The 56,044-nt window shown below is 62.8% G+C and carries 55 protein-coding genes and 2 riboswitches (2 of these 57 only partly in view); of the genes, 23 read left to right on the plus strand and 32 right to left on the minus strand.

Annotated features, from left to right (window positions below; all coding sequences use genetic code 11):
• Positions 1 to 3,314, minus strand: the 5' portion of a protein-coding gene (locus AC4K8G_RS03545; RefSeq protein WP_491732794.1) for a hydantoinase B/oxoprolinase family protein. 172 nt of this gene lie to the left of the window's left edge; the window shows 3,314 of its 3,486 coding nt (coding positions 1–3,314); the start codon lies at positions 3,312 to 3,314; the stop codon falls past the left edge of the window.
• 55 nt (positions 3,315 to 3,369) lie between these two features.
• Here AC4K8G_RS03545 and AC4K8G_RS03550 point away from each other — a divergent pair, with 55 nt between their 5' ends.
• Positions 3,370 to 4,368 carry a GDP-mannose 4,6-dehydratase gene (locus tag AC4K8G_RS03550; RefSeq protein ID WP_491732795.1) on the plus strand — a complete coding sequence of 333 codons (999 nt, stop codon included), beginning with the start codon at positions 3,370 to 3,372 and terminating at the stop codon, positions 4,366 to 4,368.
• Positions 4,365 to 5,324 carry an NAD(P)H-dependent flavin oxidoreductase gene (locus AC4K8G_RS03555; RefSeq protein ID WP_491732796.1) on the plus strand — a complete coding sequence of 320 codons (960 nt, stop codon included), beginning with the start codon at positions 4,365 to 4,367 and terminating at the stop codon, positions 5,322 to 5,324. The genes AC4K8G_RS03550 and AC4K8G_RS03555 overlap by 4 nt, the downstream gene beginning before the upstream one ends.
• A gap of 4 nt (positions 5,325 to 5,328) precedes the next feature.
• Here AC4K8G_RS03555 and AC4K8G_RS03560 read toward each other — a convergent pair whose 3' ends face one another.
• The 3 genes from AC4K8G_RS03560 to AC4K8G_RS03570 form a co-directional block, all read right to left on the minus strand.
• Entirely contained in the window at positions 5,329 to 6,312 is a 984-nt protein-coding gene (locus AC4K8G_RS03560) for an aspartyl/asparaginyl beta-hydroxylase domain-containing protein (protein WP_491732797.1), read from the minus strand.
• 107 nt (positions 6,313 to 6,419) lie between these two features.
• Positions 6,420 to 6,926 carry a DUF1465 family protein gene (locus AC4K8G_RS03565; protein WP_491732798.1) on the minus strand — a complete coding sequence of 169 codons (507 nt, stop codon included), beginning with the start codon at positions 6,924 to 6,926 and terminating at the stop codon, positions 6,420 to 6,422.
• 72 nt (positions 6,927 to 6,998) lie between these two features.
• A complete protein-coding gene (locus AC4K8G_RS03570) occupies positions 6,999 to 7,196 on the minus strand; it encodes a DUF465 domain-containing protein (RefSeq protein ID WP_491732799.1) in 198 nt (65 codons plus the stop codon).
• Between the two features lie 160 nt (positions 7,197 to 7,356).
• On the opposite strand from AC4K8G_RS03570, the gene AC4K8G_RS03575 reads away from it, so the two are divergent.
• Positions 7,357 to 7,521, plus strand: coding sequence for a YdcH family protein (locus AC4K8G_RS03575; RefSeq protein ID WP_491732800.1), 165 nt, complete (start codon positions 7,357 to 7,359; stop codon positions 7,519 to 7,521).
• A gap of 71 nt (positions 7,522 to 7,592) precedes the next feature.
• Here the strand turns inward: AC4K8G_RS03575 and dksA are convergent, their stop codons facing one another.
• On the minus strand, positions 7,593 to 8,060 hold the full coding sequence (dksA, locus tag AC4K8G_RS03580) for an RNA polymerase-binding protein DksA (protein ID WP_491732801.1): 468 nt from the start codon (positions 8,058 to 8,060) through the stop codon (positions 7,593 to 7,595).
• Positions 8,061 to 8,328: 268 nt separating this feature from the next.
• Here dksA and surE point away from each other — a divergent pair, with 268 nt between their 5' ends.
• Positions 8,329 to 9,102 (plus strand): 5'/3'-nucleotidase SurE, encoded by a 774-nt coding sequence (gene surE, locus AC4K8G_RS03585; RefSeq protein WP_491732802.1) that lies wholly within the window; start codon positions 8,329 to 8,331, stop codon positions 9,100 to 9,102.
• A gap of 40 nt (positions 9,103 to 9,142) precedes the next feature.
• On the opposite strand, the gene AC4K8G_RS03590 is transcribed toward surE, so the two are convergent.
• From AC4K8G_RS03590 to AC4K8G_RS03645, 12 genes are all read right to left on the minus strand, one after another.
• On the minus strand, positions 9,143 to 9,547 hold the full coding sequence (locus AC4K8G_RS03590; RefSeq protein WP_491732803.1) for a hypothetical protein: 405 nt from the start codon (positions 9,545 to 9,547) through the stop codon (positions 9,143 to 9,145).
• 42 nt (positions 9,548 to 9,589) lie between these two features.
• Positions 9,590 to 10,015, minus strand: coding sequence for a hypothetical protein (locus tag AC4K8G_RS03595; RefSeq protein ID WP_491732804.1), 426 nt, complete (start codon positions 10,013 to 10,015; stop codon positions 9,590 to 9,592).
• A gap of 140 nt (positions 10,016 to 10,155) precedes the next feature.
• Positions 10,156 to 12,144, minus strand: a complete 1,989-nt coding sequence (gene asnB / locus AC4K8G_RS03600) for an asparagine synthase (glutamine-hydrolyzing) (RefSeq protein WP_491732805.1) — start codon at positions 12,142 to 12,144, stop codon at positions 10,156 to 10,158.
• Between the two features lie 24 nt (positions 12,145 to 12,168).
• A complete protein-coding gene (locus AC4K8G_RS03605) occupies positions 12,169 to 13,644 on the minus strand; it encodes an MATE family efflux transporter (protein ID WP_491732806.1) in 1,476 nt (491 codons plus the stop codon).
• Positions 13,645 to 13,699: 55 nt separating this feature from the next.
• The gene (locus AC4K8G_RS03610) at positions 13,700 to 14,668 is read right to left on the minus strand and encodes a class I SAM-dependent methyltransferase (RefSeq protein ID WP_491732807.1); all 969 of its coding nucleotides are present in this window, start codon (positions 14,666 to 14,668) and stop codon (positions 13,700 to 13,702) included.
• Positions 14,665 to 15,390: an NTP transferase domain-containing protein gene (locus AC4K8G_RS03615; protein WP_491732808.1), complete on the minus strand. Its 726-nt coding sequence runs from the start codon at positions 15,388 to 15,390 to the stop codon at positions 14,665 to 14,667. The genes AC4K8G_RS03610 and AC4K8G_RS03615 overlap by 4 nt, the downstream gene beginning before the upstream one ends.
• Positions 15,383 to 16,282, minus strand: coding sequence for a glycosyltransferase (locus AC4K8G_RS03620; RefSeq protein WP_491732809.1), 900 nt, complete (start codon positions 16,280 to 16,282; stop codon positions 15,383 to 15,385). The genes AC4K8G_RS03615 and AC4K8G_RS03620 overlap by 8 nt, the downstream gene beginning before the upstream one ends.
• Positions 16,279 to 16,902: an HAD family hydrolase gene (locus AC4K8G_RS03625; protein WP_491732810.1), complete on the minus strand. Its 624-nt coding sequence runs from the start codon at positions 16,900 to 16,902 to the stop codon at positions 16,279 to 16,281. Before AC4K8G_RS03625 ends, AC4K8G_RS03620 begins: the two co-directional genes overlap by 4 nt.
• A complete protein-coding gene (locus AC4K8G_RS03630; RefSeq protein WP_491732811.1) occupies positions 16,899 to 18,101 on the minus strand; it encodes a 2-phospho-L-lactate transferase CofD family protein in 1,203 nt (400 codons plus the stop codon). Before AC4K8G_RS03630 ends, AC4K8G_RS03625 begins: the two co-directional genes overlap by 4 nt.
• A 9-nt stretch (positions 18,102 to 18,110) precedes the next feature.
• Positions 18,111 to 19,343, minus strand: a complete 1,233-nt coding sequence (locus tag AC4K8G_RS03635) for a glycosyltransferase (RefSeq protein WP_491732812.1) — start codon at positions 19,341 to 19,343, stop codon at positions 18,111 to 18,113.
• Positions 19,340 to 20,488: a glycosyltransferase gene (locus AC4K8G_RS03640; RefSeq protein WP_491732813.1), complete on the minus strand. Its 1,149-nt coding sequence runs from the start codon at positions 20,486 to 20,488 to the stop codon at positions 19,340 to 19,342. The genes AC4K8G_RS03635 and AC4K8G_RS03640 overlap by 4 nt, the downstream gene beginning before the upstream one ends.
• Before the next feature lie 7 nt (positions 20,489 to 20,495).
• On the minus strand, positions 20,496 to 21,518 hold the full coding sequence (locus tag AC4K8G_RS03645; protein WP_491732814.1) for an EpsG family protein: 1,023 nt from the start codon (positions 21,516 to 21,518) through the stop codon (positions 20,496 to 20,498).
• A 163-nt stretch (positions 21,519 to 21,681) separates the two neighbouring features.
• Here AC4K8G_RS03645 and AC4K8G_RS03650 point away from each other — a divergent pair, with 163 nt between their 5' ends.
• Together AC4K8G_RS03650 and AC4K8G_RS03655 are read left to right on the plus strand one after the other, a co-directional pair.
• Positions 21,682 to 22,572 (plus strand): FkbM family methyltransferase, encoded by an 891-nt coding sequence (locus AC4K8G_RS03650; RefSeq protein ID WP_491732815.1) that lies wholly within the window; start codon positions 21,682 to 21,684, stop codon positions 22,570 to 22,572.
• A 38-nt stretch (positions 22,573 to 22,610) separates the two neighbouring features.
• Positions 22,611 to 23,474, plus strand: a complete 864-nt coding sequence (locus AC4K8G_RS03655) for an FkbM family methyltransferase (protein ID WP_491732816.1) — start codon at positions 22,611 to 22,613, stop codon at positions 23,472 to 23,474.
• A gap of 123 nt (positions 23,475 to 23,597) precedes the next feature.
• On the opposite strand, the gene AC4K8G_RS03660 is transcribed toward AC4K8G_RS03655, so the two are convergent.
• From AC4K8G_RS03660 to AC4K8G_RS03700, 9 genes are all read right to left on the minus strand, one after another.
• The gene (locus AC4K8G_RS03660) at positions 23,598 to 24,869 is read right to left on the minus strand and encodes a nucleotide sugar dehydrogenase (RefSeq protein ID WP_491732817.1); all 1,272 of its coding nucleotides are present in this window, start codon (positions 24,867 to 24,869) and stop codon (positions 23,598 to 23,600) included.
• 34 nt (positions 24,870 to 24,903) lie between these two features.
• Positions 24,904 to 25,911, minus strand: a complete 1,008-nt coding sequence (locus AC4K8G_RS03665; protein ID WP_491732818.1) for an aspartyl protease family protein — start codon at positions 25,909 to 25,911, stop codon at positions 24,904 to 24,906.
• A 57-nt stretch (positions 25,912 to 25,968) separates the two neighbouring features.
• Positions 25,969 to 26,628, minus strand: coding sequence for a DUF938 domain-containing protein (locus AC4K8G_RS03670; RefSeq protein WP_491732819.1), 660 nt, complete (start codon positions 26,626 to 26,628; stop codon positions 25,969 to 25,971).
• A complete protein-coding gene (gcvPB, locus tag AC4K8G_RS03675; RefSeq protein ID WP_491732820.1) occupies positions 26,625 to 28,193 on the minus strand; it encodes an aminomethyl-transferring glycine dehydrogenase subunit GcvPB in 1,569 nt (522 codons plus the stop codon). Before gcvPB ends, AC4K8G_RS03670 begins: the two co-directional genes overlap by 4 nt.
• The gene (gene gcvPA, locus AC4K8G_RS03680) at positions 28,190 to 29,548 is read right to left on the minus strand and encodes an aminomethyl-transferring glycine dehydrogenase subunit GcvPA (protein WP_491732821.1); all 1,359 of its coding nucleotides are present in this window, start codon (positions 29,546 to 29,548) and stop codon (positions 28,190 to 28,192) included. The genes gcvPB and gcvPA overlap by 4 nt, the downstream gene beginning before the upstream one ends.
• Entirely contained in the window at positions 29,548 to 30,312 is a 765-nt protein-coding gene (locus AC4K8G_RS03685) for a class I SAM-dependent methyltransferase (RefSeq protein WP_491732822.1), read from the minus strand. The genes gcvPA and AC4K8G_RS03685 overlap by 1 nt, the downstream gene beginning before the upstream one ends.
• Positions 30,294 to 30,665, minus strand: a complete 372-nt coding sequence (gcvH, locus tag AC4K8G_RS03690) for a glycine cleavage system protein GcvH (protein WP_491732823.1) — start codon at positions 30,663 to 30,665, stop codon at positions 30,294 to 30,296. The genes AC4K8G_RS03685 and gcvH overlap by 19 nt, the downstream gene beginning before the upstream one ends.
• A complete protein-coding gene (gene gcvT, locus AC4K8G_RS03695) occupies positions 30,665 to 31,792 on the minus strand; it encodes a glycine cleavage system aminomethyltransferase GcvT (RefSeq protein ID WP_491732824.1) in 1,128 nt (375 codons plus the stop codon). Before gcvT ends, gcvH begins: the two co-directional genes overlap by 1 nt.
• Positions 31,793 to 31,845: 53 nt before the next feature.
• Positions 31,846 to 31,913, minus strand: a riboswitch (glycine riboswitch).
• Between the two features lies 1 nt (position 31,914).
• Positions 31,915 to 32,005, minus strand: a riboswitch (glycine riboswitch).
• 53 nt (positions 32,006 to 32,058) lie between these two features.
• Positions 32,059 to 32,700 (minus strand): hypothetical protein, encoded by a 642-nt coding sequence (locus tag AC4K8G_RS03700; RefSeq protein WP_491732825.1) that lies wholly within the window; start codon positions 32,698 to 32,700, stop codon positions 32,059 to 32,061.
• Positions 32,701 to 32,795: 95 nt separating this feature from the next.
• On the opposite strand from AC4K8G_RS03700, the gene ispH reads away from it, so the two are divergent.
• Together ispH and rnhA are read left to right on the plus strand one after the other, a co-directional pair.
• Positions 32,796 to 33,740: a 4-hydroxy-3-methylbut-2-enyl diphosphate reductase gene (gene ispH, locus AC4K8G_RS03705; RefSeq protein WP_491732826.1), complete on the plus strand. Its 945-nt coding sequence runs from the start codon at positions 32,796 to 32,798 to the stop codon at positions 33,738 to 33,740.
• A gap of 1 nt (position 33,741) precedes the next feature.
• On the plus strand, positions 33,742 to 34,200 hold the full coding sequence (gene rnhA / locus AC4K8G_RS03710) for a ribonuclease HI (RefSeq protein WP_491732827.1): 459 nt from the start codon (positions 33,742 to 33,744) through the stop codon (positions 34,198 to 34,200).
• Between the two features lie 5 nt (positions 34,201 to 34,205).
• On the opposite strand, the gene AC4K8G_RS03715 is transcribed toward rnhA, so the two are convergent.
• Positions 34,206 to 35,300 (minus strand): NAD(P)/FAD-dependent oxidoreductase, encoded by a 1,095-nt coding sequence (locus AC4K8G_RS03715; RefSeq protein WP_491732828.1) that lies wholly within the window; start codon positions 35,298 to 35,300, stop codon positions 34,206 to 34,208.
• A 51-nt stretch (positions 35,301 to 35,351) separates the two neighbouring features.
• Here AC4K8G_RS03715 and AC4K8G_RS03720 point away from each other — a divergent pair, with 51 nt between their 5' ends.
• The 8 genes from AC4K8G_RS03720 (at position 35,352) to AC4K8G_RS03755 (ending at position 42,718) form a co-directional block, all read left to right on the plus strand.
• A complete protein-coding gene (locus tag AC4K8G_RS03720; RefSeq protein ID WP_491734404.1) occupies positions 35,352 to 35,825 on the plus strand; it encodes an A24 family peptidase in 474 nt (157 codons plus the stop codon).
• A 46-nt stretch (positions 35,826 to 35,871) separates the two neighbouring features.
• On the plus strand, positions 35,872 to 36,918 hold the full coding sequence (gene cpaB, locus AC4K8G_RS03725) for a Flp pilus assembly protein CpaB (RefSeq protein ID WP_491732829.1): 1,047 nt from the start codon (positions 35,872 to 35,874) through the stop codon (positions 36,916 to 36,918).
• A 1-nt stretch (position 36,919) separates the two neighbouring features.
• On the plus strand, positions 36,920 to 38,404 hold the full coding sequence (locus AC4K8G_RS03730) for a type II and III secretion system protein family protein (protein ID WP_491732830.1): 1,485 nt from the start codon (positions 36,920 to 36,922) through the stop codon (positions 38,402 to 38,404).
• A gap of 29 nt (positions 38,405 to 38,433) precedes the next feature.
• Positions 38,434 to 39,060 (plus strand): CpaD family pilus assembly protein, encoded by a 627-nt coding sequence (locus AC4K8G_RS03735; RefSeq protein ID WP_491732831.1) that lies wholly within the window; start codon positions 38,434 to 38,436, stop codon positions 39,058 to 39,060.
• On the plus strand, positions 39,060 to 40,328 hold the full coding sequence (locus tag AC4K8G_RS03740) for a CpaE/TadZ family protein (protein ID WP_491732832.1): 1,269 nt from the start codon (positions 39,060 to 39,062) through the stop codon (positions 40,326 to 40,328). The genes AC4K8G_RS03735 and AC4K8G_RS03740 overlap by 1 nt, the downstream gene beginning before the upstream one ends.
• A gap of 66 nt (positions 40,329 to 40,394) precedes the next feature.
• Positions 40,395 to 41,360 (plus strand): type II secretion system F family protein, encoded by a 966-nt coding sequence (locus tag AC4K8G_RS03745; protein ID WP_491732833.1) that lies wholly within the window; start codon positions 40,395 to 40,397, stop codon positions 41,358 to 41,360.
• A 15-nt stretch (positions 41,361 to 41,375) separates the two neighbouring features.
• Positions 41,376 to 42,365, plus strand: coding sequence for a type II secretion system F family protein (locus AC4K8G_RS03750; protein WP_491732834.1), 990 nt, complete (start codon positions 41,376 to 41,378; stop codon positions 42,363 to 42,365).
• Positions 42,366 to 42,439: 74 nt separating this feature from the next.
• A complete protein-coding gene (locus AC4K8G_RS03755) occupies positions 42,440 to 42,718 on the plus strand; it encodes a LapA family protein (RefSeq protein WP_491732835.1) in 279 nt (92 codons plus the stop codon).
• On the opposite strand, the gene glyS is transcribed toward AC4K8G_RS03755, so the two are convergent.
• Both glyS and AC4K8G_RS03765 read right to left on the minus strand, forming a co-directional pair.
• Positions 42,715 to 44,859: a glycine--tRNA ligase subunit beta gene (gene glyS / locus AC4K8G_RS03760; RefSeq protein ID WP_491734405.1), complete on the minus strand. Its 2,145-nt coding sequence runs from the start codon at positions 44,857 to 44,859 to the stop codon at positions 42,715 to 42,717. The two genes, AC4K8G_RS03755 and glyS, sit on opposite strands and share 4 nt — an antisense overlap.
• Positions 44,856 to 45,710, minus strand: a complete 855-nt coding sequence (locus AC4K8G_RS03765) for a glycine--tRNA ligase subunit alpha (protein WP_491732836.1) — start codon at positions 45,708 to 45,710, stop codon at positions 44,856 to 44,858. The genes glyS and AC4K8G_RS03765 overlap by 4 nt, the downstream gene beginning before the upstream one ends.
• Before the next feature lie 101 nt (positions 45,711 to 45,811).
• Between AC4K8G_RS03765 and AC4K8G_RS03770 the strand changes: the two genes are divergently transcribed.
• The 5 genes from AC4K8G_RS03770 (at position 45,812) to AC4K8G_RS03790 (ending at position 49,725) form a co-directional block, all read left to right on the plus strand.
• Positions 45,812 to 46,702, plus strand: a complete 891-nt coding sequence (locus AC4K8G_RS03770; protein WP_491732837.1) for a TraB/GumN family protein — start codon at positions 45,812 to 45,814, stop codon at positions 46,700 to 46,702.
• A 212-nt stretch (positions 46,703 to 46,914) separates the two neighbouring features.
• Positions 46,915 to 47,688, plus strand: coding sequence for a TraB/GumN family protein (locus AC4K8G_RS03775; RefSeq protein ID WP_491732838.1), 774 nt, complete (start codon positions 46,915 to 46,917; stop codon positions 47,686 to 47,688).
• A 116-nt stretch (positions 47,689 to 47,804) separates the two neighbouring features.
• Positions 47,805 to 48,491: a 50S ribosomal protein L25/general stress protein Ctc gene (locus AC4K8G_RS03780; RefSeq protein WP_491732839.1), complete on the plus strand. Its 687-nt coding sequence runs from the start codon at positions 47,805 to 47,807 to the stop codon at positions 48,489 to 48,491.
• An 86-nt stretch (positions 48,492 to 48,577) separates the two neighbouring features.
• Entirely contained in the window at positions 48,578 to 49,159 is a 582-nt protein-coding gene (pth, locus tag AC4K8G_RS03785) for an aminoacyl-tRNA hydrolase (RefSeq protein WP_491732840.1), read from the plus strand.
• On the plus strand, positions 49,156 to 49,725 hold the full coding sequence (locus tag AC4K8G_RS03790) for a TIGR02466 family protein (protein ID WP_491732841.1): 570 nt from the start codon (positions 49,156 to 49,158) through the stop codon (positions 49,723 to 49,725). The genes pth and AC4K8G_RS03790 overlap by 4 nt, the downstream gene beginning before the upstream one ends.
• Before the next feature lie 3 nt (positions 49,726 to 49,728).
• Here AC4K8G_RS03790 and AC4K8G_RS03795 read toward each other — a convergent pair whose 3' ends face one another.
• A complete protein-coding gene (locus tag AC4K8G_RS03795) occupies positions 49,729 to 50,847 on the minus strand; it encodes a pyridoxal phosphate-dependent aminotransferase (RefSeq protein WP_491732842.1) in 1,119 nt (372 codons plus the stop codon).
• Between the two features lie 113 nt (positions 50,848 to 50,960).
• Between AC4K8G_RS03795 and ychF the strand changes: the two genes are divergently transcribed.
• Both ychF and AC4K8G_RS03805 read left to right on the plus strand, forming a co-directional pair.
• Positions 50,961 to 52,061, plus strand: coding sequence for a redox-regulated ATPase YchF (gene ychF / locus AC4K8G_RS03800; protein WP_491732843.1), 1,101 nt, complete (start codon positions 50,961 to 50,963; stop codon positions 52,059 to 52,061).
• Between the two features lie 18 nt (positions 52,062 to 52,079).
• Complete coding sequence (locus AC4K8G_RS03805) at positions 52,080 to 53,600, plus strand: alkaline phosphatase D family protein (RefSeq protein ID WP_491732844.1); 1,521 nt, start codon at positions 52,080 to 52,082, stop codon at positions 53,598 to 53,600.
• Positions 53,601 to 53,606: 6 nt separating this feature from the next.
• Here the strand turns inward: AC4K8G_RS03805 and AC4K8G_RS03810 are convergent, their stop codons facing one another.
• Both AC4K8G_RS03810 and AC4K8G_RS03815 read right to left on the minus strand, forming a co-directional pair.
• Entirely contained in the window at positions 53,607 to 54,098 is a 492-nt protein-coding gene (locus AC4K8G_RS03810; protein WP_491732845.1) for a phosphatase PAP2 family protein, read from the minus strand.
• 146 nt (positions 54,099 to 54,244) lie between these two features.
• Positions 54,245 to 56,044 carry the 3' portion of a TonB-dependent receptor domain-containing protein gene (locus tag AC4K8G_RS03815; RefSeq protein WP_491732846.1) on the minus strand. Its footprint extends 840 nt past the window's final position, so only the last 1,800 of its 2,640 coding nucleotides appear in the window; the start codon falls outside the window, past its right edge — the gene reads right to left on this strand; it ends in the stop codon at positions 54,245 to 54,247.

The raw sequence follows: 56,044 nt of genomic DNA on the forward strand, positions 1-56,044 counted from the left end.
GCAATGCGACGCCGGTTGGCGAGGATGTTGGCGCGCATCGGTTCGAGGAAAGTCAGTTCGCGCACGACTCCGTCGCCGCCATCATGCGCGCCTTTGCCGCCCGATCCGGTCCGAATGCCGAACCGATCGAGCCTGACCGGTAGCCGCGTCTCCAGGACCTCGGGGTCGGTCAGGCGGCTGTTCGTCATGTGGGTCTGGACGGCGCTTGTTCCGTTATGGTCAGGCCCCGCGCCCGATCCGCCAGCGATCGTTTCGTAATATTGGTGACGCTCGTTGCCGAAGGTGAAGTTGTTCATCGTGCCCTGGCTTGGCGCCAGGCGGCCAGTGGCGGCGAACAGCGCGTCGGTGACGACCTGGCTGGTCTCGACATTCCCGGCGACGACTGCGGCCGGACAGCGTGGATTGAGCATGCATCCGTCGGGCACGACAAGCTCGATCGGGCGAAGGCAACCGTCATTCATCGGGATTACATCGTCGATCAGGGTTCGGACGACATAGAGCGAGGCCGCGCGGACGATCGAATAAGGCGCATTGAAATTGTCCGGCAGCTGGTCGCTGGTGCCGGTGAAGTCGAAGGTCGCGGAACGAGTCTGCTTGTCGATCGCGATGCGCACGCAGACCATCGCGCCATTGTCCATTTCGTATGTGAATTCGCCATCCTCGAGCCGGTCGAGCAGCCGCCGCACCGACTCCTCCGCGTTGGCGAGCACGTGGCGCATGTAGGCGGCCACGACGTCCGCCCCATATTCGCGCGCGGCTTGCGCGAGGACCTCGGCCCCGCGAGTGCAGGCGGCCAGCTGAGCCTTGAGGTCGGAGATGTTTCGGTCGGGGTTGCGCGACGGCCATTCGCCCGAACTCAACAGTTCGCGGATATCCTGCTCGCGGAAATGACCCCGGTCGACGAGCAGCTCATTGTCGATCAGCACGCCTTCCTCGTCGATCGTAGTGCTGTCCGGTGGCATCGATCCTGGCGCGATCCCGCCGATATCGGCGTGGTGGCCCCGCGCTGCAACAAAGGCCGAAGGCTCGGCTTCTTCGCCATAGAAGACCGGCACGATCACGGTGACGTCGGGCAGGTGCGTTCCGCCACGGTACGGGTCGTTCAGTACATAAGCATCGCCCGGCAGGATGCTGCGGCCGTCGCGCCCCTCCCCGCGCGCTTCGATGATGCGCTTGATGCTTTCGCCCATCGATCCGAGGTGCACCGGGATGTGCGGCGCGTTGGCGATCAGTGCGCCCTCGGCATCGAACAGCGCGCAGGAAAAATCCAAGCGCTCCTTGATGTTCACGCTGGTCGCGGTTGATTGGAGCGCGACGCCCATCTCCTCGGCAATCGCCATGAAAAGGTTGTTGAAGATCTCCAGCCGGACCGGGTCGACGTCAGTACCGATCGCTTTCGAGCGATCGAGCGGTACGCTGCGCGTCAAAACCAGTGTGCCGTCGCCGGCTCGCTCGGCGCTCCACCCTGCTTCGACCACGATCGTCGATGTGTCTTCGAAGATCAGCGCAGGACCGTCCTGCCGCACGCCCGCAGTTGCAGCTATCGGAGCGGCTGCGCCCGACCCGGTGCGCCCGATCCCTTCGACGACCAGAGCGTCTACAATCACCTCGGCGCCCTCGTCCCAGTAACCGAAGCGGCGGCGATGCAGGTCGCTGAATTCTGCATGCATGAGGTCTGGCGCGGCTATCGGAATTTCCAGGGTCGTGTCGCTGCCTGCCGTCCGTAGCCGTGCCCGTTGGAGAAGCTCGATCCGCTCCGCGCCGACCCCCTGCTCGATCAGCGCCTGCTTCGTTCGTTGCGCGAGTTCTGCGAGCGGGGGCGAAAAGTCGTCCTCGAGTGGCCTCAGCCAGCTTGAATCGCGGATCGCCTTCACGTCAGCCAGCCCGATTCCGTAAGCGGACAGAACACCGGCGAGCGGGTGGATCAGGATCCTTTCCATCCCCAGCGCATCCGCAACCTTGCACGCATGTTGGCCTCCTGCCCCACCGAAGCATGCGAGCGTGTAGCGGCTGACGTCATGGCCGCGCGCGATAGAGATCTTGCGGATCGCTGCCGCCATGTTGTCGACGGCGATGTCGAGGAAACCCTCGGCGATGTCGTCCAGGCTCTTCGCCCCGCCGAGCTGGTCCGCGATCTCCTGCAATCGCGCTCGCGCGGCCTCAGGATCGACCGGCTGGTCGCCGTTCCGACCGAACACCTTGGGGAAGCGCGCGGGATCGATCCGCCGGAGAAACAGGTTGCAGTCGGTGACCGTCAGCGGGCCGCCATTGCGGTAGCAGGCTGGCCCGGGCCTCGCGCCCGCGCTTTCAGGGCCAACGCGAAAGCGCATGCCATCGAAACGGCAGACCGACCCGCCGCCTGCTGCCACGGTGTGGATTTGCATCATCGGCGCCCGGACCCGCACACCCGCGACCACGCTTTCGTCGGCGAGCTCGAATGCGCCGGCGTAGTGCGACACGTCGGTCGATGTGCCGCCCATATCGAAGCCGATGAGCCGCTCGGCGCCATGCTCGGCGCTTGCCGCGACCATGCCCACGACTCCCCCGGCAGGTCCTGAAAGGATCGCGTCCTTGCCGCGGAATGCCGTTGCTTCGGCGAGCCCGCCGTTCGACTGCATGAAGTGCAACTGCGAATCTTCCGGCAACCCTGCCGCAACGCGTTCGACGTAGCGGCGCAGCACCGGCGACAAGTAGGCGTCCACCACCGTGGTGTCACCGCGACCAACGAGCTTGATCAGCGGCGCGACCTCATGGCTCACCGAAACCTGTGTGAAGCCGAGGTCGATCGCGATCGCCGCCAGCCTGGCTTCGTGCTCCGGATATTTCCAGCCGTGCATAAGGACGATGGCAAGCGCGTCGATTCCGGCGTCGCGAACGCTACGAAGCGCATTCCTCGCCTGAGCTTCGTCGAATGACCTGACGGTGTTCCCGAGCACGTCGACACGCTCGTCGATCTCGACCACTTGCTCGTAAAGCATCGACGGCAAGACGATGTGCCGCGCGAAAATGTCGGGCCGCGCCTGGTAACCGATCCTCAGCGCGTCGCCGAACCCGCGGGTGATGGCCAGCGCGACGCGCTCGCCCTTGCGCTCGAGCAGGGCGTTGGTCGCGACCGTGGTGCCCATCCTCACCTCCGCGAGCGTGCCGCCCTCCTCCGCGAGGACGCGCTGGATCGCTTCCAGGGCGGCGTCCTCATATTGGGCGGGATTGTCCGAAAGCAGCTTCTCGATCCGCAAGTCACCCCGGGAAGATCTCGCAACCACATCGGTGAAGGTCCCGCCCCGATCGATTGCGAAGGTCCAGCTGCGCTCCATGAACTCTGGCCTCTAGGGCTTTTCAGCGTCGCTCTGCACCCCCTATGGGATGCGCATGACTGTTCTCGTTACCGGAGCCGCAGGGTTTATCGGCTCAGCTACTGCGCGGGTGCTGCTCGACCGCGGCGACGATGTCGTCGGGATCGACAATCTCAACGATTATTACGATCCGGCGCTGAAGCAGGCTCGGCTCGACCAGTTGATGCGGCAGTTCGGTAATCGCTTTCGGTTCGAGCGGGTCGATTTTGCCGACGGTGACGCATTGAAACGCGCGACCGACGAGATCGACCTGAGGGGGATAGTTCATCTCGGCGCCCAGGCCGGGGTTCGCTACAGCCTCGAGAACCCAGGCGCCTACGTCCAGTCCAACCTGGTCGGCCATGCAAACATGCTGGAGTTAGCCCGCGCGCGCCAGCCGCGGCACATGGTCTATGCCTCCTCCTCCTCCGTATATGGCGGCAACAAAAGCCTCCCCTTTCGCGTCGAGGACAGGGTCGATCATCCCTTGTCGCTTTACGCAGCAACCAAAAAAGCGGACGAGCTGCTGAGCGAAAGCTATGCCAGCATCTATCGCCTGCCGTTGACTGGCCTTCGCTTCTTCACCGTGTACGGGCCGTGGGGCCGGCCGGACATGGCGATGTGGATTTTCACCAAGGCCCTCTATGCGGGACGGCCACTTCCGCTGTTCAATGGCGGCGAGATGCGGCGCGATTTCACTTACATCGACGACATCGTTCGCGGCGTGGTCGCGTGCCTCGACGCGCCGCCCGCAGACGACGGCTCAGCAAAGGCCGGCGGCAGCACTAGCCCGCACGCCGTCTACAACATCGGGAACAGCCGCAGCGAAGACCTGATGCGCGTGGTCGAACTGCTTGAGGAGGCGACCGGTAAAAAGGCCTTGCTCGACCCGCAGCCGATGCAGATCGGAGACGTGAAGGACACATTCGCCGACATCAGCGCGATCGAACGCGACCTCGGCTTCGCTCCCAGAACGTCGATCGACGAAGGCGTGCCGCGGTTCGTCAATTGGTACCGCGAGTTCCACGGCCTTTGAGCCTTCCGCCGATCCTGTCGAGGCTGCGCATCCCGGTGATTGCAGCGCCGATGTTCATCGTGTCCAACCCAAAGCTCGTTATCGCCCAATGCACGTCTGGCGTTGTCGGAAGCTTCCCTGCCCTCAATGCGCGACCCGCTTCCCAACTGGACGAATGGATCCACGAGATCACCGAAGCGCTGGCGGCCTGGGATCGCGACCATCCCGAACGGCCCGCGGCGCCCTTCGCGGTCAACCAAATCGTCCATCGCACCAATGACCGCTTCGAGCAGGACATGGCGGTCTGCGCCAAGTGGAAAGTGCCGATCGTCATCACGTCGCTCGGGGCGCGAGTAGAGCTCAACGACGCCGTGCACTCCTGGGGCGGCATAACCCTCCACGACATCATTGACGACCGCTTCGCGCGGAAGGCGATCGAGAAAGGCGCGAACGGCATCATTGCCGTCGCCGCCGGGGCCGGTGGTCATGCCGGCCGCTGGTCACCATTCGCGCTGCTGCAGGAAATTCGAATATGGTTCGACGGGCCGCTAATCCTGTCGGGCGCAATCGCAAACGGCGGTTCGGTCTTGGCGGCGCAGGCCGCAGGTGCGGACCTCGCCTATGTCGGATCGCCGTTCATCGCGACCGAGGAAGCCAATGCGCCCGATGCCTATAAGCAGGCGATCGTCGAAGGCGGTGCCGCCGACATCGTCTACAGCGACCTCTTCACCGGCGTTCACGGCAATTATTTGCGGGCATCGATTGTTGCCTCGGGTCTCGACCCCGACAAGCTCGATGGGGTCGACGCGATCGCGATGAAGTTCGGATCGGAAGGGTCGGCTAAGTCGAAAGCGTGGCGCGACATTTGGGGGTCGGGCCAGGGTATTGGCGTGATCGACCGCATTCGCCCCGCGGCGGAATATGTCGATTTGATCGCCGAGCAGTATCGGGCCGCCAGGGAGCGGCTGGGCGCCTAGCCGTCTACAGGTGAAACAGCGCGCCTAATTCGTCCTTCTCAACTTCCGTCAGTTCCGGCCGCCAGACATCGAAGATCAAGACTACCCGGTTTTCAGTCCCGTCGTTCCACGCTTCATGTTCGATCGTGTCGTCGAAGATCAGCAGCTCGCCTTCTTTCCATTCGCGCACCTCGTTCCCGACGCGGAACCGGCAGCCAGGCGGGACAATGAGAGGGAGGTGGCAAATCAGCCGAGTGTTAAACATGCCGTTGTGAGCGGAAATGTGCGCGCCTGGAGCGAGTTTCGAGAGCACGGCCGTTGGCCCCCAACCGTAAACAGCCGGAAGCGGCGCATTTTGAATGGCCTGCCACGTCCGCGGGAAGCGCTCGACTGCGCGCGTATCGACCCAGCCATTTTCGCACAGAGAGAGCACGCTCCAGTCCCGCTTTCCCCTCAGTTTCTTGTTCGCTTCCGGGGAGACCGAGTGACCCTGCAGGTAAGCCCTGAACTCGTCGGCTCCACGTTCGAGTTCGCGCTGCAATTCCTCGAGAATGGCTGGCGCAGCTGCTTCTATTGCCTGGCCCCACGCAAATTGCGCGGTTTCAAAGAATTGAATGGCCGGAAGCCCGGGAAAATAGAAATCCGTCGGCTCTGATTCATACCGCTTGAGGCGGCCAGCCGCGATCTCCAGCGCTTCGCGAAACCGTGGGCTCAATTGATCGTCGGGAAATCCACGCTCCGCCAAGGTCGCTCGACGCTTTGAATCAAGCTGGGTTTCGATCCGCTCGAGCGCCGCCCGCGCATGGCTGACCTTTCTCTGGATCTCGCTGAAGTGCCGTCCATCATCGGCAATGCGGAGCGCTTCGCGATACGAATGGCGCGCCAGATTTCCCTTGCCTGCTTGCGCGCGAAGATCAGCCAGTTCGACGTGCCGACCGATTGAATCAGGCTCGGTTTCGAGCATTCGACTGAGTTCGGCCTCTTCGACTGCGAAATCACGCTCGCCCATACGAAGAGAGCATTTCAGCCGGGTTAGACCCGGGCCATCATATCTCGACGAACGGGAAATTCAGGATGACAGACTTCCGCTTCATCCGACGAACGGCGGTCGTGACCTTATTGCCCCTGGGAGAGGCCTCTCTCCAAGCGACCCATCAATGCCCGCGCCGGGCTTTGCGGGATGTCGGTTTCCATATGCCCCTCATCGATACGCTTAACCCGGGCATAGAGGTCGGCACTCGCATTGATTAGCCGCTGCGCAGCGTCGGGGAGCTGCTCGACCACCGCGGGGTCGCTGTCCTGTGCATGGCCGAGTCTGCGTTCTGGGCGGCGGCCCTCGCGTAGCGGAATCTCACCGGACTCGATCGCCCGCTGCGTCAACAACCAAGCGACGATATGCATTATGCGCGTCGTGACCTTGAGGGACTCACAGGCGAAACCAACCCGAGCAAAGGGCTCGAGCGTGGCCCGGTCGTCGCGGCCGATATCGTCGAAATAGGAGCGCGCTTCGTCGGCCAGCAACATCGCCTCGGTGTAAAGCGAGTCGATCAGCCGCGAGGTGATCCGCGCCTGCGGTTCATTCGGAAGCGAATCGTCCATCGCACCGAGAGTGCCATCGTTCATGGTCGCTGAAAACGCCTGAGTGGCCGTTCTCGGCTCATCGCAACCAGCTGTCCCTGACCGGGACAGGCGCATTCACGCGATAATGTCGGGGATTCTCGAGTCGGCGATCTGCTCAATCTGGTCCTTGAGCCTGAGCTTGCGGCGCTTGAGTCGGGCAATCTCAAGCTGATCGCCAATGGGCTCGGCGCTTAGCTCCCTGATGCGCTCATCAAGCTGACGGTGTTCGGCCTTCAACACCTCTAGCGGGGGAGCCGGCTGGTCATCATTCATCTCGGGCGGATTTTACCCCAAGTGAGCCGGGTTCGAAACCGCCACTGAGCGACAACACGGGGGCCTGGCCCGCCGAGCGGTGCGATCGATCAAGACAAACGGGTCGATTCGTGTTTTATTACGCGACGGTGACATCAGCTTAGCGAAAGGATTGGCACCAATGGACAAGGCAATGGTCGAGGAATTGGAGTCAAAGCATGCGGCTCTTCACGCTCTGATCGAGGAAGAAGAGCACCGAAACCATCCCGACGACGACCTTCTCCACCGACTGAAGAAAGAGAAGTTGAGATTGAAAGACGAGCTGGCCGGGCACCTGACCCACTAGGCCAGCTTTTTTACGCCCGAAAGCACGCGGCCCAATTCGTCGCGTGCCTCGGTCGCTAAGCGCCTTGCGCTTTAGTCGTCGCGCGACACCCTTTCGATCCGCTCGTGGCGCTCTTGCGCTTCCAGCGTCATCGTGGCGATCGGACGAGCCTCGAGTCGGGCCAGTGAAATCGGTTCGCCGGTCACTTCGCAATAACCATACTCGCCTTCGTAGAGCCTGCGGATCGCGCAATCGATTTTGGAGATGAGCTTGCGCTGCCGGTCACGGGTGCGGAGCTCGATCGACCAGTCCGTCTCGCTCGACGCACGGTCGGCGATATCCGGCTCGCGAAGTGAGTCGACCTGAAGCTGCGCCATGGTCTGGCGCGATTCTTCGATGATATCTTCCTTCCAAGCCTTCAGCTTCCGCAGGAAATAGGCCCGATGCTCAGGACACATGAATTCCTCGTTCTCCGACGGCCGATAGGCCTCCGAGAGAATGATCCGATCGAATGGTCCGTATTTTTCGCCGCCATAAAGGTCGACAAGTGCAGTCGCCATGAGTTTTCCCTCCCCGCACAAGGCCTGTCCAAAGGCCCAAACGCCGCCGCCTGCTGCGGCCGGCGCCCCGGTGCAGCCGGAGGCAATTATTGCTGACTTTCTCGAGACTTACCCAAGCAAGTCGGCGATCCCCAACCGCGCCTATAAATAGGGGCGCGAGGCTTAACAAGGACTGACGCAATGGCGGTGAAGAAATCGCCAAGCTGTTGCGAATATGGCGCAATTCTTCGCGGTTGCAGCATGAACGCCCCTCCCCCATAGCGCCCTAGTGCGGATTCTGCTGACCAACGACGACGGCGTGAACGCCCGGGGGTTGAAGCTCCTCGAAGCCGTCGCCCGCAAGCTAAGCGATGACCTCTGGATCGTCGCCCCCACCGACGAACAATCTGGCGCCGGCCACTCATTGACGCTGAGCGAACCAGTTCGGCTTCGGCGGCACGACGACCGCCGGTTCTCGGTGACTGGAACGCCGACCGATGCGGTGATGCTAGCCCTTGCCCACGTCATGAAAGAATCCCCGCCAGATCTCATCATGTCGGGGATCAATCGCGGAGCGAACCTCGCAGAGGACGTCACCTATTCGGGAACGGTGTCAGCCGCGATGGAAGGAGCGCTCGCCGGCGTTCCTTCAATTGCGCTCAGCCAAGCTTATTCTCGCGAAGGAATGGGCGACACCGTGCCGTTCGCGGCCGCCGAGGCCTGGGCGGAACGCGTGCTTGCGCCCCTGCTCGAGTTCGACATGGAGCCGAGGACGCTGATCAACGTCAATTTCCCCGCGATTGCGCCGGAGGAGGTGCAGGGGGTTCGCGTCTGCCGACAGGGCCTGCGGGACTACGGCCGACTCCGGATCGTCCAGCGGACCGATCCACGCGGCTATGACTATTATTGGTTCGGCCTCGGCCCGATGGTCGAGACCCCGGGACACCTCACCGATCTCGAGGCGGTGGCCGACGGATATATCTCTGTCAGCCCGCTGCATCTCGACCTGACGCACGATGCATCGCTCAAGGCTCTGCACGAACGGTTCGCGGCCACGTCCTAGGGGACGCGGCCGCGCACGCAATCACACCGTGTGAAGGTAGTTACTGACCGCGCTCGCCCTTCTGGCCCTGGCTTGGCGACTGATTAGTCGACTGGGCAAGCCAGCTCGACGTCGCATTGCAAGAGCTGGTCAGCGTCTGCGGCTGGCCAGGCTGGAATGGGCCATTGTACGGCCAGCATTCCTGGGCGCTGCCGTTGCTCAGGCAAAGCTGCCCATTGGCAGCCTGCCAAGTTCCAGGGACCGTGTTGCCGCTGGGCGTGACCATGCGGGCTGCGCCGCCTTGATCGAAGTAGATTGTGTTGGTCGTTCCGTTGGTCGTCACCTGGATCGGCTGGCCAACGATTTCGGAACCAGGAACCCACGCACCTTGCGCAAGGGCGATGCCCGGCATCGCGGCCGCCAGAGTCACTCCAGCGACAGCGCGGGCCACAAACCCAATATTCATACGCATTCCCTTCTGATCTGAGCGGGTCCCCCCCGGTCAGCCTCAGGCCGGACTGTTGGAATTGTTGTTGTTGTTCTTTTTGATGACGACGAAATAGAGGAGCGCGCCAGCGGCAAGAACGCCAAGCGCGAGCATCAGCGGATCAATACCAAGGCCTAGCCCGCTGGGCGCATCGACCGGCGGAACCGGGATCGGCTGCGGCGGCGGTGCGCTCTGCGCAACCGGCGGAGGAGCGTCCACTGCCGGGAGCACGCAACCGCCAGGGGTCTGGGCCGCAGCCGCCACAGCGGCAGCGCCGCACAGGGCCGAGGCAGAAGCACCGCCGCTCATCGCGGTCAGCGCAGCCCAGGGACTGATTTGGGTTGCTGGAACAGGAGCGGACGTGGACGCCGCGACCGCGGCAGATGACGTGACGAACAGCGAACTTGCGACCAGTACGCCAACAACGCCCTTGAAACCCGAGGCCATAAAAATCTCCTGGCGCGCGGGATGTTGCCCCCGCGAGAATCTGAAACCCTTAGTCCAGTCTAAAGTTTCATTCCACTATACTGGAGTTAAATTTTTCTGAGCCGTGACGAGACGGCAACAATCGCCTTGTTTGGATATACTTACGCAGCCAGCGCCGCCGCTGAATCTTGCTGGTCGAGCCACGCCTGGAACATCAGGATGGCCCAAATTGCCTGACCTGATTCGCGCCGGCCGCTCAGGTGCTGCTCCCAACGCTCCCGGAGAAGAGAGGCGTCGAACCAGCCTTCGGCTCGCAGGCGCCGCTCGGATAGCAACTCCTCGGCCCAGTCGCGCAACGGCCCGCGCAGCCAGCTCCCGATCGGAACTGCGAAGCCGGCTTTGGGGCGCTGAAACAGATGCCGCGGGACCAAATCGTAAAGCAGCTCGCGAACGATATGCTTGCCTTCGGCGCCCCTGATCTTGAGGTCGATTGGTATACGGGCCGCCGTTTCGGCCACGCGATGGTCGAGGAACGGCACCCGCGTCTCGAGACTCACCGCCATCGACGCTCGATCGACTTTGCACAGGATGTCGTCCGGCAAATAGCTGACGGCGTCGCAGTACATCATGCGCACCGCGGCGGAGGTGTCCGCCCCGACGTTCAGGTCCCATTCTGGCCGTGTTCCGTCCATGCCGCGCACCGGCCGCCGCTCGAGACTCCAGTCGTCGAGGAAGCTCGTATACACGTCGTCGATATTCTTCGCGGACGCAACGACCCGAAGCCCCTTCTGGACCTTGGCACCAAGATTGAAATCGCCATGGTTTCGAACCAGGTGCGCACCGGAATCCCACAGGCTCGGCGGAAAGCGCGACAGCGGGCCAGCGATCAATCGGCGGAGCGGGGTCGGCGCCCACCCCATCCGCCGCCACCACATCGGCGCGAGTACGTGCCGATTGTACCCGCCGAACAACTCGTCGCCTCCGTCGCCCGTCAGCGCGACCGTCACCTGCTCGCGAGCGATACGGCTGACCAGGAAGGTCGGGATTTGCGAAGCGTCCGCAAACGGTTCGTCGTAAATGGTCGGAAGCATCGGAATGACTTCCATCGCGTCCCGGTGGGTGACGATCTGCTCGTGATGGACGGTGCCAAGGTGCTTTGCGACCGCTCGCGCGAACGGCGCTTCGTTTAGCGCGTCGTCCTCGAAACCCATCGAGAAAGTGCGCACCGGCGTGCTCGATTGACGCTGGTACAGAGCGACGACCGTCGAACTATCTATCCCCCCGGAAAGGAAGGCTCCCACTGGAACATCGGCCATGGCTTGATCGCTAATTGCCCGGGCAAGAGCTGCTTCAAGCTGCGCCTTCGCCTCGCGCTCGTCGCCGATTGGGTCGGACAGACCCGCAGCGACGACCGCGCGATAGGACCAGTAGTGCCGCAGTGACAGTGATCCGGGCTCCCCTTCCACCGGCGGGCGATCGGCGGTTGCCGGCGCGATTTCGCCCGAAAGAACGAGGATGCTTGCTGGAGGCAGCTTGAAGATCCGCTCGTAAATTGAAAGCGGCGCCGGAACGCAGACTCGGGCTGTATATTCGTTGAGCGCGCGTCGGCTGACGGGATTGTCAAACGACGGATGCGCCCGGAAAGCCTTGAGCTCGGAAGCGAAGACGAAATCCTGTCCAACCCACCCGTAATATAGCGGCTTTTCACCGAAGCGGTCGCGAACCAGGCTCAACGCCCGCGTATGGCGGTCCCACAAGGCGAATGCGAACATGCCGGCGCACCGGCCAAGGGTCTGCTCGAGACCCCAATGGTCAATCGCTTCCAGCAAGGTCTCGACGTCCGAGTGGCCGCGCCATCCCCCCTCGGGCACGCGGCCTTCCGCTTCAAGCTTGTTGCGGAGCTCGGCATGGTTGTAGATCTCTCCGTTGAACGTAATGACCCAGCGGCCTGAGGCCGAATGCATTGGCTCATGGCCCGCAGGAGTTAGATCCACGATCGCAAGCCGCCGGTGCCCGAGGGCCAGGCGGTGATTATCCTCGACCCAGATGCCGTTATCGTCGGGGCCGCGGTGCGCAAGGCTTCTGCCCATTCGCTCGAGAAGCGTAGGATCGAGCCCGTTCTTGCTTACAATTCCGAAGATTCCACACATGACCGAGCCTACCGAGCGACGCCACTATCGGCGGCGGCCTAGCATGCCGTTCATCGCTGAGGTTACTGACAAAAGATATGCCCGCACCTCCCCATGACGAAGGGCAAGCAGACCCCAAACCAGCACCAGCAATGCGCAACTTACCAGGCGAGCCAGGCCAAAACTGAAAAGGAAGCACATGGTTGCAGCGCCGATCAGCATGACGATCGCCTCTGCTGCGGCCGCGATGGTTGATCCAGTTAGCGTCAAGCCAATGTTCCGGACGGCCACGGCGTAGGTTACTGCGTTGGCCAGCGTAAGTGAGATCGCATAGGCGATCGCCCCGCCAAGCAAGCCGAACCTCGGCACCATAAGCACTGAGAGACCAACGAATAATCCTGTCTGCAACGCGAATAAGGCGGTGAAGTGGAAACCGCGGTTACGGGCCAACAGCGGCATCAAGAGGGTCTCGCCATAGATCCGCAGCAATTCCGTCGGAACGAGGATGAACATGATCAGCGCGCTCGGCAGGAATTCCTTGCTGAGGATCACTCGGATGATCGGCTCGGCCAAGGCCATGACGCCGACCATCAACACCGGAAGCGCCCAAGAATAGAAGCGCAGGGTGATTCCCACCTGGTCGCTCAAATGTTCGGGCGTCTTGGTTTGGGTCAGCGAGGGCAAGTTGTAGCTGAGCGCAACCGCGGTCACCGAAAAAAGGTAAATAGTCGCGAGGCGCCACGCGTTCGAAAACAGGCCGGCTCCATGAAGACCGAAATGCGCAATGATGATCCGGTTCACGATCATTATCGAAACGTTGCTCAAAATGAGCATCATCAGTCCGCTGGCCCCAAGGCCCAGATTTCGACGAACGATGTCGGACCGGAAATCGGCCAGCCTGGGCAGGACCTGCGCACCTCCGAACATGCGCCAGACGCGTGCGAGGGTCAGAAAGAAGAAGGCCAGGTTACTGACCATGAAGCCGACGATCGCGCCGGCAAGTCCGAGCCGCCAGATAAGCGCAGCAAAAACGATGGCACCGCAGACGTCCGACAGGATTTGCGCCCGGACGAGTTTATCGACCGCGCGGGCCGACGACAAAGCCGCCCGGTACACGAGCGCCGTCACCGAAAACGGCACGGCCAGCAGCATCAGTGAGATCAGGCGCGCATGCTCGCCGCCGTCGTTGAGCACTAGGTCGGATAGAAAGCGTGCTTCCACCACTCCCACGATCGCCAGCACCGTCGAAAAGGTCGCAAGGACGATCGTGAAGGTTGAAAGCAGCTGCCTGATCGGCCGGTTGCCTTCGGCAATCGCCGATGCCCCATGCTGAACCATCCCCTGGAAGCTGCCCATCGAGCCCGCGCTTTGGAACAGGTTCCAAATGACCGTCATCTGGTTGAAGACCCCGACGCCCGCCGGACCCAGAAAAATAGCCGCCAGCTTACCGCGCAGAACTTGGGCGAACATCTGGACGATGGAGCCCGCCATCTGAATCTTGAAGGCCCGCGCAAGGCTCATGAGGCGTGCACGCCGCCATTCTCGGACTCAGGGCCCCGCCGTCGGGCGTTAGTCACTAGCGCCGCCGTATTCCGCGGACGACAGCGCCACTGCTGCCAGGTCCTGGAAGCATCCCCGCGAATGTCACCTCAGCGCCATGCTGTTCGAACATCCGTGCGACCGTCGCCACCCGTTGCGGCTGATCGAATTCCGGCGAATACCAATCGAACGTGTCCAGCACGAGCCACTCCCGATATTCCTCCGGGCTCAGATCCCTAGGGAAGCCGCGGTCGTCGGCGACGGGAACAAATCTCGTCAAAATCCCGAGCCCCGCTGAGCGCAGGCCTCGCGCGATCGAGCCCAGCGGCCGGGCGGTTCGCTCGATCAACCGCAATAGTGTCGTCTTTGGCAGCCGCTTCGTTGCCGGACGCAACAAATATTTCGCGTGGAGCTTCGTCCAAAACCCGGTGATTGGATAGAAATCCACCACGATCTCGCCCCCCACCCTCACCTTGCGGATGATGCTGCGGACAGACTCACTAAAGTTAGGTGTATGCTGAAGGACCCCCAAGCAAAAGGCCCGGTCGAAACTGCCGTCGGGAAACGGCATTTCGTAGACGCTGCACTGGAACAAGTGGAAACGCGCGGGCGCGATGCCGCCATTGTTCTTCTGATTGGCATCAACCGCGGTTGAGTAATCTACCGACCAGAGATTGGCCTTGGTGTTGGAGAGCACCGCTTGGCTGAATCGCCCCGCGCCCGAGCCGACTTCCAGAATATCGAGACCGGACAGGTCTTTCGGGTCCCATGCCGTGGTCGTGAAGAAGCGGTCGCGGCTAAGCGTCATCCCGCTCCTTTGCCGGTCGAGCTGGGTCGCAGCGAACTTGTTCCACTGCATCCCGAAGGATTCCGCGTAGTTGTCCACTGGTGCGAGCCGTGGGATTCCATTGACGATCGGAAAGGTCGCGCCGGCTTCATCGCGCAGCTCGTTCTTGATCTTCTTGAGGGGCAAGCCGGTAGACGGGTTGATCAGCTTCACGGTCATTGAAGTGCGTCCAGGTCCGAGATGCGGTTCATTGAAATAAGATCCATGGCTCCGGCGATGGGCAGGGCCTCGACCTGGAGACCGCGTTCCGTTGCATGCCTGATCACATAGAGGAAGCCATGTTCCCCGGTAGCCTCGCCGATTGCTCCAGGAAGCTTCTCTTTTAGAAGCGCAAGGACCGGGTCAGCGCGGAAGATAAACAGGCCAATGTCCCGCTCGCCGGGCCTCGGCGTAGTCGCTGCCTCGCGGGTCTCGACTACGGATAGCACGGTCCCATCGGTGCCTCGCTCGACGACGGTGTAGGCCTTCTCGACATTAGCGGTGACGAAGGTGAAATCGTTTTCGTGGCGTAGATGCGTTTCGACCATTGCATCGAGGGTTTCCTGCTGGAGGCCAGCGAGATCGCCCCAAGCGAGAATGAGGTGATCAGCGCTACCGCGCGCCTCCGCCTGATCGAATTGCAGCACTGCATCGCCCATCCCCGTCGGGTTTTCCTGGATGAGCAATTCGGCTTCGAAACCGACCTGGACCAGACAGTTGCGGATTGACTCGTATCCCTCCGGGCTAACGATGACGGTTGGACGGTCGTCGAAACGGGCGAGGCGGTCGAACAAGCGAAGGAGTATCGGCTGGCCACGAACGGGATGCAGGGTCTTCGGATAAGACAGCCCGGCGCGACTCCCCGCCCCCGCCGCTGCAATGAGCGCCCGGACCTTAGCCATGATAATCTTTGGCCACTTTGCCTCTGAAACCACGGGCGATCGCGCGCCAAAGCACCGGCGCCCTCCTTCCCGCGACGTAGCTCAAGCCCTCGACGACGGAATTGCGCTTTGCAACCCGTGAGATCGCAGCAACAACCGCAGCTAGATCGCGTACCAAGGGTGCGGAAAAGTATCGCTTGTTCAGGATGATAGTGTTCTTCAGGTAATAATAGACCTTAACGTCGCTCCATGGTCGAGACGCGACGTTGGGGTGATAGTGAAGCGCCTCGACGTGGCTTCCGACGAACCCATCAGCGCGCATCCGCATCAAGTAATCGATCTCGTCGCCCATCAGGAAGAAGCGGTCGTCGACGTTGCCGATGCGCCGCACCGTATCGACCGACACCAGGGCTCCGTTGAACAGGTGGGCGAATGGATAGGTTTTCTTGCTCGCGCCCGCCAGCTCTCGGGCCCTACGGATTTTTCGCCGCGGCGCGAACAGGACCGGCTGGTCCCGATCATCGAGAACAGGGAGCGGGAAGACGAGAAGATCATGGTCCTTCTCGTCAACCACGATCGAGGAGAGGCAGGCTGTACCATCCCCGAAATCGCGCTCGAGCACTTCGAGCGCGCGCGCGTCGGGAAAGCCGTCGTCGTCCATCAGCCAAACCGCGTCCGCGCCCACTCTCAGGGCTTCATCGATCGACCGTCGCCAGCCCCCGGCCGACCCGAGATTCTCTTGTGTGACGGCCCGGACTTTCTTGCGCTTCAGCATGGCAAGTGTGCCGTCGGTGCTGTTGTTGTTGATGACGACGATGTCGTCAGGCGGCCGTGTCTGCTCCCTCAAGTGATCGATGCACCGCTCGAGCAGCTTCTCCCGGTTGTGCGTGACGACGGCCGCGAGGATTTTCACAGGCCGAGCTCCCCGATGGCCTCGGTGGCCTCGCCCCACCCGCGATCGACCATCACGACCGCGATGCCCGCCCGCCGCGCCGCTTCCGCACCAAGTTCGGCATCCTCGAACACCAATGCTTGCGCTGCTTCCACCTGAGCCCGGCACAATACCTCGAGGTAAGACGCGGGAGCGGGCTTTCCAGCAGTAACGTCCTCGCCCGTCACCACCGGGTCGAGAAGGCCGGTGAGGCCCAACGTCTCGAGGCTCCGGTCGGTCGCACGCCGCGACCCCGACGTGCACAAAGCCACGCGATAGGTGTGGCTGGCACGTCTCACGAAACCGGCCGCGCCGTCGATCGGCTTGGCCGAATCCATCAGCGTTAGCGCTTGCCGTCTCTTTTCTTCGGTCAACTCAGCGACCAGCGCGGGCGTGGCCTCGACGCCCGCACCGGCGAGCAGCTTTTCAACGGCATCCTCGGTCTTCATCCCCGCGATCGTCGAATAATCGACCGCGATGTTCAAACTGGCGAATGTCTCTTCGAATGCCCGGGCGTGAATCGGCGTGGTGTCGACCAGGGTCCCGTCGAGATCGAAGATCAGAAGCTTTTTGCCCTTCAGCAATTCGGCGGTGGGGCTCACTTCAACCGCATCTGCTCGTAGGTGGCGAGGATTGCTGCGACGAGCTTCTTGCCGTCATGTTTGCCCGGCGCAGCGTCGCTTTCAAGGTCAGTCAGCACGAGCGGCACTTCAAGCGCCTCCAGGCCCACGGCGTCGTGCTCGACATAGGTTTCGTCCGCCTTGCGCCGGCCGTTGTTGACCAGGATCGCGGAGAAGAGGTCGCCGGGCGCAAGCGAGGAGGCGGAGCCCAGCGACAAATAACGGTAGGCGCCGTTCACATAGTCGGCGGTGGTGTAGCTCGGCGTCTCATAATCCGCTCCGATGTTGGTCACGAAGACCTTCACCGCGTCGCGGTTGTTGGCAATCGTCTCCGACACCCCCTTCGAAATATAGGTCGGGTAGAGTGAACTGTGCTGCGTCCCGGCCGAGTAAATGATGATGTCCGCCTGCTCGAGCGCAAGGACGACGCCGGGGGATGCGCTTGGGGTCGCATGATGCCAGGCGAGATACTGTCGCTGTTCCTCTACCGGCAGGCGCGCAAGATCATCCCGCGGTGCTTGCCCTTCCGTGAGGAATATCTCTTTGACCCGGACATTGGAACGCAGCTCGACGATCTCGGCTTCGCAGTAGAGCACCTCGTTATTCTCGCGCACCGCCGATAGCCATCGGTTCTCCTTGCTGCTCGGCAACACCGTCCCTCGCAGCCGGAATAGCCGGTCGATAAGGCGCGTCGCCTGCTCGAGGTCGCGGCCGCACTCGATGAAGGCGCCGGCGTAGATGCAGTTCATCAGCGAGCAGTCGGAGAAGCTGAAGTCGCGTGCCGAGCTTCGCTCGAGCATGTCGAGCGTCACTAGAAAGGTCGAAAGGAAGCGCCGCAAATGCGGCGTGAAGCCTTTGGTCGACAGCCCCGCCACCTCGTCCGCGCCATCGCAGAAGCTGCGCAGGCTCGACAGCGCGTCCTCGCGTTTGCAACCGACCGGGAAACGATATTCGAACAGCGGGAGCGCGACGTCGGCGCATTCTCCAGGAACCATCAATTGCTGGACCTTACGGATGTCCGAAGGCCCCAGCATCGTGAAGAACCGGCGGATCTCGCCCGTCGATTTGCCGTCGTCGTAGGCGTTGACGACCGAGACGACGTTAAGCCCCCCGGCATCGAGCAGGGCCGGGACCAGCGACGCAGCACCTCGGCCGCCGTTGAGCACGACAACAGTCAGCATGGCCGCCGCTTACCCGACTGGCTTGCCGCTAGGAAGCCGCGACGACCCAAGCTTGCGATAAATCCGGTCATATTCAGCCACCCCGGCTGGCAGGTCGAAGGCCCGGCTATTGTCCCGAATCTCGTCGCCACGGGCGGCGCTGCATTTGAGCACGTCGTCGATCGCCTTGCCCAGTGCGGCCGAGGTGAAGCTCGTCACCGCGACGGAGCAATTGCGCTTAAGGTCGAGGAGCTCGCCGAGGTCGCCGATCCCGGCATTGGCGATCACCGGGATATTGAATGCGAAAACCTCGGAAAGCTTGGTCGGGAAGCAACCGGCGAGGTTCAGCCCCGGTTGGAAAAACATCACCGACATTGACGAGATGGCGAGATAGTGAGGCACCTGGTCGCGCGGAACGCCGATAGCGATTACCCGGTCGGCGGGGACGCCTTTGCGCCGCGCGGCCTCCTTCACGGCCTCGGCGCCGTTGTTGCACAGGAACAGGAAGCGGGCGTCGGGCCGCCGCTTCAAAAGCTCGGTGAACAAGTCGAACATCTCGTCGATCAGATATTCGGTGCTGATCGTGCCGAGGTAGAGCAGCACGAAATCATGCTTGCCGATCCCCAGCTGCTTGCGCGCCGCCGCAGCGTCCGCTTTGCGCACTATGTCGGGATCGAACATCGTGAAATCCGCGCAACATGGGATGACACTGAACCGGGCGAGGCCCTCTCCGGAGGGATACCAGTCGTTCAGAATGGCGGTCGCCTTCCGGGTCAGCGCGACGACATGGTCCGCGTTGGCGAAATAATAGGGCTCGCGCTTCTTCAAGGCGCGGAAGACGAAGGGGAAGCGCGAATTCTTCATCCCCCCTTCATTGTAGAAGTGGCGGAAGTCGATCAGCAGCTTTGCGCCGGTCGCGCGCTTCACCGCCACGCCCGCCTCGATCGGCAGATAGCTGCGGCAATGGACCACGTCGGGCCGCTCGCGACGCGCGATAGCGACCGCGGTGCGGCGGAGGTTCAGCGTGTCGAATAACTGCGCGGCCAGGGGCGGAAAGCGGTGATAGCGGAGCCGGGTCCAACGAACGCCCGCTGCATCGAACGCCGCCTGATACTGGGCAAGAACCGTATCCTTCCCCGGCTTTTCGAGGCTGACCAGATGAATGTCGTGCCCTAGCTTGGCGAGTCCAAGCAGGTAGGGCGCGATCTGCGATTGGCCGATATGGTCGGCAATGCCATTGTGGCTGAGGTACAAGATCTTCAAATCAGTTCGTCCAACAGCGCGTCCCAACTGCGGTCGATTTGCGCGGGAGAGAAATCGACGGCGCGCCTGAGCGCTCCCTGCTTGAGGTCGCTCATCAGTATGGGGTTCATCAGGACTTCCAATATTGTCTCTACCCAAAGATCGACCGTGGCCGTTCCCGGCAAAGGCACGGGTAGAAGGTAGCCGGCGGAAGTCCGCTCTGCGCTACAACGCTCTGGGTCATGCGCCATTTGCGCGGCGAGCAGTTCATGCGGGCCTCCGCTGCCACTGTCGGCCGCCGCTACCGGCACGCCTTGTGCCATGGCCTCAAGGATGACGAGGCCAAAAGATTCGGTCACCGACGTGGACACCAGCAGCCGCGCCTTGCCGATTTCCGACGCCGCATTCTGGATGGCACCGAGAAAGGCAATTCGTCCCGCGGTGACTTGCTTGCTCGCCAAAGCACCAGCCTTAGCGACTGCTGCGCCATGCAATTGTCCGTCGCCGATCATCGCGATGCGCAGGTCAGCTTGCTCCCCAAGCAGCTCCGTGAATATCGCGACCGCGCCAAACGGGTTCTTGTCCTCCGTAAATCGGCCGCACCACACGAGATCGAATTCGTTCTTCGCGTGCACTTTCGCAGGGATGTCCACACTGTTGGGAATGAGCCGGACGCGCTCAGGCGGCACGCGGTAGAAACTGTGCGCCTCCTCGGCGATGGTCGGGCTAACCGCAACTACCGTCTTGAAACCTTGGTAGACACGCACAGCCAGCCACCGAAATCGCCTGAGCAACCGGTTGGCCGTACCGCTGACGCCGGCATGCAAAATTGTAAGCTTTGGTTCGCTCGTCCGTGACAGGATGTTGATCAGGTCGGCCCGCCACAGATTGCTGATGCTTGCACCGGGCCGAATGGCTCGCTTAAGCGCCCGTAGCCGTCGCGCTTGCTCAACATAGGTAAGCCAGCGCGTTGCCAGCGAGCGATGCGGAGGATCGCCCAGCACATGCAGCTGCACGTTCGCCGGCGTAGCGACCGCCTCCTCCAAGCTGAAGCAGGCGAGATGCACATCATGAGACCGGGATAAATTTTTGGCCAGATTGAGCACAATCCGCTCGGTCCCGCCGACCGCCTCGATCTTCGACAAAATGAACAGTATCCGCGCCATCAGGCGATCAAAACGGGTAGAAGCGATAAGGCACAAACCACATCGCGTAGGTTGCGAAATTGAGCCACACGAACTGGATCAGCGCAGAGTAAAGGACCACAAGGATCGTTCCGAGGCCCTTGCGCGCATAAACATATGGAACCTGCGGCAGGATCGTGAGCTGCAGCGGGAAGAGATAGAGCGCCATCCGGTCGACCGCCGTCGATGAGGGCGAGTAAATCAAGAAAATCAGCGCCGCGATCGAGGCGAGTGAGAAGTTCAGCCAGATCCGCCACTGGCGTTCGTCGAAGCCGAACCTCCTGCTTCCGAGCAGGAACAAGACGCCGGCCAGCACGGTCATCGCCACCCGAACCCCCGCGCCCTGGGAGGCATATCGTGTAGCGATATAGCCCGTGACGAACCTGTTCAGCTCATCGGAAAGCAGGAAATTGAACAGGACCCAGGTCGCGATCGCCACGGCAACGATATTGAACAGCCGGTATCGCGTGGAGACCAGCACGACGAGCGGCAGGACGCAGATTGCCGTCCGGTGGAAGAGCCCGGCGATAAGAACGTAGACGGTGAATGTCAGGAGCCCCTTGCCCCGGATGACGGAGGCGAGGCCGGCCAGAACTAGACCAATCGCCACCGACTGTCGCGTGTAGCCCATGGCCACGACATTGATCAGATATGGCACCGCCACCAGGAGGACGAGCCACGGATTGCGCTGGGTGATCGCAAACCGGCCCAGGCCCCACATGAGCACGGCGCCACAGAATAGGTTTACTAGCCAGATGCCGCCCCCAAGCTTGTAGGCTGCAAAGTTGACCGCTTGATACGCCGGGTCACCGCGCGAAAGGGCCGACGTGAAGGTGTCGAAGCGCATCATCTTGAAGTAGCCGAGGTAGGAGAACCAATCCCCGCCCACTCGATAGCGCAGCCCGATTAGTAACGTGGCGGCGAGCAGGCCGGCCACAAAAAGAGCGCGGGCCGGCGTACGGCCAGTTTCGGTGGCGCTGGACGCCCAAAAGGCACCGAGCGCGAAGTACATGAAGAGGAGCCAGTACGGGTACAAGGTCGTCAGTTTCCCGGAAGCAGCAGGCTCCTTGGCGCGTCATAGGTTCGTCGGTACGGGCAGTCTAGCGTCCGGGCCGGGACAAAGCGCCGCAACTGTGAGATCGTGCGACTCAGATAATCATTCCAGGATTGCACACATGAAGTTGCGCAACGCGTATGATGTTGCTGCGTATCTGGTCGGTCAGCAGATCGCCCGGACACGATGGAAGAGATGGCGGCAGAAAAGCCAGCCCTTCGTCCATCGCGGTGATGATGGCCTGTCGTTCCGCTTGCACCCGCCCGAGCTGATCGACGGCTACATCTTTGCCGAAGGCATTTTCGAGCGTCGCCTGCTCCGCTTTCTGCGCCGCTTCCTGCCTCACGGGCGAACGATGGTCGACATTGGCGCGAACATCGGCAACCACGCCATTTACCTGAGCAGGAACTTCGAGACGGTCGAGTGCTTCGAGCCCAACCCAGTCGCGGTCGACCGGCTGACCGAGAACATCCGCCTGAACGGCATTCGGAACATCAGGGTTCACTCGGTTGCGCTAGGCGAAGTCGCGGGCAGCCTTCCCTTTTACGCGAACACTAGCGGCAATTTGGGCGCCAGCGGCTTCGCGCACCATGAGTCCACGCCATCGGCGATCCTGCCCGTCGTCGTGGGCGATGCTTATTTCGACGAGCATGAGATCGGCTCGATCGATTTCCTGAAGATCGACGTAGAGGGTTTCGAGCCGCAGGTGCTCCGCGGGCTATCCCGGACGATCGGTGCGCACCAGCCGATTATCGTCCTCGAATTCGACGGGACCGATACGGGCGTGGTGCCGTTCGATGAAATTCGATCGGCGCTACCGGGTTACGTTTTCGCTGAAGCTGTCCGCACCAGCCCACAAAGGGACGCCCTTGGCCGCCTGCTCTTCGTGCTCAAGAGCGGGATGGAGCCCAGGCTAACCGAAATGACCCATCCGGAACCCCGCTTCTACGACGCGATTCTGGCTGTTCCTCAATCGAAGGCTGGGCTGATCCTCCGGGCCACGACTGTTTAGGCCTGACGCCGACCGCTTAAGGACCTATTGGCGCACTGATGAAAAACCTACCGAAGGTCTTTGCCGGCCTCCACCGCCATTTCAGGATGAATCCGCTCACGCGGGATCATGTGATCGCCGGCTTTGCACGCTTCGCGCGCTTCCAACTCGCGTGGCGCCTGAGCGGCGAGGCGACAGTCCACCCCTGGATTGGCTCGTCGAGACTTATCGTTGGCGCTGGCATGCGAGGGGTCACGGGCGATGCGTACATGTTCCTCGACGAGCCGCGGGACATGTTGTTTTGCGCACACCTCCTCCGCCCGGGCGATCTGTTTTTCGACGTGGGCGCGAACGTCGGCTCCTATTCCGTGATCGCGGCGAAGGTGTGCGGCGCGCGGGTAGTGGCGTTCGAGCCGGCCGCCGAGACGATCAGTCAGCTACTCGATAACCTACGGCTGAACGGCATCGAGGACATGGTACGTATCGAGCAATGCGCAGCCTCGAACCACGAAGGAACGGTGCGCTTCACTACCGGTGAGAATGCTCTGAACAGGGTGTCCGACGCCGGGACCGAGGTGCAGTGCAGGACGCTCGACAGCTACGCCGACGAAGGTCCGCTTTTCGTAAAGGTCGACGTCGAGGGGCACGAACGCGAAGTCGTCGAAGGAGCGCACAAGCTGTTCAGCAACAAGAAGCTGAAAGCGGTGACGCTCGAAACGCCAATCGAGTATCGCAACGCCGCCTTCGTCGACTCGATGCGAGAGTTCGGGTTCGAGGCCTACGACTACGATCCAGTGACGCGTGAACTGACCAAGACGGGCCGGCCCGACCGCCACAACACCTTGTTCATCAAGGATCCAAAATTCGTGGCGCGGAGGCTCAAGGAGGCCCCGAAAATCGAAATTGCAGGCAGGACATTCTGAGCCGGGATTTAGCTTCGCGAGAACACGAAGTTGATCAAAAGCCAGAAGACCGTGGGCGCCAGAAGAATCCCGAACAAAAAGAACAGAGGTCCGTTTCGGTTGAGGAAGCCCTTCATAAGCGGCCTATAGCGTCCATCGATCGACGGCCGGGTCAAGCTCACGGTTGCGCCACATGCCCTTGATGTCCGCCAAGGTGCCACCGGGAGCGACCAAGCCCTCCAGTTGGGCATCGTCCAGGTTGCGATAGGCCTCGTGGCCCACGGCGCCGATCACCAGGTCGTAGCTACCGCCCAGGAAGTCCGCACTGCGCAGCCCATGATCGCGATCAAGCTCCTCGGCTGAGGCCAGCGGGTCCGCGACATCGACCTCATGCCCCAGCGCTTTCAGTCGCTGGATCAGGTCGAAGCTGCGGCTGTTGCGGAGGTCCGGCACATTCTCCTTGAAGGTCAGGCCGAGGACGAGTGCCCGCCCGGCCTTATGTTTACGCCGCTCATGCAACGTATCGGCGATCCAGTCCCCCATCGCGTCATTGGTCTCACGGCCGGCCAGGATGACCTGCGGATGATGGCCAAGACTCTCCGCTAAATGGCTCAAATAATAGGGATCGACACCGATGCAGTGCCCGCCAACGAGACCCGGCTCGAACGGCAGGAAGTTCCACTTGGTTCGGGCGGCAGCGAGCACATCCCAGATCGATACGTCGATCTTCGAGAAGATCTGCGTGACCTCATTAATGAAGGCGATGTTGACGTCGCGCTGCGCGTTTTCGATCGCCTTGGCAGCTTCCGCTGTTTTGATCGACGCAGCGCGGAAGACACCGCCCGAGGTGACCGCCCCATAGATCTCGGCCAACTGATCGAGCACTTCCTCATCCTCGCCGGCGATGACCTTCGTGATCTGGTCGATGGTGTGCTTGCGATCGCCGGGATTGATCCGTTCGGGGGAATAACCGACGCGGAAATCGCGACCGCGCTTGAGGCCCGTCAGTCGCTCGATCTCCGGTCCGCAGATGTCCTCCGTCACGCCGGGGTAGACGGTACTTTCGTAGACGATGGTCGGCCGCTTAGCGGGGTCAATGAGGCCAGCGATGGTCCGGGTCGCTGCCAGGACCGCGGTCAGGTCAGGCTTACGATCAGCATCGACGGGAGTCGGGACGGTAACGATGTAGACGTCCGCGCCGTGACAGTCGGTCGGATCGGTGGTCAGCCTTAGCTCCGACGCGCTTAGCTGCTCGGCGGACAGTTCATTGGTGTCATCGCGGCCACTCCGCAGGGCCTCGACGCGGCCTTTATCGATGTCGAAGCCGACCGTCGGGAACTGGCGCGCGAGCGCGATCGCCAGCGGGAGCCCAACGTAGCCAAGGCCAACAACAACAATGCTAGGGGAAGCGCTCACCGAAACGGCTGATAGAGTCGCTTCGGCGGCTGGGCTAGAGGCCGCGAGCGACCTGCGGCGGGATCGGCGTCATGCGGCCCGCCATCTGCATGTCGAGCGCGCTATGTTCCGGCAGCACCACGCGGAACTTGCGGTTGGCGAAGTCGATCGAGACCTTCTTGAAAGCGCGCATCGCGTTCATGCCGAGAAGCAGCGACGGACGGTCGTTGAGGCCAAGCTGCTTGAAGGTGTGGGCGTCGGCGAAGACGATCGCGAGGTTGTTAAGGGTTACGCCGCCCATGCTCAATTCAGGCACAAATACGTACTGACCGGTGATTTTTGCGCCGGTAACGGACTGAAGCTCAACGGTTTGCGCGTCTCTCGAGACCCTCTTGCCGAGCAATTGCCGGCGCAGAGCCTCGTTACCGATGCTGATTTGGGCCCCGGTATCGAGAACAACCGTGAGGACTCGGCCATTGATATTGGCCTCGGTCACAACGAGTCGGCCGTTGCGCCGCGAGGCCGAGATGACGATTGAATCCCCGTCGTTGGTGGCCTCGCGCGTTGCCGATGGGACGATCGACATCGTCTTGCCTGCGAAGTCGAACACAATCCGCTGCGAGCGCAGGGAGTCCACGCCCAAGATACCATCGGCGCCCATGTTGCTGCTCTCGAGCACGGGCGCGTCAGCAACATTCACGGCCCTTCGGGTCAATTGAAGGTCGGAGACATTGGCCGTGGTCACGGTTGAAACGCCGGCCACGCTGTGGAGCGACGCGTCTGCGCCGGCAGAGAGTTTGAGTCGATTGGCGATGTCGCGGGAGATAGCCGTCCGGTCGGCGCCGGTGTCGACCAGGAAGCGGTAGGGCCCGGTTCCTTGAACCGTGACCGGAACCGTCATCCGGTCGTAAAGCTCGTTTCTGAAGCGCACGTCCTCAGTCTGGGTGGTGCGATCCACTTCCGGCACGCCGGAAACCGGCTCCAGATGAGTCATCGGCACATCGGCGGCCGCCACGGTCCCGATCGCCAAAACGCCAAGCCCAATCAGCACATTGCGCACCATCGGACACCTCCGGTCACAAGTTTACGCGCAGCGGACAGCGCGAGCAAATGCCGTTCGCTACCGTTGGTCGAATCGTTGCGCGTTCGGCCGGTCGAAGCGAAGCATCAGATTGTTGGCGGGCATCGTGCGCACTTCAGCGAGGACAAAGCCGCGTTGCGCGGCCGCCTCCGCGAAATCCTCAACCCGTCTCAGGCCCCAGGAGGGGTCGCGACTCTTCAGGCTGGCGTCGAAATCGAGGTTGCTCGGCGCCGTTTCGATATCGTCTTTGAGCCAAGGGCCGTACAGGATCAGCCTTCCGTCCGGCGCCAGTATCCTTCCCGCGCCCTCGATCAGGCCGAGCGCCGATGCCCACGGGCTGATGTGCACCATGTTGATGCTGAGGACCGCATCCGCATGCGTGACGGGCCAGTTAGCCAGCGAAGCATCGAGTCGAATGGGCTTCCGCACGTTCGCTAGTGCCGCGCCTTCGACGCGCGCCGAGATGGAATCTAGCGCTTCCGGGTGCAGGTCCGTCGGCTGCCATTGCAGTTCCCGAAAGCGCTCGGCGAAATATATCGCGTGCTCGCCGGTTCCGGAGGCGATTTCGAGCACGAGGCCGCTGTTGGGCAGCCAATCCTCGAGCACCTCACCGATCGGCTCCCGATTGCGGAGCGCCGCTGGGGCCGAACGCACAGCGCCGGCCGCCGGCGCCTCGTAGAAACGCCGGTCGTCGGTCACTCGGCCGCTTCGGCTGGTGCAACTTCGCGATAGGTCAGCACCGGCTTCCTCGCTGCCAGCGTTTCATCGAGGCGGCGGCGTGGCGCGTAAACAGGCGAGGCCTTGAGCGTTTGGTCGCCTGCTTTCGCCCGCTCGGCCACCGAACGAAGCGCCATGATGAATTCATCGAGGCTCGCCTTCGACTCAGTCTCGGTCGGCTCGACCAGCATCGCTCCGTGCACAACCAGCGGGAAGTACATCGTCATCGGATGGAAGCCTTCGTCGATCAGCGCCTTGGCGAGGTCGAGCGTGGAAATCCCTTCGGCGAACCCACGATCCGAGAAGATCGCCTCGTGCATGCAAGGTCCGCTCTTCGCGAACGGAGCGTCGAGCACATCTCCGAGACTGCGCAGGATGTAATTCGCATTCAGCACGGCATCGTCGGCGACCTGCTTCAGCCCATCCGCGCCGTGGCTCAGGATGTAGGTCAGCGCGCGGGTAAACATGCCCATCTGGCCGTGGAAGGCGACCATGCGGCCGAACGCGTGGGGGTGGTCCTCCCCTGCATTCTCCTCCTCGACCAGCTTGAATCCGCCTTCGCTGGACCGAGTGACGAAGGGCAAAGGTCCGAATGGCGCGAGCGCTTCCGAAAGGACGACGGGACCGGATCCCGGACCGCCGCCGCCGTGCGGCGTGGAGAAGGTTTTGTGGAGGTTGATGTGCATCGCATCGATGCCGAGATCGCCGGGCCGGACCTTGCCGACGATGGCGTTGAAGTTCGCGCCGTCGCAATAGACGAACGCCCCCGCAGCATGGACCGCGTCGCTGATCGTCTTCATGTCCGGCTCAAACAGGCCGCACGTGTTTGGGTTGGTGATCATCACCGCGGCGACGTCTGGGCCGAGCCGTGACTTCAAGGCGTCAAGATCGACGCGGCCTGCCGCGTTGGCGGGGATATTCTCGACTGCATAGCCGGCAAAGGCCGCCGTCGCCGGGTTGGTGCCGTGCGCGCTTTCAGGAACGAGAACGACTTGGCGAACGTCACCGCGCGCCTCGAGCGCAGCACGGATGCACAAAAGGCCGCACAATTCGCCATGCGCACCTGCCTTCGGGCTCATCGCGATGCTATGCATGCCGGTAAGCTCGAGAAGCCAATGGGCGAGCTCGTCGATTACCTGGAGCGCGCCCTGCACAGTCTCCTGCGGCTGCAACGGGTGGACGTCCGCAAACCCCGGCATCCGCGCGACCTTCTCGTTCAAGCGCGGATTGTGCTTCATCGTGCACGACCCGAGCGGGAACAGGCCAAGATCGATCGCGTAATTCTGGCGCGATAGCCGGGTGTAGTGACGGACGGTTTCCGGCTCGGAGAGGCCCGGAAGGCCGATCGGCCGATTGCGCGCCAAATCACCGATGCGCGATTCAAACGCCGGCACCTTGGCAAAGTCGACGCCGGTCTGATCGATGCTTCCGATCTCGAACAGCAAGGGTTCCTCGAGCATCAGTGCCCGGTTACCGGTCGCGGTCACGCCTTCGCCTTGCTCGTTGGCGGGCGCGGACGGCCGCCAGCCTGACGGATTGACGGTCATCGCACGACCTCCTTCAGCGCGGATTCCAGTGCGGCGATGTCTTCGTCGCTAACCGTTTCCGTAACCGCGATTACCAAGCCGCGCTCAAGCGCGTCCGCGCCGGGGTAAAGCCGGCCGAGCGACACGCCGCCAAGAATGTCCTTCGCCACCATCGCATGGACCGCAGGCCGCGCCTCCACGGGAAGCTGCACCGTGAATTCGTTGAAGAAGGTCTCGTTGACCAACTCGACGCCCGGAATAGCCGACAGTCGCCTGGCGACCTCGCACGCGCGCGCGTGATTCAATGAAGCGAGCTGGCGCAGCCCCTTTTCGCCGAGCAGGGTCAAGTGGGCAGTGAACGCCAAGGCGCAAAGCACCGAGCTGGTGCAGATGTTCGAGGTCGCCTTTTCGCGGCGGATATGCTGCTCGCGGGTCGATAGGGTGAGCACGAAACCGCGCTTGCCTTCTGCGTCGACGGTTTCGCCCGCGAGCCGCCCGGGCATCTGCCGCACGTGCTTTTCACGGCAGGCGAACAGCCCGACATAGGGACCGCCGAACTGAAGGCCGACGCCGATGCTCTGCCCTTCGCCGACGACAATGTCCGCACCCATTTCACCGGGCGAACGGATCATGCCGAGCGCGACCGGTTCGGTAACCACCGCGATCAGCAGCGCCCCGGCGGCGTGCGCAGCGTCCGCAATCGGCGTCAGGTCGGTGATCCGGCCGAGAATATCAGGATATTGAACGACCACCGCGCTAGTCTCGCCATCGATCTTTGCCAGCAACCGTTCGATGTCGCTGGTCGCATCGAGCGTCGGCACCGCGGTGTCGAGCTGGTCGCCGGTGAACTTGGCCATCGTCGTCGCGACACTGACGTAATGGGGATGGACGCCGGAAGAGACGACCGTCTTGTTCCGCCGACTGATGCGGTGAGCCATCAGGATCGCTTCCCACATCGCGGTCGAGCCGTCGTACATCGACGCGTTGGCGACTTCGCAGCCGAACAGGCGGGCAACCTGCGTCTGGAACTCGAACATCATCTGAAGCGTGCCCTGGGCGATTTCGGGCTGGTAGGGCGTGTAGCTGGTCAGGAACTCGCCACGCTGAATGATGTGGTCGACGCTTGCGGGGATATGATGCTTGTAGGCGCCGCAGCCGAGGAAGAACGGCACGTCGCCGGCGACCATGCTCTGCCGCGAGAGCGCACCCATGTGCCGCTCCACCGCCATTTCCGATGCGTGCATCGGAAGGCCGGCGATCGGGTCTTTCAGGCGAAGCTCATCAGGCACGTCACGGAACAGGTCGTCGATCGATCCCGCACCGATCACCCGCAGCATCTCGCTGCGATCGGCTTCGGACAGGGGCAAGTAACGCATCAGTCGGGCTTTCTCATGATGAAGCGAAGGCGGACGTAATCGGCGATGTCGCTGCCGAACCGGCCTGCAACCGCGGTTCCAATTTCGGCGCGCTCATCTTCTGGAACTCCGGCTCGGTCGAGCCAACCTTTGCGGAAGGTGGTGACCCAAGCGGCAATTCCATGATTTAGCGGCGTTGGACGCTCGATTAGCCGCGCATCGATTTCGGAGAAGCCTGCAGCTTCATAGACTGCGGCAAAGTCTTGGGGAGACGGGTACCAATTGCCCGCTTCGACCGGCGGGACGTAGCCGCGAATGACGAGTTCTTCATCGAGTGCCTCGCGAAGTGTGAGGAGATTACCTTCGCCGCCCATCTCCCCGACGAACCGCCCGCCCGGTTTCAACGCGAACCAGATCGCGCGCGCCGCGCGTTCTTTATCGAGCACCCAGTGAAGCGTTGCATTGGAAAAAGCGGCATCGAAAGCTTCGCCAAACTTGAGCTCGGCCGCGTCCATAAAACGCGCATCGATGCCCTTGGCCCGCGCAGCGCCGATCATCTCGACCGAATTGTCGATCCCAACGACCGACGCTCCCCGCTCGACGATCTTTTCCGTCAGCGTCCCGTCGCCGCAGCCGACATCGAGGATATGCTCGCCCGGCTGGGGGTCGAGCAGCTCGAGCGCGGCACCGCCCAGCTCGGCGACGAAGGCACCGACCTTGGCATAATCCGCGGGATCCCATTTGCTGGTCGAGGCGATGGTCTGGCTCAAAGGGTCTTGAGCCACTCGCGATAGGCAGCCTCGTCCATCAAGCCTTCAAGTTCCGACGGGTTCGCAAGCTTGAGCCTGAAGAACCAGCCCGCCCCTTCCGGGTCACTGTTCACCAGCGCGGGATCCTCGGCGACAGCCTGATTGCCTTCGATGACCTCGCCCGAGACCGGTGCATAGACGTCCGAAGCCGCCTTCACCGATTCGACGACCGCCGCTTCCTGACCTTTGGCGACGGTTCGGCCGGCGTCCGGTACCTCGGCAAAGACGATGTCGCCGAGCGCTTCCTGCGCGTGGTCCGAAATGCCCACGGTCGCGGTGTTGCCCTCGACCCGGATCCATTCATGTTCCTTGGTGAAATACAAACTCATCAGGCGGCTCCCTTGCGGTGGTAGCGGTGGGGGACGAACGGCATGGCGGTGACCTGCGCGTCGAACAGCTTGCCCCGCTGCTCGAGCTTGAGGGCGGTACCGACCTCGGCGAATGGGGTTGCGACATAGCCCATGGCGATCGGGCGTTGCAGCGAGGGCGAGAAGCCGCCGCTGGTAATCTTGCCCAGCTCATTGCCCTCGCCGTCGAGAATCAGCGCACCCTCACGAACCGGTTGGCGGCCGTCGACCTCGAACCCGACACGCTTTTGTGGTGCGCCATTCTCCAGCTCGGCGAGGATCCGCATCGCGCCCGCGAACCCTCCCTCGGCGCGGCGGCGCTTGTTGATGGCGAAATTGAGGTCGGCCATAACCGGCGTCGTGCCGCGGTCGAGATCGTGACCGTAAAGCGGCAGCCCCGCCTCCAGTCGCAGCGAGTCACGGGCGCCAAGGCCGATCGGCTTGGCGAGCGGATCGGCGAGGATCGCATCGGCGAGCGCGGCGACTGAATTGCCCGGGACCGAAATTTCGAAGCCGTCTTCGCCCGTGTAGCCTGACCGGCTGATCCACAGGCTCCGCCCCTGCCAGTTGAACGGTCCGCCCTGCATGAAGCCTAGTTCGGACACGCCCGGGACGATCGTTTCGAGCACGTCGACAGCGCGCGGGCCCTGGAGCGCGAGCAGCGCTTGCTCCTTCATGTAATCGACCTGGACTTCGCCCGGCAGCCGGCTCCGCATGACTTCGATGTCGCCATGCTTGGTCGCGCCGTTGACCACGACGTAGAAATCGTCGCCCCGGCGCGTGGCCATCAGATCGTCGATGATCCCGCCGTCGTCGTCGAGCAGAAGCGAATATTTGGGCTTCATGTCCTTCGCGGCGCGGAAGTCGCCCGGCATCAGCCGTTCGAGCGCCGCATCGGTCTCTCGACCGTGGATCAGCAACTGACCCATGTGGCTAACGTCGAACAGGCCCGCGTTTTCACGGGTCCACAGATGCTCGGCCATGATGCCTTCGTACTGGACCGGCATCTCATAGCCCGCGAACGGGACCATCCGGCCGCCGTGCGCGCGGTGCCACTCATCAAGCGGCAGCTTGTCGAGGGTTTCAGAATTCTGGCCGTCCTGACTCATTAAGCTCTCCGCGACAAAGCGATGCCTGCGCCCTTGCGGCCCAGCCATCGCCCCCGTCTGTCGCTGCGCCTGAGAGCTTTGCCCCTTCGGCGGCCCGCAGTTGCGGACACTTTCCAGACTGTCAGGCGCGCGCGGTCCATTTTGCCTGAGAGATTCCGGGGGCGGTTGCTCCTTCGGCGCCGTCGCTAGGACGAACTCTCCCGTGCGGCCTTCCGGAAGCTGCGCTTCCGGCGACGCGCATGCCTTGGCGGCGCCTTAGACCTGAGTCAACGCGTGGCGTTATACTTGAGCTGATCCGTGGTCAGCTGGAAGCCCACGAGATGTTCGAAGGTTGCGTCGGCCACCGATTTGCGAACGGCAGGATCGGACAAGGGGTCGATCGCGGCCTCGGCTTCACCGGCCTTGCGCGGGCGAGTCAGGATATCGCGAACATTCGCAGGCAACGTCGCCGCGCCGCGATTGACGCGGACGGTGGCCTGGACCCTGGTCCAGGCATGAAGGTCACCGGCGTTGAACACGACAGAGGCGGAGCCGACCTGCTTGGCGGCGACCTCAGTGCCGCCGCGAAGCGCGACGTCGAAATAAGGCAGGACCACCTGGCGCGCCGGGCCGGCGTCGCGACGAAGTGCCACCACGGTGAAGGTAATGGTCGAAACGACGTCGTTCCCGGAATCCTGGCAAACGGCGCGAACGTCAGTGATCGCGGCGGTCACGTCGATCGCCCGGGAATCGGTGCTGCCCTCAGGGTTGAACAACGTTATGTCGCCAGTCCCCGCAGGCACCCCTGCAATCGGGCACGAGCTCCGCACGGCATAAATGCCGCCGCCGTTATCGGACGTAACGTCGCCGGCATGGCGGCACGCGCTGAGCAAAGTCATTGAAAGCAGGGCAGCGAGGCGAAGCTTCACGTTGGGGCGATCCTTAGAAGTCCGGGGATTTAATCAGCGCGTTCATAGGTAGGGCCTTCTACGGCTGCAAGCGAAGGCTTATGTCCCCTGTCTGCATGCTGAACCGACCCCCTCTTCGAGTATTAATCGCGGCCCCGCGAGGTTTCTGCGCCGGCGTCGATCGGGCAATCCAGATCGTCGAGCTCGCGCTCGAACGCTTCGGGCGGCCGGTCTATGTGCGCCATGAAATCGTCCACAATCGGTTCGTGGTCGAACGGCTGAAGAGCCTCGGCGCTGTCTTTGTCGACGAGCTCGATGAGGTGCCCGACGATCGCCCTGTGGTATTTTCGGCGCATGGAGTCCCCAAATCAGTCCCGACTGCTGCTCAAAGCCGCGGCCTTACCTATGTCGACGCGACTTGCCCGCTCGTGTCGAAGGTTCATCGCCAGGCTGAGCGGCTGATCGAAGAGAATCGCCACATCCTGTTCATCGGCCACGCCGGCCACCCGGAGGTGATCGGGACGTTCGGCCAAGTCCCGGCGGGTTCGATCACGCTAGTGGAAACGGTTGAGGACGCACTGTCGGTCGATGTGCCAACAGGCGCAGATCTCGCCTTCCTCACCCAGACCACGCTGTCCGTCGACGACACCGCTGCCATCGTCGAAGCACTGAAGAACCGCTTCCCCGCAATCCGCGCACCGCGCAGCGAAGACATTTGTTACGCGACTTCCAATCGCCAGGCCGCGGTCAAGGCGATTGCGCCGGAATGCGACCGAATGCTGGTGATTGGCGCGCCGAACAGCAGCAACTCCCTGCGGCTGGCTGAAGTCGCCGAACGCCTCGGCGTGCCATCGCGGCTGATTGAGCGGGCCAGCAACATCGATTGGAAGTGGTTGGGCGAGCCTCGAACGGTCGGGGTCACGGCTGGGGCGTCAGCGCCCGAGGTGCTGGTGCGCGAAGTGCTCGAGGCTCTCGCCGAGCGGTTCGAGGTCACGGAAGAGATCGCCGATCACACCCCGGAGCGGATGATCTTCAAGCTCCCGCGCGAGCTCGTCGGCTGACGTGACGGAGCTGCCGCTGGTCGAAATCTATACGGACGGCGCGTGCCGCGGGAATCCAGGCCCCGGCGGCTGGGGCGTCATCCTGCGCATGGGCGAGAAGGAACGGGAGATCGCCGGCGGCGAACCGCTAACGACCAACAACCGCATGGAGCTTGTCGCTGCTATTCGAGGCCTGGAAGCGCTGAAACGCCCCTGCCGCGTCGAGCTTCATACCGACAGCATCTATGTTCGCGACGGAATCACGCGGTGGGTCCACAAATGGCGCCAGAACGGCTGGCGAACGTCGGATAAGAAGCCGGTCAAGAATGCCGAACTATGGCAGGAGCTGCTCGAAGCATCGGCGCCGCACCGGATCGAATGGCATTGGGTGAAGGGCCACAGCGGACATCCCGAAAACGACCGGGCCGACGCGCTGGCCTGCGCCGAGGCTGACCAGCAGCGCGTCCACCACCGCCTGTGATTTCGTCAATCGAAGCGCGCGGGCGCGAAGGTCTCGGGATCGATGTGGGCAACCATCTGATCCGGAGTTGCCCTTAGGAGTAGGCTAGCGGCCAGCTTGGCCGCCGCCGGCGATGTCTGGATCCCGAAGCCGCCCTGCCCCGTGCACCAGAAGAAAGCCGGCGAACGGCTGTCGAAGCCGTAGACCGGCAAGCGGTCTGGAGCGAATGTCCTAAGGCCCGCCCAGCTGCGCTCGACCCGCTGGACCGGCCAGTCCACCGCCTTCTCGAATCGGTCGATGGCGGTCGCGATATCGATCTCGTCGGGGGCCGCATCGCAGGGATCGGTCGAAATCTCGTCGTGCGGGCTTAGCCAGATGCTGCCGTCGCCTTCGCTCTTAAAATAAAATGTCCCCGCAGCGTCGTCAATCAACGGCAAGTCTTTGAGGCCGGCGCGATCGACGCGAAGCTGGACCATCGTGCGGCGCTTGGGAGCGAAGCCGAGAGGCTGCACTCCGCACGCCTCGGCCACGGGATCGGCCCACGCCCCGGCCGCGTTGACCAGGACCGAGCAGTCGAGATCAGCGCCGCCGGCAAGCTCGACCGACCAGCGTTCGCCATCGAATGACGCACGTTCCAGTCGCGAGCCGCAACGAACTTCCCCGCCAGCACGCCCGAAGGCGCGAAGGCAGGCCGCATGCAGGGCCGCGACATCGATGTCCGCGCAGCCGGGCTCGAGCAGCGCCTTGGTCCATCGCGGACGGACGCCCGGTACGAGCCGGTCAAGCCGTCCGCGATCGAGCCGCTCCGTCTCGACCGACGCGGGAACCTCGGGCCAATCATCATCGGAAAGATGGATCGCCCCGCGGCTGTGAAGGAAACCCCGCTCCGAGAAATCTGGTGGCGGATCCCGAAGGAATGAGCCCGACGCGATGGTGAGTTCGGCGACGTGCGGGCCGCCATAGCTCTCCAGAAAGAAGGCGGCCGACCTACCGGTTGAATGGTAGCCGCAATGATCCTCGGCCTCGATGATCAGAGTCCGCATGGCACCGGCAATCTCGGCGCCAAGGCTCGCCCCGGCGATCCCGCCGCCGACAATCACAACGTCGAAAGATTCGCTCATCGTCCTACGCGGTTACGAATTCGAAAGGCGCGGCGTCTAGTGGTGCGTTCCATGATCAACGGGACGTTTACCGAAATCCTGCTCGCCGTGCTCGCCGCGATCCTCGTCGTTGCGGCCGTCATCGACGTTCGCACGTTCACGATTTCGAACCGTCTGAACCTGACGGTCGCGCTGCTCGCGCCGGCTTATTGGGCGTCTATCGCCCTGTCGCCGTGGCCGGGCATTGCCGTGCAGCTGGCCGCGGCGGTGGCGGTCTTCACGATTCTGGCTGGCGCCTTCTACGCCGGCATGATGGGCGGCGGCGACGTCAAGCTCGCGGCAGCGCTCGCCCTGTGGTTCTCGCCCGTTAGCACCGTGAAATTTCTGGTCTTCATGTCGCTCGCGGGCGGCATTCTGACCTTGGGCATTCTCGCCTGGCATCGCACCAAGCATCGCCAGGGACGCCCCAAGATTCCGTACGGAGTCGCGATCGCATTCGGCGGTCTGACGATTCTCACCCAACGCTTTCTTAACCAATTTGTCTGATGTGTGAGGCTGTACTCAAGGCCCGTCTAGGGGAGGCGATCGCGCCATGGATGTGAAGAAGGTAGCGCTGCTCGTTGGAGCGCTGGTCATTGCGGTGGTTACCGCGGTCATGGCCAAAAATATGTTCGCCGGCGCCGGTGCGCAGCAGGCCTCTGCTGCGCCTGCCGTTCCCGTTGGGCCGAAGGTCCTTGTCGCCAAGAAGGCCCTGCCCGTCGGCACCATCATCGATGCGGAGAGCTTCGCGTATCAGCCTTGGCCCAAGGAACTGATGCAGGACGCCTATTACGTGGAAGGCGGCCCCGACAGCGATCTTCGCAGACTGATGGGCACCGTTGTCCGCTATAATATCACCGCCGGCCAGCCGGTCACTCGGGGCGCCTTGGTAGGCCCGAACGATCGTGGCTTCCTTGCCGCGGCGCTTGGCCCCGGCATGCGCGCCGTGACCGTTCCTGTGAACGTCGCGACCGGCGTCGCCGGCTTCGTGTTCCCGGGCGACCACGTGGACATCGTGCTGACTCAGCAGGTCCAGGGTGGTGGCGACGGCGCCGCGCTCAAGGTTTCCGAGACGATCATCCGCAACGTCCGCGTCCTCGCGACCGACCAGCGGCTGACGGACAAGAATGACGACGGCAAGACCGAGGTGAAGACATTCTCCAACGTCACGATGGAGGTGACTCCGCGCATCGCCGAGAAGATCGCGGTCGCGCAGAGCATGGGCCAGCTGTCGCTGTCGCTCCGCTCGATCGCCGATAACACGGCCGAACTCGAGCGTGCGGTTGCATCGGGCGACGTCAAGGTCCCGGCCAATGCCGATCCGGCGCAGGAGCGGCAGATGCTGCTCGCAATCGCCAACCGTCCGATGGACTCGAATACCACCTTCACGACCGGTGGCGACGTGTCGCGCTTCCAGCGCCGCACTGTCCCGGGCCGTAACGATGCGTCAACGCAACTCGCGCAGGCGATGTCGGGTCTCGGCAAGGGTATCGGTCAAGCCATTGCTGGTGGAGCTGGCGCCGCGCCGGCCCCGACCGGTCCGGTAGTTCGTGTTGCTCGCGGCAACAGTGTCACCGTTGTTCCGGTGGGAGCTCGCTAAAATGAAAACTCGCAACTTCGCCCAGGCGCGCCTGGGTACGGCGGTGGCGGCCATCGCCATCGCACTCGGCACGGTCGGAGCAGCTGCTCCAGCCGCTGCCGCCCAAAGTCAGGCGGCACGGCCGTCCGAGACGCTCAACCTCAGCCAGGGCACGGGGACTTTGGTCCGCTTGTCCGAGCCGATGAGCGACGTGTTCGTGGCGAACGATGCGATTGCCGACGTTCAGGTGCGGTCTTCGACCCAACTGTACGTCTTCGGCAAGACTTCCGGCGAAACGACGGTCTATGCGACCTCGAAGTCGGGTCACGTAGTTTATGCCGCCAACGTCCGCGTTGCGAACAACGTCGGCTCGCTCAATGAAATGCTTCGCCTGGCGATGCCCGAAGCGTCGGTTCAGGCGACGCCGATGAACAACCTCGTGCTGCTCACCGGCACGGTTAGCTCGCCCGATGACGCGGATGTCGCGCAGAAGCTGGTCGAGAATTACGTTGGCCAAGGGATTAGCGTCGTCAACCGGCTGCGCACGGCGACGCCGCTTCAAGTGACGCTCAAGGTCCGGATCGCGGAAATGAACCGCACCGCCATGAAGCAGATCGGCGTCAATCTTCTCAATCGCGACGTCGACACGGGCACCATCTTCGGCATTGGCCAAGGCAACCCGGGCAAGATCAACGTCGTCGAGGGTCCGCCCAATCCGATCACCGGCGTCAAGCCGACCACCGTTACCGGCGCGACGTTCAACAATATCGTCGGCGGCACCACGCTCGGCATCTTCGGCCATATTCTCGGCACGGACCTGCTCGGCACGCTCGACCTCCTTCAGAAGGATGGCTTGGTGACCACGCTCGCCGAGCCGAACCTCACGGCGCTGTCGGGTGAAACCGCAAGCTTCCTGGCCGGCGGTGAATTCCCGATCCCGGTGTCGCAGTCGCTCGGTGCGGTGACGATCGAATATAAGCAGTACGGCGTTGGTCTCGCTTTCACGCCGATCGTGCTTGCCGATGGCCGCATCTCGATGCGCGTCCGCCCCGAAGTCAGCGAGCTGTCGAACGAAGGTTCGGTCACGCTCAACAACTTCACCGTGCCCGCACTGACCACTCGCCGCGCGGAAACGACGGTCGAGCTCGGTTCCGGCCAGAGCTTCATGATCGCCGGCCTGCTTCGCAAGCACGACACCAATGACATCAGCAAGGCGCCGTTCCTTGGCGACCTGCCTGTCCTTGGCGCCCTGTTCCGCTCGACGGCCTATCGCCGCGACGAGACCGAGTTGGTGATCATCGTCACGCCCTACCTGGTTCGTCCGGTTTCCGGTCAGATCGCACTGCCGACCGACGGCTATCGCATGCCAAACGACGCGGTCGCGGTACTCGGTGGCCAATCTTACCAAGGCATCAACAAGGTTGACCCGACGGCGGTGCAGGCTCCGCCGGTCACCACGACTGTCCCGGCTGGTGGCGCGATCGCCGCGCCTGGGTTCAAGCTGTGACCTGCGGCCCTTTGAGGAAGGAAGCGAAGATGCGTTCCAAACTTCTGATCGTCGCCCTCGGAGCAGGCCTGACGGCATGCAACACGGCCGACGTGCCGCGCGAAGGCATGACCGCGGTCCATGTGCCGGTCGTATCGACCACCAATTATGTGTTCGATGCCGCCGCTCCTTCGGGCGCCCTGGCGCCCGGTGAAGCTGCGCGGCTGGACTCCTGGTTCCGCGCGCTCGATGTCCGCTACGGCGACACGGTCTTCGTGGACGGTTTCGACGGAGGCCCGGCCCGCGCTCAGGTGGCGGATGTCGCCGGCAATTACGGCCTGCTTGTCAGCCCTGGCGCTCCGATCACCGCCGGCCAACCATTGCCCGGCACCGTTCGGATCGTGGTGAGCCGCAATGCCGCAACCGTTCCCGGCTGCCCGGACTGGAGCGGCGTTTCGCAGCCGAACTTCCAGAACCAGTCGCCGACGAATTTCGGCTGCAGCGTCAACGCTGCGCTTGCCGCCCAGGTCGCCAATCCGCAGGACCTCGTCCACGGACAGGAGGGCACTGGCGTCGCCGACGCCCGTACCGCGACCCGGCCGGTCAACCTTTACCGCACGACCCCGCCGTCAGGCACCAAGGGTCTGGAAGCTCTCAGCACGAAGGAAAGTAAGTGATGAACGCTCCGTTTCAGGCGCGCGCGGGTTTGCGCGATCCGTTCACCGCTTTCGTCAGCGACGAAGCGACCGCCGACATGCTGCGGCCGGTTGCGGTCGAGCACGGCTGGTCTCCGGAAAAGGTAAACAAGGGCGGCCTTCGCAATGCCGTTCAGTCCCTGTCGGTTTCCGCCAGCCCGAACATCCTGTTCGTCGACTTGTCGGAATCTGCGGATCCGCTGAATGATATCAACGCCCTCGCGGAAGTCTGCGAACCGGGGACGATCGTGATTGCGTCCGGCACGGTGAACGACGTTCGCCTGTACCGCGACCTCGTTGCCAGCGGCATCCACGATTATCTGCTGAAACCGTTCACCGTCGATCAGCTTCGCGACACCTTTGCTCACGCCCAGATGATCCTGTCCGGACCGCGTGGCGAAGCCCAGGCCGACAAACCGCACGTGATGGCGGCGGTGATCGGCGTGCGCGGCGGCGTCGGCGCATCCACGATGGCGACCTCGCTGGCATGGTTGCTTGGTGAGAAGGCTCACCGCAGCACGGCGCTTTTGGACCTCGACATTCATTTCGGAACGGGTGCGCTGGCGCTCGACCTCGAACCCGGACGCGGCCTGACCGACGCGATTGAAAATCCAAGCCGTATCGACGGACTGTTCATCGAGCGCGCGATGGTTCGTGCCAATGAACGGCTGTCGGTCCTGTCGGCCGAAGCGCCGATCAACCAGCCGCTGGTGACCGACGGCAGCGCTTTCCACCAGCTCCAGGAAGAAATGCGCAACGCGTTTGAATCGACCGTGCTCGACCTTCCGCGGCACATGCTCATTCAGCACCCGCACCTCGTCCACGACGCGCATGTCGCTGTGGTCGTGGCGGAGCTGACGCTGGCTGCCACCCGCGATACGATTCGCGTTCTCGCCTGGCTCAAGTCAAACGCACCGCAGACCAAGGTCGTAGTCGTCGCCAACGGCGTTCCCTCGGGCGGTGCCCTTGAGATCAGCCGTAAGGATTTCGAGCAGTCGATCGAGCGGGCAGTGGATATCGTCTTCCCGTACGACGCCAAGCTCGCGGCCCAGGCCGCGAAACTCGGCAAGCCTATGGCGGAAGTCGCCAGCGGCAAGATGGTCGCTCCGTTCAATACGCTGTCCGGCGTGGTGCTGAGCCACGCGAGCGAGGAAGGTGCGGCGACCGACAAAGCGCCCGCCGCAGCGGCCAAGTCGCTGGTCGGCAACCTGAAGTCGATGCTTTCGAAGCCCAAGGAGAAGGCTGCGTAAGCGAGTTGGAGTTTCGGCTCGCCGGCGATCCAGCCGTCGGGCCAGTTTGAGAGGCGAAGGCACGAAATGCTTCTGTGGCTACTCCTGATCGGTGGCGGTGGCGGACTGGCGCTGGCCTTCATGGCCTTGCGCGGCCCATCGGCCTCCAAGGCCGTCAAGCGGCGGATGGAGCTCATCAAGGAGCGCCATGGCGACGCAATCGCCGGCAATGCCCAGGCCCAGATCCGCAAGCTGTTCGCCGAGCGCGCCAGCAAGATCGAAGGCGTCGCTTCAACTCTGATCCCGAGGCCCGCGCTTCTGCGCAAACGGCTCGAGATGACAGGCAAAGACATCAGCCTCGCCAAATATGCAATCATCTGCCTCAGCGTGATCGGCCTCGTGATCGTTGGACTAATGTTCAAGGGTGCGCCGTTCTTCCTGGCGCTGTTCATGGGGCTGTTCTTCGGCATTGGTGGCCCGCACTTCATCACCGGCAAAATGATCAAGCGCCGCGTCAACAAGTTCACCGTGAACTTTCCCGACGCGATCGAGCTGATGGTCCGCGGCCTTCGTTCCGGCCTTCCCATCACCGAAACGCTTGGCATTGTCGCAAGCGAAGTTCCCGGCCCGGTCGGTGTCGAGTTCCGCATGGTCAACGACAAGATGAAGATCGGCCGGACGATGGAAGCGGCACTTCAGGAGACTGCCGATCGTCTCGGCACTCCCGAGTTCCAGTTCTTCGTCATCACCCTGGCGATCCAGCGGGAAACCGGCGGCAACCTTGCGGAGACCCTGTCGAACCTCGCTGACGTGCTGCGCAAGCGTGCCCAGATGAAGCTCAAGATCCGTGCCATGAGTTCGGAAGCCAAGGCCTCGGCCTATATCGTCGGGTCGCTGCCCTTTATCGTCTTCGGTCTCGTGTGGATGATGAACCCGACCTACATGGGCGGCTTCTTCACCGATCAGCGGCTGATCGTCGCCGGTATCGGCGGCATGGTCTGGATGGGCATCGGCGTGCTCATCATGGCCAAAATGGTCAACTTCGAGATCTAAGGGGCAAGTAAATCCATGCAGGCGCAAGGCCCCACCCTTCTCGGCTTCGATGTCATCTGGATTGCGACGATGCTCAGTGCTGTCGCGACCTTCGCGGTGCTGCTCGCCATCTATGCGGCGACCACCGTCAAGGACCCGATGGCGCGCCGGGTCAAAGCGCTCAACGAACGGCGCGAGCAGCTCAAGGCGGGCATCGTTGCCTCGACCAACAAGCGCAAGAAGCTGACCAATCGCAACGAAGCGGCGGACAAGGTCCGGGGTATCCTGACGCAGTTCAAGATGCTTCAGGACGACCAGCTGAAGAAGACCCAGCTCCGCCTGATGCAGGCCGGTATCCGCACCAAGGACCTGGCCTTCTTCATCATCTTCGCGCGCTTCGTGCTGCCGCTCGTGCTCGGCGTCGCTGCCGTGCTGATGCTCTACGTCTTCAACTTCTATCCAGACTGGTCCGGCTTCCGCCGGTACATGACCGTCGCGGGTATCCTGGTCGGGAGCTACAAGGCGCCTGACCTGTGGCTGAAGAACAAGGTCACAAAGCGCAGCCACGCGATCCGCAAAGGCCTCCCCGACGCGCTCGACCTTCTGGTCATTTGCGCCGAGGCCGGCCTCACGGTCGACGCCGCATTCAACCGCGTCGCGAAGGAGCTGGGCAAGGCATATCCTGAGCTGGGCGATGAGTTCGGCCTGACTGCTATCGAGCTTGGCTTTCTCAGCGAGCGCCGCCAGGCGTTCGAGAACCTCGCCGATCGCGTCGATCTCGAGGCGGTGCGCGGTGTCGTAACCACCATGATTCAAACCGAGAAATACGGTACGCCGCTTGCGTCAGCGCTGCGCGTGCTCTCGGCAGAATTCCGCCACGCCCGAATGATGCGCGCGGAAGAGAAAGCGGCCCGCCTGCCGGCGATCATGACCGTGCCGCTCATCCTGTTCATTCTGCCGACGCTGTTTATCGTCATCCTCGGTCCGGCGGCTTGTTCGATCAAGGACAGCTTCCTCCAGACCTAATTGCGACTGCAGGTGGAACGCGGCGGCGCGCTGAAGCGTAGTCGCCGCGAAACCACTCACGTTGAGGTCGCGAAATGAACATCACGTCGGATCCAAACTTGTGGGTCATTTGCGCCCTGGTCTTCCTCCTCGGCGTACTGATCGGCATCTTCCTGACCGCTGGCGGACGAAGGAAGTGGAAGGCGCGCTACCGGAGCGAAGCCGATCGCCGCGAAGCGATCGAGCGCGAGCACCAGGACCATGTTCGCGCGATGGAAGAGCGTGAGAAGGAATGGCGCGAGCGTGACAGCCTGCGCTCCGCCTCGGTCAAAGACCGCGACGGCGACGGCGTCCGCGACGATCGCGAGATCTAGCCTTCGATCCTCGAGAAGTCGGCGACGCGGTTCACGGCGTCGCGGAAACGCATCAGCAGGTTGAGCCGCCGCTCGCGCTTGGCCGAGTCCGGATCGTTGACCGTCACATGGTCGAAAAAGTCGTCGATCGGCTTCCTTAGGGATGCGAGCGCCGCCATCGCCGCCGTGAAATCTTCCTTGTCGATCGCCGCCGATCCCTTTGGCTCGGCCTTGTCGAGCGCAGTGATCAGCGCTTTCTCCTCGGGCAAATCGGCACCAGCCTGGCCGGAGGCCATCTCGGCCACCGCTTCGCCCACGATCGGATCGTCGACCAGCACGAGCGGGTCTTCCTCGCCGGTTTGCGGGATGCCCTGCTCTTCCGCCGAGGTCATGACCTGCGGTCCCACCCAATTCTCCTTCTTAAGGATATTCGCGGCGCGCTTGTAGGCAACGAGCAGATTCTTTCCGTCCTCGGTCTCGACGAAGTTCTGAAGCCCGTTCACGCGGGCAAGCAGGCGCACGAGGTCATCTTCTCCACCCAGTCCAAACACCGCATCGATCAGATCGTGCCGAACGCCCGCTTCGCGCTGCTGGACCTTCAGGCGATCGGCGAAGAAATCGAGAATCTCGGGAGCAGTCTTGTCCAGGCGGTGAGTCGGGCCTGAGTCCTTCGCCGTGCCAGCACGGTTTGCCAGAGCGCCGCGCACCGCTTCGGTCAGATTGAGGCGGAGGCCATTGCCGACGATCAGTTCTATCGACGCGATCGCCGCCCGGCGGAGGGCAAACGGATCCTTCGATCCCGTGGGCTTCTGATCAATGCTGAAAAACGCGCAAATGGTGTCGAGCTTGTCGGCCAGCGATACTGCGGCAGACGTGGGCTCAGTCGGCGTGCCGTAATGGTCGCGGATGGCGTCGGCGATTGCCTTGGGCTCGCCCTGCGCCTCGGCCAGATAGCCCCCAATCACGCCCTGGAGTTCGGGGAACTCGCCGACCATGCCCGTGACGAGGTCGGCCTTGGCGAGGCGCGCCGCCCGCTCGACCTGCTTCGGGTCCGCTTTCACGACCTTCTGCTCGACCAGCCAACGCGCGAGTTTGGTCACGCGCTCGACCTTTTCAGCGACCGTGCCGAGCTTTTCGTGGAACACGATCCCGTCGAGCTTCTTCGCCTGCTCCTCGAGCGGCACCTTCAGATCCTGCTCCCAGAAGAAGCGAGCATCGGCGAGGCGCGCGGCGAGCACGCGAGCATTGCCCGCGGCGATCGCCTCCCCGCCGTCCTCGGCGTCAATGTTGGCGACGCAGACGAATGAAGGCGCTAGCAGCCCCTCATCGTTGGTGCAGGCGAAATACTTCTGGTTCGTGCGCATGGTGAGGACGATCACCTCGCGCGGTACGTCCAGATATTCGCTGTCGAAGCGCCCGACCAGCGGCACCGGCCATTCGGTGAGGCCGGCATTTTCGACGACCAGCCCCTCGTCGGCCAGCAGGGTTAGCCCGGCCGCCGTCGCGGCAGCAGCCGCACGCTCGCGGATCAACTGCTCGCGCTCGTCTTGGTCGACGATCACGTTGCATGCGCGGAGCTTTTCAACATAGTCGGAGGCCCCGCCGACGGTGATGCAGCCGGGATGATGGAAGCGGTGGCCGACGGTAGACGCACCGGAAGAGATGTCGTCGATCTCGACCGGCACGATCTCCTCGCCGAGCATGGCAACGATCCCGTGAAGCGGACGGACCCAGCGCAAGGTGCCAGAGCCCCAACGCATTGATTTTGGCCAAGGAAAATCGGCGACTATCTGCCTCACCGCGTCGGCAAGGATATCCGCTGCCGGGCGCCCTGCCCGCTCGATCACGGCGAAGAAAACGCCGTCGCGTTCTTCCAGCTGGTCTTTCACGAGGCCGGTCTTGCGGAGGAAGCCCTCGAGCGCTTGTGGGGGCGCGCTGGTGCGCGGGCCTTTCAGCTCCTCGCGGCTGGCTTCGGTCGCCTCAGCGACATCACGGGCGATCAGCACTAGCCGGCGCGGCGTAGAAAAAACCTCAATCTTACCGACGCTTAAACCTGCGCCCTCGGAGCATTCGGCAAACATTCGCGAAACGTCATTGCGGGCCTTGGCCTGCATCCGCGCCGGGATTTCCTCGGACCGCAATTCGAGCAGGAAGTCGCTCATAGCGCCGACCGCTCCAGCCATGCGCCGCAGGCGGCCTTCGCGAGGTCGCGGACGCGGCCGATGTAGGCCTGGCGCTCGGCCACGCTGATCACGCCGCGCGCCTGAAGCGTGTTGAATACGTGGCTCGCCTTGATCGCCTGTTCATACGCCGGGATCGGGAGCTTGGCGGTCAGGCACCGCTCGCATTCGGCGGCCGACTTCCTGAAAAGGTCGAACAGAGCGTCGGTATCCGCGACTTCGAAATTATAGGTCGACATCTCGACCTCATTTTCGCGGAAAACATCGCCGTAAGTGACCCCGGCATCGTTGAACCGGAGGTCAAAAACGTTGTCGACGCCCTGGATGTACATCGCCAGCCGCTCCAGCCCGTACGTCAGCTCTCCGGTCACCGGCTTGCACTCGAACCCGCCAACCTGCTGGAAGTAAGTGAACTGGGTCACCTCCATCCCATCGCACCAGACTTCCCAGCCGAGGCCCCAGGCGCCGAGCGTCGGGCTTTCCCAATCGTCCTCGACGAAGCGGATATCGTGCTTCAGCGGGTCGATGCCGATCTCGCGGAGGCTACCTAGATAGAGGTCCTGGAGGTCGTTGGGACTGGGCTTCAGCACCACCTGGTACTGGTAATAAGCCCCAAGCCGGTTGGGATTCTCGCCGTAGCGCCCATCGGTCGGACGGCGGCACGGCTGGACATAAGCGGCTCGCCAGGCATCCGGCCCGAGCGCGCGCAACACCGTCGCCGGGTGAAAGGTCCCAGCGCCCATTTCCATGTCATAGGGCTGGAGGATGACGCAGCCCTGCGCGCCCCAATAATGATGGAGCGTCAGAATCAGGTCCTGGAAACTCAAGCTCAAAATGTTTGCCCCGGCCACGAAGGAGGTGTTCCGGCTTTGGCTGCGTCTTCATCGAACCGCAAGCTTGAAGCCTTAAGCCCGGTCCCCACGTTCAGGAGTCTATGGTGAAGCTACTCAAACGCCTTTTCGCGCCTCTCGCCGCCGTGCTGTCATTCGGCGGGGCGCCCGCCGCCGCCGCGACGCCTGCCCATCCTGCCCTCTGGTCGGTCAGCGACGCCGACACGACCATCTACCTGTTCGGGACGATCCATCTGCTGCCCGAAAACTATAAGTGGCGAACGGCTAGGTTCGACCAGGCGATGGACAATTCGCAGCAGCTCGTGGTCGAGACGATCGTCGACGACAAGGACCCGACCAAGATCATGTCAGCGTTGAGCAGCCTCGCTTTCTCGCCTGGGCTTCCGCCACTCATTGACCGCGTACCTCCTAAAAAGCGGCCCGATCTTGAAACCGCGATCAAGAAGAGCGGCTTCCCGCCAACCGCGCTCGACCGGATGGAGACCTGGGCCGCGGCCTTCATCCTGCTCGGCAACCAGTTCCGCGACTTGGGTCTCAAGGGCCAGGAAGGCGTCGAGGCCGTCCTGCGCAACGCCTTCACCAGCAAGGGCAAGCCGGTCGGGGAGCTCGAAACCAACGTCGAGCAGCTCGGCTTCTTCGACACGCTGCCCGAGAAAGCCCAGCGCCAGTTGCTCGAAGGCGCGATCACGCTCTCTGCAAATATGAACAAGGACTTCGGCGGCATGCTCGCCGCCTGGTCGCGCGGCGACGTCAAGGCGATTGCCCGCACCTTCAACCACGACCTCGCCGCCTCGCCCGAGCTGCAGCAGGCGCTGATCAAGCGCCGCAACCAGAATTGGACCAAGTGGATCGAGCAACGCATGACCTCGCCGGGGTCGGTGCTGATCGCGGTCGGCGCAGGCCACCTCGCTGGCGAAGACTCGGTCATCGCGATGCTGAAAAAGGGCGGCTACCAGGTCCGCCAGCTTCAGTAGGCCGCGTGACCCGCTCTATCTGTCGATAAATGTTCACCTTCTGGCGATTTCGCTAGACAATTTTTAATAACTCGGTGACCATGATCGGAAGGTATCGGGCTGGGGGGTCTGATGCGCGAAGTCGATGAAAAGCGGGGTTTTTCCCGCATGTAGTAACGCGTCCGCATCGATCGCGAAAGACACTCCAGACTATCCACCTGGGAGGGTGTGTGATGGTCAATTTGCTAGTCGCTGCCGCAGCACTCAGCGCCGCTTCGCCGGCGCTCCCGCCGGACAACGCCGACCCCGCAATCTTCATGGTCCGTGACGCCGACACAACCGTCTACCTGTTCGGCACCTTCCACGCGCTCGATGGCCAATCCGAATGGTTCAACGACCAGGTCAGGGACGCTTTCGAGAAATCGAACGAGCTGGTGCTGGAAACCCTGGTTCCAGAGGGGCCGATCGTGCCGAAACCAGCCATACGGATGCCCAACGTCACCGCTTCCGCTTCCTTCCTTGCAACGACGCGGATGGCGATCAACGCTGGCAAGAGCCAGGGCATGCAGGTTGGGAACGGGGCGGACATGGTGCTGCGCCACGTCGCCGAGCTCGAGGGCAAACCGGTTGAAGGGCTCGAGACGCTCGAATCCCAGCTCAACATGTTCACCAAGATGCCCCAACCGGCAGCACCGCAGCCCGGATCGGCGCCCAACCCAGCGTCGATGGACAATCTATCGAAGGCGATGGTCGACATGCAGGCGGCGTGGAAGCGCGGCGACCAGAGCGTGTTCGTGCGCATGCTGTCGCAGCTGAAGCAGGCTTCGCCCGACACGTATCGCATGCTCTTCACCGAGCGGAACGCACGCTGGGCCGACTGGATCGCGGGCCGGATGCAAACACCCGGAACGGTCTTCGTCGCGGTCGGCGCTGGCCACCTTGCGGGCAATGACAGCGTGTTGGTCCGCCTGGCCCAAATGGGGATCCCCTCGACCCGGGTGAACTGACCCGCGGCGCGGCTCTGCCCGCGCCTTGCTTTTCCGGCACTTCTCCCCTAGTGGGCGCGCTCCCTGGCCATGGTCATCCCTGGAGGCGTGGCGGGTTTTCTTTTGGAGAGTGCACAATGAGCGAACAGCTGACGCTGCCCGCCGAAGCGCGCGAACGGGCTGGCAAGGGAGCCTCCCGCGAATTGCGCCGCGAAGGACGGGTCCCCGCCGTGGTTTACGGCGAGAAGAAGGAGCCTCTGTCGATTCACGTCGAAGAGAAGCTTCTTACCAAGATGCTTCACACCGGCCACTTCATGAACTCGGTGGTGATGATCGACTATCAGGGCAAGGCGCACCGCACCTTGCCGAAGGCGGTCGATTTCCACCCAGTTTCGAGCCGGCCCATCCACGTCGATTTCCTGCGCATTGGTGAGCACACCAAGGTGCACGTGGCCGTCCCGATGCGCTTCGACAACGAAGAAGCGTCGCCTGGCCTGAAGCGCGGCGGCGTGTTGAACACGGTCATCCATGAGCTGGAAATCGTCTGCGATGCCGCAAGCATCCCCAGCGAGATCCATATTCCGCTCGATGGCCTCGAGATCGGTGATTCGATCCACATCAGCCAGGTCAAGCTGCCGAACGGCGTGACCCCGGCGAACACCGAAGAAGACTTCACCGTCGCCACCATCGTCGCTCCGTCGGCGATGAAGGCCGAAGACGAAGAGACCGCGGCCGAGGGCGAAGTCCCGACCGTGGGCGAGGAAGGCGAAGCTGGCGCCGAGGGCGAAGGCGGCGAAGCTGCCGAAGGCGCTTCGGAAGAATAAGCTTCTCTTCTTTGAGACTATCACGAACCGCTCGCCCGCAAGGGCGGGCGGTTTTTGTTTGCGCCCTGTCCTGCTAGCGACACGCGATGCAGATCTGGGTCGGCCTCGGTAATCCTGGCGGCAAATATGCGCTTCACCGGCACAATGTCGGCTTCATGGCGGCTGACATCATCGCCGAAGGCCATGATTTCGGGCCCTGGCAGAAGAAGTTCCGGAGCCTGATCGCTGAAGGGCGGATCGGCCGCAACCGCGTGCTGCTGCTGAAGCCCCAGACCTTCATGAACGATAGCGGCGACGCGGTTCAGCAGGCCCTGAAGTTCTACAAGCTCGATACCGACGCGCTGACCGTCTTCCACGACGAGCTCGACCTTGCGCCGTTCAAGGTGAAGGTGCGGGTCGGAGGCGGCCTTGCCGGCCACAATGGCCTGCGCTCGATCGATGCGAGCCTGGGACCGGATTTCCGGCGCGTGCGGATCGGCATCGGCCACCCCGGCCCCGGCCGGAAGGACCTGGTGACGCCGCACGTGCTCGGCAATTACGCCAAGTCGGAGTTTGACGTGCTGAGCGACATGCTCGGCGCCATCGCTTCGGAAGCCGAATGGCTCGCGGATGGCGACGACACGCGCTTCATGAGCGAAGTGGCGCTCCGGATGCAGCAGGCCGAATGACCCGTTCGCTTTTCCCGACCAAGCTCTACGAAGCTCAGATCGCGGATGCCGCGTTACTGGACAGCCTCGCGCATTCGATCCGCACGCTGGCCGAGGATGACGGCGCAGGGCGCGAATGGTCGAAGCAACACCGGTATGCAGGGTACACGAGCTATGCCTCGCTCAACGATCTGCCAAAGCGCGATCCGGCCTTCGCGGATTTGGCCAAGCTCCTCACGTGTCATGCGGCCACATTTGCGCGTGAACTAGGGTGGGACAGGAAGCCCAAGCTCGACAGCCTTTGGGCCAACCTTCTTCAGGCCTCCGGGCACCACAGCGCGCACGTTCATCCGCACAGCATCCTGTCGGGAACGTTCTACGTGGAAGTGCCGGCCGGATCCGGCGGAATCCGCTTCGAGGACCCGCGGCTGCCGCTAATGATGGCCGCCCCGCAGTTGGCCGACAGCTTCGTGACCATCGACCCGAAGCCGGGCATGCTGCTGCTTTGGGAAAGCTGGTTGCGGCACGAGGTGCTGCCCGGGACCGGGCGCGGCGAACGCCTGTCCGTCAGCTTCAACTTCGCCTGACGCTTAAGCGCGAACGGCCTCCGGAAGCGCCGCGACGTAGCGCCGGACGTCCTCGATCTTGCCAGTGCTGACGCGCGACCAGTTCTTCCACTTTCCGTAAGCGCCGCGGATGATGATGCCCTTCTCGGCCATACGCGCCTTGAGTGCGTCGGCGTCGGGCACTCGCACGAACACGAAGTTCGCCTGGGACGGCAGCGTCTCGAGCCCGAGGCGGTGCGTGGCATCCAGGATCATGCCCCGCGCCTCGAGGATCCGGTTCTTGGAAAAGGTCATGAATGCCTGGTCGTTCAATGACGCGATAGCGGCGGCAAGCGATGCCGTACCGAGGTCGATCGTCATGATATTGCTGTTTACGCGTGCCGCATTCTCGGGCGTCGACAGGATGTAGCCGATGCGCATGCCCGCAAGCCCGTAGATCTTGGAAAAAGTGCGACTGACGATGACGTTTCGCCCGGCCTTAACCAGATCGATGACGGAGTTCGCCTCAGGGTGGTCGGTAAGTTCGTTATAGGCTTCGTCGACGAGCAGGGTGGTGCTTCGCGGAAGCCGCTCGGATAAGCGTCGGAGAGCGTCGGATCCCACCAGCATCGCGGTCGGATTGTTGGGGTTGCACAGGTAGACCATCGACGCACGCTGGCTTTCGGCAGCGGCTGCCATCGCATCGAGATCCACGCCCATGTCAGGGCGGACGGGCACGCGAACGAACTCCGCGCCACGGTTCTTCGCCACCTGCAACGGCTCTTCGAATCCGAGCTCGGGAATGACCACCGGTCCATGCCGGCTCCACTCGAGCGCCGCCGCACTCAGCACTTCCTGTGAGCCGTTGCCGATCGCCGCGTGAGCAGCGGTGAGCCCCTGGCGCTCGGCGACCATCGCCCGAAGCCGATCGTTGGCGTCGTCGGCGTAATAGCAGCCCTTGGACGCCGCTTCTGCCATCGCCTCGATCGCTCGCGGCGACGGGCCATAAGGATTCTCGTTGTAGGTCAGCCAGGCGATGCCCGGCGCCGGCCCGAACAACGGCGGTTTCGACGGTGCCGCGCGGACCGACGGCGCGGCAATCGCAATCGCGGCCCCCGCGGAAGCCCCTTCGAGCAAGGAGCGCCTGGAAATCGCTATCGGCATGATCCCCTCCGCCGCGATTATTGGAATGACCGTTCTTACTTGCAGGCGCGGTTGAGCAACAGCGCGCATTTCGCCTAAAGGGCGCGGGACTTTCCTATCAATCCGAGAAAATCATGGGCTTCCGCTGTGGCATCGTCGGCCTGCCGAACGTTGGCAAATCGACGCTTTTCAATGCTTTGACCGAAACCGCCGCCGCGCAGGCCGCGAACTATCCGTTCTGCACGATCGAGCCGAACGTCGGCCGCGTCGCCGTGCCCGACCCGCGCCTCGACAAGATCGCCGAAGTCGCCAAGTCGGCGCAGGAGATCGAGACTCAGATCGAGTTCGTCGACATCGCCGGTCTGGTGCGCGGGGCAAGCCAGGGCGAAGGCCTGGGCAACCAGTTCCTCGCCAATATCCGCGAGGTCGACGCGATCGTCCACGTGCTGCGCTGCTTCGAGGGAGGGGACGTCACCCACGTCGAGGGGCGGGTCGACCCAATCGCCGACGCCGAGACAGTCGAGACCGAGCTGATGCTCGCGGACCTGGATTCGCTCGAGCGGCGCGTGCCGAACCTGATCAAGAAAGCGCAGCAGGGCGACAAGGAAGCGAAAATCGAAGCGAGCGTCCTCAGCCAGGCGCTCGACTTGCTGCGCGCGTCCAAGCCCGCTCGGCTCACGAAACCCAAGGATCATGAGGAGGAGAAGGCGCTGCAGCGGGCGCAGCTGCTGACCGCCAAGCCGGTGCTTTACGTCTGCAATGTCGATGAGCGCGAAGCTGCCGGCGGCAATGCGCATTCAGCGCGGGTGTTCCAACGCGCGAAAGCCGAGGGCGCGGAGGCTGTCGTCATCTCGGCCGCGATCGAGGCAGAAATCGCCACTCTCCCAAACGATGAGCGCGAGGCATTCCTGTCCGATCTCGGGCTTCACGAGACCGGCCTCAACCGGATGATCCACGCCGGCTACAAGTTGCTCGGTCTCATCACCTTCTTCACCGCGGGGCCGAAAGAAGCGCGCGCATGGACCACGCACCGCGGCGCGAAGGCGCCCGAGGCCGCCGGCGAGATCCACACCGACTTTGAGCGCGGCTTCATCCGCGCCGAAACCATCGCCTACGACGACTTCGTCAAATTCGGAGGTGAAGCGGGCGCGCGCGACGCAGGCAAGATGCGATCCGAAGGCAAGGAGTATGTCGTTCAGGACGGCGACGTGATGCTGTTCCGCTTCAACGTCTGACGCGCTAGGCTGGCGGCGATGTTCACGCGCCGCGACTTCATCGGAACGGGCCTCGCGGGCCTTGTCGCCGCGCCCTCAATCCTGAGAGCGCAGTCGAAGTGGCGAGCCAACCCCTTCAGCCTCGGCATTGCATCGGGTGATCCAGCGCCCGACGGCTTCGTCATCTGGACACGCCTCGCCCCCGATCCGGTCGATGCGCATGGCGGGATGACGCCGGACTCCATGCCGGTAAGCTGGGAAGTCGCCTCGGATGAAGGCTTCAGCACGATCGTCGCCAAAGGCGAGACTTTGGCGCGCGTCGAGCTCGCGCATTCGGTCCATGTTGAAGTTGCCGGCCTCAAGCCCGACCGGCCCTATTTCTACCGCTTCACGGCAGGCGGAGAGCGCAGCATCGGCGGGCGGGCGCGAACCCTGCCGGGCCTGAACTCAAGCCCGCACAGGCTCCGCTTCGCGATGTGCGGGTGCCAGGACTGGCAGGCAGGCTATTACACGGCCTATCGCCACATGGCGGACGAGGACCTGGGCTTCGTCTTCCACTACGGCGATTACATCTACGAATATGGGCCCGACACGCCGGCAGTGCGGCAGCACTCGAGCCAGCTCATCTCATCGCTCGACGATTACCGGCGGCGTTACGCCCAGTACAAAGCCGACCTCGACTTGCAGGCTGCACACGTCGTCCATCCATTCTTTGTGACGTTCGACGATCATGAGGTTCGCAACAATTGGGCCGGTGACGTCGACGATGACGATGGCGCGCCGCCGGCCGACGTGTTCCGACTGCGCCGCCAGGCGGCCTTCCAGGCTTGGTATGAGCATATGCCGGTCCGGCGCGCGCAAATGCCGTTAGGGTCGGCGCTGAACCTCTATCGAAGCGCCCGCTACGGCAACCTCGCCCGGCTCGACTTTCTCGATACGCGCCAGTTTCGCACCAACCAGCCGTGCGGCGACGGCTACCGCGTCGCGTGCGCTGAAGTGACCTCGCCAGCCGCGCACATGATCAATGCCGAGGAAGAGGCCTGGCTGGACCGCAACCTCCACCGTCGCGACGTGCGCTGGAATGCGGTCGCCCAGCAGGTGATGATGATGTCACTCGATCGACGGTGGCCTTCGGAAGACGCGCCGAAGAAGCTGCTAAACCTGGACAGCTGGGCGGGCTACGAAGCGCAGCGCAGGCGACTGCTCGCGCGCATGCGCGGGCTCGAGAATGTCGTCGTGCTCACCGGCGACGAGCACACCGCTTATGCGGGCCTCCTCCACGATCGCGACAAGCCGGTGGCAGTGGAGATTGTCGGCACGTCGATCTCCAGCGATGGCGACGGACAGGACATGCCGGGATGGGGCCCGTCGTTCATGGCCAACAATCCCGAGCTCAAGTTCATCAACAACCTGCGGGGATATGTCAGCTGCGACGTCACGCGCGAAGAATGGCGCAGCAATTTCATGGTGGTCGACAAGATCAGCACGCGCGGCGGAGCGCTAAGCAAGCGGGCGACGCTGACCACCCCGCATGGGAAACCCGAACTTCGGACGGCCTGAGCGGCCTTACGCCCTGCGCGCCGCCAGGTTATCGCCCTTCACGAACCCTCCCGCCAGCTTCAGGGTCAACAGTACCCACAACATGCCGAAGCTCCAGCCGCCGATCACATCGCTTGGCCAGTGCACGCCCAGCATCACCCGGCTGAGTCCGATCAGGAACGAGAGGAGTACCGCGCCGACCACCGCGGCACGGTGCAAGCGCATTCCGGCCGTGAGTACCAACGCCAGAACGAGGTAGAATACCATTGAGCTCGTGGCGTGTCCGCTCGGGAAGGACGACGTTTTGACAACGACGAGATGGGTTTCGAGATCGGGCCGCGCCCGTGCGATCCAATATTTCTGTGCTTCGCTGAGTGCTCGGCCGATCGCGACAATCGCGATGAGGGCGAGCGGCAAGTGACGATGCCCCTGCACGAAAAGCCAAATCGCAACGACGATGCCGGCGCCGATCAGCACCGTTGGCTCACCGAGGAAGGTAAAAAAGCGCGCGATCGCCACCAGCGCGGGACGGTGTCCGGCGTACAGGCTTTCGTAGATTGAGCGGTCGAGCGCTCCCCCGCCCCAAACGAGCATCGCGAGCCAGGTCGCCGCGAGCGCGATGAGCGCCGTGGCGAACCGAAGCTCACTGAAACGAGCGCGGGACGCTAGAACTTCGTCCCGGCGCGAATGCCGATTGTGCGTGGCCGGCCAATCACGATGTGCACGTTCGAACAACCACCGCAAGAGACGAAGCGCGACAATTGGTTGCGATCGTCGAAGACGTTCGTGCCGAACAGTTCGACGCTATAATTGCCCCAATCATATCCGGCAAACAGGTCGACAAGGGTCGAGCTCCGGATCTTGCCGGTTACCGCATAGTCGGCCGGCTGGATGTCGGATGGCGCGGAGCCCTGATAGGCCAGAACGCCTTGGACATGGGCGCGGCCAGACCATACCGGCCACTGATAGCGGGCGGTCGCGCTGGCTTTGAACCGAGGCGTCACCGGCAGCCGCGTCCCTGATGGGACGATGATATAGTCGTCCTTGCCCTTGGAATCTTTGCCGCTGCAGTCTGGAGACGGGTCCACCGAGATGGCGGCGTGGCAAACGTTGCCCTTCGTCTTGGCATGCGTGTACGCAGCCGCTGCCGTTAGCGACAGGCCGCCCGATACGTAATTGATGTCGCTCTCGATGCCGTTGACGAGGGCGCCCCGACCATTCTGCGTGATGGTCAGGCTGTTTGGCCCAAGGTAGCTAAGCTGAATGCCGTCCCATTTCTCATGGTAGATGGCGCCGTTCCACCGCAGCCGGCTACCCAGGAAGGTCGTTTTCCAACCCGCCTCGTAGCTCGTCAGGAAGTCTGGACTATAAGGCGCGGTTTCTGGCTGCCGATTGATGCCGCCTGGCCGGAAACCCTTTGACCAGGTCGCGTAAAACATCGTGTTTTCGATCGGCTTCCACTGCGCGTTCAGCTTGTGGATGTGTCCGGATCCTTTGCTCCGCCGCGGGACGGCGTTCCCATTCTCGTCAACGTCAGCGACGTTGTAACAAGGAATATCGAGCCCGGAGTTACCAGTGGCCAGCGGGCTCGTTGGATCGGTGAATGCTTCCTTACCGTTGACCGTCAGGCATCGATTCTGCCCGGTTCTAGAGCCGCCAGGGTTATCCAATCCGAAACCGGCAAAGCCGTACAAGGTGTTGTCAAAGCGATAGAAGCGAAGGCCGCCCGTGATCGTGACCTGAGGCGTGATGTCCCAGTTGGCCTCCCCGAAGATCGCCCAGTCCTTGTCCTTGCGGCGCTGGTTGGTCAGCCACACGGTGCCGGGATAGCCGGACACCGACAGGCTGTCGGCGAGATTGTCGACCAAATAATCCTGGAAGATGTGGTTCTTCTGCTCCTGATAGAAGACGCCGAGCAGGCCCCGCACCGGCAATTCGCGCGGGGAAGCGACACGAAGCTCGTGGCTCATCTTTTCGAAATGGTCGGTCGCAAGCGTGTGCTGGCGCGGATTGATAATATTGCCCGCATTGTCGGTGTAATTGTTGCAGCCGAGAATGCCGGGACCGGTGCCCGTCGGACGGGTGCAGAATTCCGGCGCGACGCCATAGGTTTCTACATAATTGTTATAATAATCAATGTAGTAGGAATTGTAGGCGTCTGTGTAATCGGTGTAATCGCCAGTCGTGAAACGCGGGCGATCCATGTAGGCACCGGCATAAGTCACATCGAAGTTGGCGATCTTGCCTTCGACCGTCATCGCAGCCTGCCAGAACCGATCCTTGTTGATCTCGTCCTGGAAGCGAATGGTCTTGTAAGCTGGCAAGTCCTTGTCTTCGAAGAACACGCCGTTCGTCTTCATCTTTTGGTACATGAAGGTCGGCGTGACGGTCCAATTGTCGTCGAGGTCGATCTTCAGCGCCGCCCGGCCGCCGTAGACCACGTTCTTGTTGAAATCGTCGTTGAC

The organism is Sphingomonas sp. SP3, assembly GCF_058514305.1.

Excerpts from the sequence above, each read along its gene's own strand:
- AC4K8G_RS03805 (WP_491732844.1), top strand. The coding sequence starts at position 52,080 with ATGTTCACGCGCCGCGACTTCATCGGAACGGGCCTCGCGGGCCTTGTC.
- asnB (WP_491732805.1), bottom strand. The coding sequence starts at position 12,144 with ATGTGTGGAATCTTCGGAATTGTAAGCAAGAACGGGCTCGATCCTACG.
- AC4K8G_RS03640 (WP_491732813.1), bottom strand. The coding sequence starts at position 20,488 with ATGGCGCGGATACTGTTCATTTTGTCGAAGATCGAGGCGGTCGGCGGG.
- AC4K8G_RS03570 (WP_491732799.1), bottom strand. The coding sequence starts at position 7,196 with ATGAATGATGACCAGCCGGCTCCCCCGCTAGAGGTGTTGAAGGCCGAA.
- ispH (WP_491732826.1), top strand. The coding sequence starts at position 32,796 with ATGCTGAACCGACCCCCTCTTCGAGTATTAATCGCGGCCCCGCGAGGT.
- AC4K8G_RS03780 (WP_491732839.1), top strand. The coding sequence starts at position 47,805 with ATGAGCGAACAGCTGACGCTGCCCGCCGAAGCGCGCGAACGGGCTGGC.
- gcvT (WP_491732824.1), bottom strand. The coding sequence starts at position 31,792 with ATGAGTCAGGACGGCCAGAATTCTGAAACCCTCGACAAGCTGCCGCTT.
- gcvH (WP_491732823.1), bottom strand. The coding sequence starts at position 30,665 with ATGAGTTTGTATTTCACCAAGGAACATGAATGGATCCGGGTCGAGGGC.
- AC4K8G_RS03745 (WP_491732833.1), top strand. The coding sequence starts at position 40,395 with ATGCTTCTGTGGCTACTCCTGATCGGTGGCGGTGGCGGACTGGCGCTG.
- AC4K8G_RS03605 (WP_491732806.1), bottom strand. The coding sequence starts at position 13,644 with ATGAGCCTTGCGCGGGCCTTCAAGATTCAGATGGCGGGCTCCATCGTC.
- AC4K8G_RS03735 (WP_491732831.1), top strand. The coding sequence starts at position 38,434 with ATGCGTTCCAAACTTCTGATCGTCGCCCTCGGAGCAGGCCTGACGGCA.
- AC4K8G_RS03730 (WP_491732830.1), top strand. The coding sequence starts at position 36,920 with ATGAAAACTCGCAACTTCGCCCAGGCGCGCCTGGGTACGGCGGTGGCG.
- AC4K8G_RS03750 (WP_491732834.1), top strand. The coding sequence starts at position 41,376 with ATGCAGGCGCAAGGCCCCACCCTTCTCGGCTTCGATGTCATCTGGATT.
- AC4K8G_RS03655 (WP_491732816.1), top strand. The coding sequence starts at position 22,611 with ATGAAAAACCTACCGAAGGTCTTTGCCGGCCTCCACCGCCATTTCAGG.
- cpaB (WP_491732829.1), top strand. The coding sequence starts at position 35,872 with ATGGATGTGAAGAAGGTAGCGCTGCTCGTTGGAGCGCTGGTCATTGCG.
- AC4K8G_RS03645 (WP_491732814.1), bottom strand. The coding sequence starts at position 21,518 with ATGTACTTCGCGCTCGGTGCCTTTTGGGCGTCCAGCGCCACCGAAACT.
- glyS (WP_491734405.1), bottom strand. The coding sequence starts at position 44,859 with ATGAGCGACTTCCTGCTCGAATTGCGGTCCGAGGAAATCCCGGCGCGG.
- AC4K8G_RS03595 (WP_491732804.1), bottom strand. The coding sequence starts at position 10,015 with ATGGCCTCGGGTTTCAAGGGCGTTGTTGGCGTACTGGTCGCAAGTTCG.
- AC4K8G_RS03610 (WP_491732807.1), bottom strand. The coding sequence starts at position 14,668 with ATGACCGTGAAGCTGATCAACCCGTCTACCGGCTTGCCCCTCAAGAAG.
- AC4K8G_RS03550 (WP_491732795.1), top strand. The coding sequence starts at position 3,370 with ATGACTGTTCTCGTTACCGGAGCCGCAGGGTTTATCGGCTCAGCTACT.
- AC4K8G_RS03795 (WP_491732842.1), bottom strand. The coding sequence starts at position 50,847 with ATGCCGATAGCGATTTCCAGGCGCTCCTTGCTCGAAGGGGCTTCCGCG.
- AC4K8G_RS03560 (WP_491732797.1), bottom strand. The coding sequence starts at position 6,312 with ATGGGCGAGCGTGATTTCGCAGTCGAAGAGGCCGAACTCAGTCGAATG.
- ychF (WP_491732843.1), top strand. The coding sequence starts at position 50,961 with ATGGGCTTCCGCTGTGGCATCGTCGGCCTGCCGAACGTTGGCAAATCG.
- AC4K8G_RS03665 (WP_491732818.1), bottom strand. The coding sequence starts at position 25,911 with ATGGTGCGCAATGTGCTGATTGGGCTTGGCGTTTTGGCGATCGGGACC.
- gcvPB (WP_491732820.1), bottom strand. The coding sequence starts at position 28,193 with ATGACCGTCAATCCGTCAGGCTGGCGGCCGTCCGCGCCCGCCAACGAG.
- AC4K8G_RS03565 (WP_491732798.1), bottom strand. The coding sequence starts at position 6,926 with ATGAACGATGGCACTCTCGGTGCGATGGACGATTCGCTTCCGAATGAA.
- AC4K8G_RS03720 (WP_491734404.1), top strand. The coding sequence starts at position 35,352 with ATGATCAACGGGACGTTTACCGAAATCCTGCTCGCCGTGCTCGCCGCG.
- AC4K8G_RS03615 (WP_491732808.1), bottom strand. The coding sequence starts at position 15,390 with ATGGCTAAGGTCCGGGCGCTCATTGCAGCGGCGGGGGCGGGGAGTCGC.
- gcvPA (WP_491732821.1), bottom strand. The coding sequence starts at position 29,548 with ATGCGTTACTTGCCCCTGTCCGAAGCCGATCGCAGCGAGATGCTGCGG.
- AC4K8G_RS03770 (WP_491732837.1), top strand. The coding sequence starts at position 45,812 with ATGGTGAAGCTACTCAAACGCCTTTTCGCGCCTCTCGCCGCCGTGCTG.
- AC4K8G_RS03715 (WP_491732828.1), bottom strand. The coding sequence starts at position 35,300 with ATGAGCGAATCTTTCGACGTTGTGATTGTCGGCGGCGGGATCGCCGGG.
- AC4K8G_RS03740 (WP_491732832.1), top strand. The coding sequence starts at position 39,060 with ATGAACGCTCCGTTTCAGGCGCGCGCGGGTTTGCGCGATCCGTTCACC.
- AC4K8G_RS03575 (WP_491732800.1), top strand. The coding sequence starts at position 7,357 with ATGGACAAGGCAATGGTCGAGGAATTGGAGTCAAAGCATGCGGCTCTT.
- pth (WP_491732840.1), top strand. The coding sequence starts at position 48,578 with ATGCAGATCTGGGTCGGCCTCGGTAATCCTGGCGGCAAATATGCGCTT.
- AC4K8G_RS03630 (WP_491732811.1), bottom strand. The coding sequence starts at position 18,101 with ATGCTGACTGTTGTCGTGCTCAACGGCGGCCGAGGTGCTGCGTCGCTG.
- dksA (WP_491732801.1), bottom strand. The coding sequence starts at position 8,060 with ATGGCGACTGCACTTGTCGACCTTTATGGCGGCGAAAAATACGGACCA.
- AC4K8G_RS03590 (WP_491732803.1), bottom strand. The coding sequence starts at position 9,547 with ATGAATATTGGGTTTGTGGCCCGCGCTGTCGCTGGAGTGACTCTGGCG.
- AC4K8G_RS03775 (WP_491732838.1), top strand. The coding sequence starts at position 46,915 with ATGGTCAATTTGCTAGTCGCTGCCGCAGCACTCAGCGCCGCTTCGCCG.
- AC4K8G_RS03755 (WP_491732835.1), top strand. The coding sequence starts at position 42,440 with ATGAACATCACGTCGGATCCAAACTTGTGGGTCATTTGCGCCCTGGTC.
- AC4K8G_RS03790 (WP_491732841.1), top strand. The coding sequence starts at position 49,156 with ATGACCCGTTCGCTTTTCCCGACCAAGCTCTACGAAGCTCAGATCGCG.
- AC4K8G_RS03650 (WP_491732815.1), top strand. The coding sequence starts at position 21,682 with ATGAAGTTGCGCAACGCGTATGATGTTGCTGCGTATCTGGTCGGTCAG.